This window comes from Gordonia amicalis NBRC 100051 = JCM 11271 (assembly GCF_000332995.1).
GTDB classification, from domain to species: domain Bacteria; phylum Actinomycetota; class Actinomycetes; order Mycobacteriales; family Mycobacteriaceae; genus Gordonia; species Gordonia amicalis.
This window is the reverse complement of sequence record NZ_BANS01000039.1, coordinates 1-57,671: the sequence shown is the minus strand read 5'-3', so window position 1 is coordinate 57,671 and position 57,671 is coordinate 1. Positions and strand designations below refer to the sequence as shown.

50 protein-coding genes are annotated in these 57,671 nt (G+C 68.7%); 35 read left to right on the top strand and 15 right to left on the bottom strand.

The features are described from left to right. Window positions 1-72: 72 nt before the first annotated feature. Genes GOAMI_RS17845 through GOAMI_RS17835 form a run of 3 tightly spaced genes read right to left on the bottom strand, consistent with a single transcriptional unit; the run spans window position 73 to window position 2,591 of the window. On the bottom strand, window positions 73-1,209 hold the full coding sequence (locus GOAMI_RS17845) for a quinone-dependent dihydroorotate dehydrogenase (RefSeq protein WP_006437977.1): 1,137 nt from the start codon (window positions 1,207-1,209) through the stop codon (window positions 73-75). Beyond that, window positions 1,203-1,526, bottom strand: coding sequence for a DUF5703 family protein (locus GOAMI_RS17840; protein ID WP_006437976.1), 324 nt, complete (start codon window positions 1,524-1,526; stop codon window positions 1,203-1,205). Before GOAMI_RS17840 ends, GOAMI_RS17845 begins: the two co-directional genes overlap by 7 nt. 3 nt (window positions 1,527-1,529) lie before the next feature. Next, window positions 1,530-2,591: an NHL repeat-containing protein gene (locus GOAMI_RS17835; protein ID WP_040004953.1), complete on the bottom strand. Its 1,062-nt coding sequence runs from the start codon at window positions 2,589-2,591 to the stop codon at window positions 1,530-1,532. 157 nt (window positions 2,592-2,748) lie between these two features. Here GOAMI_RS17835 and GOAMI_RS17830 point away from each other — a divergent pair, with 157 nt between their 5' ends. The 6 genes from GOAMI_RS17830 (at window position 2,749) to GOAMI_RS17805 (ending at window position 7,786) form a co-directional block, all read left to right on the top strand. Further along, window positions 2,749-3,591, top strand: a complete 843-nt coding sequence (locus GOAMI_RS17830) for an undecaprenyl-diphosphate phosphatase (RefSeq protein ID WP_006437974.1) — start codon at window positions 2,749-2,751, stop codon at window positions 3,589-3,591. Between the two features lie 57 nt (window positions 3,592-3,648). Then, the gene (locus tag GOAMI_RS17825) at window positions 3,649-4,386 is read left to right on the top strand and encodes an MSMEG_4193 family putative phosphomutase (RefSeq protein WP_006437973.1); all 738 of its coding nucleotides are present in this window, start codon (window positions 3,649-3,651) and stop codon (window positions 4,384-4,386) included. Between the two features lie 25 nt (window positions 4,387-4,411). After that, window positions 4,412-5,122, top strand: coding sequence for a DUF3090 domain-containing protein (locus tag GOAMI_RS17820; protein ID WP_006437972.1), 711 nt, complete (start codon window positions 4,412-4,414; stop codon window positions 5,120-5,122). A 33-nt stretch (window positions 5,123-5,155) separates the two neighbouring features. Then, complete coding sequence (locus GOAMI_RS17815) at window positions 5,156-6,034, top strand: SCO1664 family protein (RefSeq protein WP_006437971.1); 879 nt, start codon at window positions 5,156-5,158, stop codon at window positions 6,032-6,034. 102 nt (window positions 6,035-6,136) lie between these two features. Beyond that, the gene (gene mshC, locus GOAMI_RS17810; protein ID WP_006437970.1) at window positions 6,137-7,387 is read left to right on the top strand and encodes a cysteine--1-D-myo-inosityl 2-amino-2-deoxy-alpha-D-glucopyranoside ligase; all 1,251 of its coding nucleotides are present in this window, start codon (window positions 6,137-6,139) and stop codon (window positions 7,385-7,387) included. Window positions 7,388-7,477: 90 nt separating this feature from the next. Next, entirely contained in the window at window positions 7,478-7,786 is a 309-nt protein-coding gene (locus GOAMI_RS17805) for a hypothetical protein (RefSeq protein ID WP_006437969.1), read from the top strand. Between the two features lie 19 nt (window positions 7,787-7,805). Here GOAMI_RS17805 and GOAMI_RS17800 read toward each other — a convergent pair whose 3' ends face one another. Together GOAMI_RS17800 and GOAMI_RS17795 are read right to left on the bottom strand one after the other, a co-directional pair. Beyond that, window positions 7,806-8,915, bottom strand: coding sequence for an alpha/beta fold hydrolase (locus GOAMI_RS17800; RefSeq protein WP_006437968.1), 1,110 nt, complete (start codon window positions 8,913-8,915; stop codon window positions 7,806-7,808). Then, window positions 8,912-9,790: a PAC2 family protein gene (locus tag GOAMI_RS17795; protein ID WP_006437967.1), complete on the bottom strand. Its 879-nt coding sequence runs from the start codon at window positions 9,788-9,790 to the stop codon at window positions 8,912-8,914. Before GOAMI_RS17795 ends, GOAMI_RS17800 begins: the two co-directional genes overlap by 4 nt. Before the next feature lie 51 nt (window positions 9,791-9,841). Here GOAMI_RS17795 and metH point away from each other — a divergent pair, with 51 nt between their 5' ends. Together metH and GOAMI_RS17785 are read left to right on the top strand one after the other, a co-directional pair. After that, window positions 9,842-13,441 (top strand): methionine synthase, encoded by a 3,600-nt coding sequence (gene metH / locus GOAMI_RS17790; protein WP_006437966.1) that lies wholly within the window; start codon window positions 9,842-9,844, stop codon window positions 13,439-13,441. Window positions 13,442-13,454: 13 nt separating this feature from the next. Next, complete coding sequence (locus GOAMI_RS17785; protein ID WP_006437965.1) at window positions 13,455-14,231, top strand: crotonase/enoyl-CoA hydratase family protein; 777 nt, start codon at window positions 13,455-13,457, stop codon at window positions 14,229-14,231. A 54-nt stretch (window positions 14,232-14,285) separates the two neighbouring features. Here GOAMI_RS17785 and GOAMI_RS17780 read toward each other — a convergent pair whose 3' ends face one another. Then, the gene (locus GOAMI_RS17780; protein WP_006437964.1) at window positions 14,286-15,209 is read right to left on the bottom strand and encodes a manganese-dependent inorganic pyrophosphatase; all 924 of its coding nucleotides are present in this window, start codon (window positions 15,207-15,209) and stop codon (window positions 14,286-14,288) included. 100 nt (window positions 15,210-15,309) lie between these two features. On the opposite strand from GOAMI_RS17780, the gene GOAMI_RS17775 reads away from it, so the two are divergent. Together GOAMI_RS17775 and GOAMI_RS17770 are read left to right on the top strand one after the other, a co-directional pair. Next, window positions 15,310-15,750 carry a MarR family winged helix-turn-helix transcriptional regulator gene (locus GOAMI_RS17775; RefSeq protein ID WP_006437963.1) on the top strand — a complete coding sequence of 147 codons (441 nt, stop codon included), beginning with the start codon at window positions 15,310-15,312 and terminating at the stop codon, window positions 15,748-15,750. After that, complete coding sequence (locus tag GOAMI_RS17770) at window positions 15,747-17,222, top strand: MFS transporter (RefSeq protein ID WP_006437962.1); 1,476 nt, start codon at window positions 15,747-15,749, stop codon at window positions 17,220-17,222. Before GOAMI_RS17775 ends, GOAMI_RS17770 begins: the two co-directional genes overlap by 4 nt. 1 nt (window position 17,223) lies before the next feature. Here the strand turns inward: GOAMI_RS17770 and GOAMI_RS17765 are convergent, their stop codons facing one another. Further along, entirely contained in the window at window positions 17,224-18,024 is an 801-nt protein-coding gene (locus tag GOAMI_RS17765) for an alpha/beta fold hydrolase (RefSeq protein ID WP_006437961.1), read from the bottom strand. Between the two features lie 141 nt (window positions 18,025-18,165). On the opposite strand from GOAMI_RS17765, the gene GOAMI_RS17760 reads away from it, so the two are divergent. From GOAMI_RS17760 to hisG, 5 genes are all read left to right on the top strand, one after another. Beyond that, window positions 18,166-18,633, top strand: coding sequence for a CinA family protein (locus GOAMI_RS17760; protein ID WP_006437960.1), 468 nt, complete (start codon window positions 18,166-18,168; stop codon window positions 18,631-18,633). A gap of 4 nt (window positions 18,634-18,637) precedes the next feature. After that, the gene (locus GOAMI_RS17755) at window positions 18,638-19,432 is read left to right on the top strand and encodes a helix-turn-helix transcriptional regulator (RefSeq protein ID WP_006437959.1); all 795 of its coding nucleotides are present in this window, start codon (window positions 18,638-18,640) and stop codon (window positions 19,430-19,432) included. Then, a complete protein-coding gene (locus GOAMI_RS17750) occupies window positions 19,429-20,157 on the top strand; it encodes an HAD family hydrolase (RefSeq protein WP_006437958.1) in 729 nt (242 codons plus the stop codon). The genes GOAMI_RS17755 and GOAMI_RS17750 overlap by 4 nt, the downstream gene beginning before the upstream one ends. 42 nt (window positions 20,158-20,199) lie before the next feature. Then, complete coding sequence (locus GOAMI_RS17745; RefSeq protein ID WP_006437957.1) at window positions 20,200-20,463, top strand: phosphoribosyl-ATP diphosphatase; 264 nt, start codon at window positions 20,200-20,202, stop codon at window positions 20,461-20,463. 71 nt (window positions 20,464-20,534) lie between these two features. Next, window positions 20,535-21,380, top strand: a complete 846-nt coding sequence (gene hisG / locus GOAMI_RS17740; protein WP_006437956.1) for an ATP phosphoribosyltransferase — start codon at window positions 20,535-20,537, stop codon at window positions 21,378-21,380. Window positions 21,381-21,385: 5 nt separating this feature from the next. Here hisG and GOAMI_RS17735 read toward each other — a convergent pair whose 3' ends face one another. Together GOAMI_RS17735 and GOAMI_RS17730 are read right to left on the bottom strand one after the other, a co-directional pair. Further along, complete coding sequence (locus GOAMI_RS17735; protein WP_006437955.1) at window positions 21,386-22,246, bottom strand: thioesterase family protein; 861 nt, start codon at window positions 22,244-22,246, stop codon at window positions 21,386-21,388. Window positions 22,247-22,294: 48 nt separating this feature from the next. Next, complete coding sequence (locus GOAMI_RS17730) at window positions 22,295-23,176, bottom strand: RecB family exonuclease (RefSeq protein ID WP_006437954.1); 882 nt, start codon at window positions 23,174-23,176, stop codon at window positions 22,295-22,297. Window positions 23,177-23,339: 163 nt separating this feature from the next. On the opposite strand from GOAMI_RS17730, the gene GOAMI_RS17725 reads away from it, so the two are divergent. From GOAMI_RS17725 to GOAMI_RS17715, 3 genes are all read left to right on the top strand, one after another. Beyond that, window positions 23,340-24,170: a tRNA (adenine-N1)-methyltransferase gene (locus tag GOAMI_RS17725; protein WP_006437953.1), complete on the top strand. Its 831-nt coding sequence runs from the start codon at window positions 23,340-23,342 to the stop codon at window positions 24,168-24,170. Between the two features lie 183 nt (window positions 24,171-24,353). After that, window positions 24,354-26,141: a proteasome ATPase gene (gene arc / locus GOAMI_RS17720; RefSeq protein ID WP_006437952.1), complete on the top strand. Its 1,788-nt coding sequence runs from the start codon at window positions 24,354-24,356 to the stop codon at window positions 26,139-26,141. 114 nt (window positions 26,142-26,255) lie between these two features. Continuing rightward, entirely contained in the window at window positions 26,256-28,772 is a 2,517-nt protein-coding gene (locus tag GOAMI_RS17715; RefSeq protein ID WP_006437951.1) for an FHA domain-containing protein, read from the top strand. Between the two features lie 159 nt (window positions 28,773-28,931). Here the strand turns inward: GOAMI_RS17715 and glgP are convergent, their stop codons facing one another. Beyond that, window positions 28,932-31,403 (bottom strand): alpha-glucan family phosphorylase, encoded by a 2,472-nt coding sequence (gene glgP, locus GOAMI_RS17710; RefSeq protein ID WP_006437950.1) that lies wholly within the window; start codon window positions 31,401-31,403, stop codon window positions 28,932-28,934. An 81-nt stretch (window positions 31,404-31,484) separates the two neighbouring features. On the opposite strand from glgP, the gene dop reads away from it, so the two are divergent. From dop to GOAMI_RS17655, 11 genes are all read left to right on the top strand, one after another. Further along, window positions 31,485-32,984, top strand: coding sequence for a depupylase/deamidase Dop (dop, locus tag GOAMI_RS17705; protein WP_006437949.1), 1,500 nt, complete (start codon window positions 31,485-31,487; stop codon window positions 32,982-32,984). 193 nt (window positions 32,985-33,177) lie between these two features. Then, window positions 33,178-33,369 (top strand): ubiquitin-like protein Pup, encoded by a 192-nt coding sequence (locus tag GOAMI_RS17700; RefSeq protein ID WP_004019064.1) that lies wholly within the window; start codon window positions 33,178-33,180, stop codon window positions 33,367-33,369. After that, the gene (gene prcB, locus GOAMI_RS17695; protein ID WP_006437948.1) at window positions 33,366-34,262 is read left to right on the top strand and encodes a proteasome subunit beta; all 897 of its coding nucleotides are present in this window, start codon (window positions 33,366-33,368) and stop codon (window positions 34,260-34,262) included. Before GOAMI_RS17700 ends, prcB begins: the two co-directional genes overlap by 4 nt. Next, window positions 34,259-35,062, top strand: coding sequence for a proteasome subunit alpha (prcA, locus tag GOAMI_RS17690; RefSeq protein WP_006437947.1), 804 nt, complete (start codon window positions 34,259-34,261; stop codon window positions 35,060-35,062). The genes prcB and prcA overlap by 4 nt, the downstream gene beginning before the upstream one ends. Before the next feature lie 72 nt (window positions 35,063-35,134). Then, window positions 35,135-36,493 (top strand): Pup--protein ligase, encoded by a 1,359-nt coding sequence (gene pafA / locus GOAMI_RS17685; RefSeq protein ID WP_005200010.1) that lies wholly within the window; start codon window positions 35,135-35,137, stop codon window positions 36,491-36,493. 45 nt (window positions 36,494-36,538) lie between these two features. Beyond that, complete coding sequence (locus GOAMI_RS17680; protein ID WP_006437946.1) at window positions 36,539-37,531, top strand: helix-turn-helix transcriptional regulator; 993 nt, start codon at window positions 36,539-36,541, stop codon at window positions 37,529-37,531. After that, window positions 37,531-38,502 (top strand): helix-turn-helix transcriptional regulator, encoded by a 972-nt coding sequence (locus tag GOAMI_RS17675; protein ID WP_006437945.1) that lies wholly within the window; start codon window positions 37,531-37,533, stop codon window positions 38,500-38,502. The genes GOAMI_RS17680 and GOAMI_RS17675 overlap by 1 nt, the downstream gene beginning before the upstream one ends. 73 nt (window positions 38,503-38,575) lie before the next feature. Further along, window positions 38,576-38,836 (top strand): Sec-independent protein translocase subunit TatA, encoded by a 261-nt coding sequence (gene tatA / locus GOAMI_RS17670; RefSeq protein ID WP_006437944.1) that lies wholly within the window; start codon window positions 38,576-38,578, stop codon window positions 38,834-38,836. Between the two features lie 20 nt (window positions 38,837-38,856). Beyond that, window positions 38,857-39,831, top strand: a complete 975-nt coding sequence (gene tatC / locus GOAMI_RS17665) for a twin-arginine translocase subunit TatC (RefSeq protein ID WP_006437943.1) — start codon at window positions 38,857-38,859, stop codon at window positions 39,829-39,831. Then, window positions 39,828-42,656, top strand: a complete 2,829-nt coding sequence (locus GOAMI_RS17660) for a DEAD/DEAH box helicase (protein ID WP_006437942.1) — start codon at window positions 39,828-39,830, stop codon at window positions 42,654-42,656. Before tatC ends, GOAMI_RS17660 begins: the two co-directional genes overlap by 4 nt. Window positions 42,657-42,837: 181 nt before the next feature. Continuing rightward, entirely contained in the window at window positions 42,838-43,692 is an 855-nt protein-coding gene (locus GOAMI_RS17655) for a DUF4333 domain-containing protein (RefSeq protein ID WP_006437941.1), read from the top strand. A 67-nt stretch (window positions 43,693-43,759) separates the two neighbouring features. Here GOAMI_RS17655 and GOAMI_RS17650 read toward each other — a convergent pair whose 3' ends face one another. After that, window positions 43,760-44,707, bottom strand: coding sequence for a 5'-3' exonuclease (locus GOAMI_RS17650; RefSeq protein ID WP_006437939.1), 948 nt, complete (start codon window positions 44,705-44,707; stop codon window positions 43,760-43,762). Window positions 44,708-44,791: 84 nt separating this feature from the next. On the opposite strand from GOAMI_RS17650, the gene GOAMI_RS17645 reads away from it, so the two are divergent. Then, entirely contained in the window at window positions 44,792-45,949 is a 1,158-nt protein-coding gene (locus GOAMI_RS17645) for a M24 family metallopeptidase (RefSeq protein ID WP_006437938.1), read from the top strand. 419 nt (window positions 45,950-46,368) lie between these two features. On the opposite strand, the gene GOAMI_RS17640 is transcribed toward GOAMI_RS17645, so the two are convergent. Beyond that, the gene (locus GOAMI_RS17640) at window positions 46,369-46,770 is read right to left on the bottom strand and encodes a PPOX class F420-dependent oxidoreductase (RefSeq protein ID WP_006437937.1); all 402 of its coding nucleotides are present in this window, start codon (window positions 46,768-46,770) and stop codon (window positions 46,369-46,371) included. Window positions 46,771-46,834: 64 nt separating this feature from the next. Here GOAMI_RS17640 and dprE2 point away from each other — a divergent pair, with 64 nt between their 5' ends. Genes dprE2 through GOAMI_RS17620 form a run of 4 tightly spaced genes read left to right on the top strand, consistent with a single transcriptional unit; the run spans window position 46,835 to window position 50,368 of the window. Next, window positions 46,835-47,602, top strand: a complete 768-nt coding sequence (gene dprE2 / locus GOAMI_RS17635; protein WP_006437936.1) for a decaprenylphospho-beta-D-erythro-pentofuranosid-2-ulose 2-reductase — start codon at window positions 46,835-46,837, stop codon at window positions 47,600-47,602. Further along, window positions 47,599-48,858 carry a bifunctional cobalt-precorrin-7 (C(5))-methyltransferase/cobalt-precorrin-6B (C(15))-methyltransferase gene (locus tag GOAMI_RS17630; protein WP_006437934.1) on the top strand — a complete coding sequence of 420 codons (1,260 nt, stop codon included), beginning with the start codon at window positions 47,599-47,601 and terminating at the stop codon, window positions 48,856-48,858. The genes dprE2 and GOAMI_RS17630 overlap by 4 nt, the downstream gene beginning before the upstream one ends. Further along, window positions 48,855-49,628, top strand: a complete 774-nt coding sequence (cobM, locus tag GOAMI_RS17625; RefSeq protein WP_006437932.1) for a precorrin-4 C(11)-methyltransferase — start codon at window positions 48,855-48,857, stop codon at window positions 49,626-49,628. The genes GOAMI_RS17630 and cobM overlap by 4 nt, the downstream gene beginning before the upstream one ends. Further along, window positions 49,625-50,368, top strand: a complete 744-nt coding sequence (locus GOAMI_RS17620; RefSeq protein WP_006437931.1) for a cobalt-precorrin-6A reductase — start codon at window positions 49,625-49,627, stop codon at window positions 50,366-50,368. The genes cobM and GOAMI_RS17620 overlap by 4 nt, the downstream gene beginning before the upstream one ends. On the opposite strand, the gene GOAMI_RS17615 is transcribed toward GOAMI_RS17620, so the two are convergent. The 3 genes from GOAMI_RS17615 to GOAMI_RS17605 are packed head-to-tail and all read right to left on the bottom strand — an operon-like array spanning window position 50,321 to window position 53,719. After that, window positions 50,321-51,898: a precorrin-2 C(20)-methyltransferase gene (locus GOAMI_RS17615; protein ID WP_006437930.1), complete on the bottom strand. Its 1,578-nt coding sequence runs from the start codon at window positions 51,896-51,898 to the stop codon at window positions 50,321-50,323. The two genes, GOAMI_RS17620 and GOAMI_RS17615, sit on opposite strands and share 48 nt — an antisense overlap. Window positions 51,899-51,900: 2 nt before the next feature. Beyond that, a complete protein-coding gene (locus GOAMI_RS17610) occupies window positions 51,901-52,524 on the bottom strand; it encodes a precorrin-8X methylmutase (protein WP_006437929.1) in 624 nt (207 codons plus the stop codon). Between the two features lie 13 nt (window positions 52,525-52,537). Continuing rightward, on the bottom strand, window positions 52,538-53,719 hold the full coding sequence (locus GOAMI_RS17605; protein ID WP_006437928.1) for a ferredoxin-like domain-containing protein: 1,182 nt from the start codon (window positions 53,717-53,719) through the stop codon (window positions 52,538-52,540). 205 nt (window positions 53,720-53,924) lie between these two features. On the opposite strand from GOAMI_RS17605, the gene cobN reads away from it, so the two are divergent. Then, window positions 53,925-57,617, top strand: coding sequence for a cobaltochelatase subunit CobN (cobN, locus tag GOAMI_RS17600; protein WP_006437927.1), 3,693 nt, complete (start codon window positions 53,925-53,927; stop codon window positions 57,615-57,617). Window positions 57,618-57,671: the final 54 nt, after the last annotated feature.

Below are 57,671 nucleotides of genomic sequence, written 5' to 3'. Positions count from 1 at the left end.
CCAGGCGTCCTGATCGCTCGTCGAGCGGTCAGGACGCCTTCTTTGCCACGTCGGCGGCGTCGGAGCGTCCGGTCAGGGCTGGGCGGTCGCGGCGCTGCCCACCGCATCGGAGACCGACGCGAAACCGCCCGCCCGCACACGCTCGGCGAGACCGGCGTGCAATTCGTACAGCCACAGCGGTCCGCCGTAGATGAAGCCGGTGTAGACCTGCAGCAGATCGGCGCCGGCACAGATGCGTTCCCACGCCTGGTCGACGGTCTCGATGCCGCCGACACTCACGATCGCGATCTTCCCGCCGACGCGGTTGTAGAGCCGTTTCAGGACGGACAGCGACCGGTCGGCCACCGGTGCTCCGGACAGACCACCCGCGCCGATCTCGCGCACGTCGGCGTCCGGGGTGCGCAGACCCTCGCGGCCGATGGTGGTGTTGGTGGCGACGATGCCGGCGAGACCGAGCTCGACGGCGAGGTCGGCGACCGCGTCGATGTCGTCGTCGACGAGGTCGGGAGCGATCTTCACCAGGACGGGGACCTGGACCTCGGACTGGACCGCGGCGAGGATCGGCCGCAACGAGTCGACGGCCTGGAGATCGCGTAGCCCGGGAGTGTTGGGAGAACTCACGTTGACCACGACGAAGTCGGCGAGGGGGCCGAGCAGGCCGGCCGAGAGGCGGTAGTCGTCGATGGCCTCGTCGAGCGGGACCACCTTGGTCTTGCCGATGTTCGCGCCGATCGGCACCGACACCGGGCCGCGCCGGACCTCGGTGAGGTGTTCGGCGGCGACGTGCGCCCCCGGATTGTTGAAGCCCATCCGGTTGATGAGGGCCCGGTCGGCGGGCAGCCGGAACAGGCGCGGCTGCGGGTTGCCGGGCTGACCCCGGCCGGTGATGGTGCCGATCTCGGCGAAGCCGAAACCGATCTGACCCCAGGTGTTCACGGCCCCGGCGGTCTTGTCGAAACCGGCCGCCAGCCCGATGGGAGCCGGGAAGTCGACGCCGAACACACGGCTTCGCAGGACCGGGTCGTGGTGGGCGAGCAGCTTGGCCACCGGGACGGAGAGCAGGGAGAACCGGCCCACCACACGCAGCAGCACGAACACGATGTGATGAATGCGTTCCGGCGGCAGCAGGAACATCACCTTGAGCAGCAACGGATAGCACCACCGGTTGAGTGCGATCAGCACCCTAGTGGCGGTTCGTGCGGTCAGCATGCCTGGGCACTCCGGGGATCGTGGTCGGTGGAACGGTCCTCGTCGAGTTCGCGGGCGCCGCGCGGCGGACGCCGGCGTTTGAGCAGGACCTTGCGCGTGCCGTCGGAGTAGAGGCGGACCCGGGACAGCTCCCAGCCGCCGAACTCGGCCTGGAGTGCCAGCCGCATCGACGCGGTCACCCGGGTGACGTCCGGCGGCAACTTCAGCAGGATGCACTCGACGTCCTCGGACGTGACCTCCCAGCCGGTGGGGTAGCGCGACCCCAGGCGGGCGGATGTCCGTGCGTGCCGGGTGTGGGGTCGTCGATCAGCAGTCACAGGTCACCGGCCCGGCTCGACCGCCGCGACACCGAGAGGAGTGCCGGGCGGGGGTACGACCTGGAGTCGGCCGTCGCGTGCCGACAGGACGTAGACGGTCCCGGCATCGTCGACGGTGAGGGCGTCGGGCTGGACGACGGACGCGAACCGCTGCTTCTCGGTCGGCTCGCCGTCGGCCAGGTCATACGCCACCACCTCGTTGTTCGCGGTTGTCGACACCCAGAGCAGGTTGCGGGTGTCGTCGTAGTCTACGGCGTACGGGCCGTCGGCCACCGGATAGCGGAACCGCATGACCAGCGGTGAACCGTAGAAGCCGAGGATCTCGCCGTCGCGGGTGTTGGCGACCAGGATGCGTCCGAAACGGTCGACCGTCGAGGTCGTGGCGCCGTTGCCGGCCCGCAACGCGGGCCCGGGTTCGCCGGATTCGGGGTCGATCGGGGTCACCGACGACTGCGCGCGGTCCAGGACGACGATCTGGCCGTCGAGGCCCTCGGCCGCGGCCGGAGCCGCGGTGAGTGAATCCACGCGGACGAACTCGCGCAGATCGTGCCTCATGCGGAGTTGCCCGTTCTCGAAGTCACCGTCGTGGATCAGCACCCGGCCGTCGGCGGTGCCGACCACGATCTCGCCGGACGCGGCGCGCACGACCGCGGTCGGGGAGTCGGTGTCGAGTCCGGCGGTGCGCGCGGCGCCCTGGGCGTCGACGACGACCAGCGCAGCCGGCCCGACCCCGAGATAGCCGCCATCGGTGTCCGGGGCGAGCGCGGTCAGGCCGGGCACCTCGACCGATGTGGGTGGCGCGGTCATCCTCGCGGCGTCGAAGCGGAGCAGTTGCCTGCCGTCCGGCGAGACGATGGCGACCGTGCGGCCGGACGAGGCGAGCGCCCGGGAACCGGCGGGTGCGGGGACGGTGAGTCCGGCGGGTTGGGAGGTCGCGGGCGCCTCGGCCGCGGTCGCCGGGGTGACGGTCGGGACGTCCGGGGTGCCGGAGTCGTCGGACCCGCACGCCGTGATCATCGCCACACCCACGGCGAGCGTCGCCGCTGCGGCGACCGGGCGCCGCAACCGTGCGAGACCGCTCGGGGGCTGGTGACGGGGGCGCGGTCGTCGAGACGAGTACATGAACCCATCTTGCGTGACCCGCCGCGTCCGGGTCTCAGGCGGGTCGACGCGTGTCGCCGAGACCGGTCGGCGGGCGGGCCTCCGCGTAGCATCGGGCGCCGTGACCGACACCATGACCTGGACCCAGTCGATCGTCCTCGGGGCGTTGCAGGGGCTCACCGAGTTCCTGCCGATCTCGTCGTCCGGGCATCTCCGTATCGCGTCGGAGCTCATGTTCGGCGAGGACGCCGGGGCGTCGTTCACCGCGGTCACCCAGCTCGGTACCGAGGCAGCCGTGCTGCTCTTCTTCGCCCGCGACATCTTCCGCATCATCGGGGCGTGGTTTCGTGGCCTGTTCCACGCCGAGGAGCGCAACCTCGACTACCGCATCGGCTGGTATGTGATCCTCGCGACCATCCCCATCGGGCTCATCGGTTATCTCGCCAAGGACCAGATCCGCACCACCGGCCGCAACCTGTGGCTCGTCGCGATCATGCTGATCGTCTTCGCGGGTGTGTTCTGGCTGGCCGAGCGATACGGGACGAAGCAGCGCCCGCTCGAGAAGCTGACTCTGCGCGACGGGCTGGTCATGGGCGGCGCACAGTGCCTCGCTCTGGTCCCCGGTGTCTCCCGGTCGGGTGCGACGGCGAGCGCCGGACTGTTCCTCGGGCTCGAACGCGAGGCCGCGTTCCGGTTCTCGTTCCTGCTGGCCATCCCGGCGGTGACCGCGTCGGGCCTGTTCAGCCTGCCGGACGCGTTCAACCCGAGCGGTGAGGGCATGGAGGCGACCGGGCCGCAGCTGCTGGTGGCGACGATCGTCGCGTTCTTCGTGGGTTATGCGGCCATCGCCTGGCTGCTGAAGTTCGTCAGCGGGCACTCGATGAACTGGTTCGGCGCCTACCGCGTGATCCTGGGCGTCACGCTCATCGTCCTGCTGTCCACCGGCACGATCTCCGCGACCTGACGTCCGAGGCGTCCTCGCCGCGTGCGGGCGGCATGCGCGCATGCCTATGGTTGTGGGATGACCGTGATCCTTCTCCGGCACGGCCGTTCGACGGCGAACACCTCGGGTGTGCTCGCGGGTCGTAGCCCCGGAGTCCACCTCGACGACCGGGGCCGCGAACAGGCCGACGAGCTCGTGAGCCGTTTGGGCGAGCACCTCGGCGCGATCAGGGCTGTGGTCCGTTCACCGCTCGATCGCTGCGCGGAGACCGTCGCACCGCTGCTCGCCGCCCTCGGCACCAACGGGGATCGTCCTCCGGAGGTCGTCGTCGACGACCTCGCCGAGGTCGACTACGGCGGCTGGACCGGACGCCCCATCTCCGAGCTGCTCTCCGAGCCGCTCTGGAAGGTCGTGCAGCAGCAGCCGTCGGCCGCGGTCTTCCCTGACGGGGAGGGCCTCGCCGACGTCCAGGCCCGTGCGGTGCGTGCCATCCGCGAACTCGACCGCGTCTACGGCGGCTCCGACGGGGCCGGTGTCTGGATCGCCTGCTCGCACGGTGACGTCATCAAGTCGATCATCGCCGACGCGATGGGCAGTCACCTCGACGCATTCCAGCGCATCGTCGTCGAGCCCGCGTCGATCAGCGTCGTCCGTTACTCCTCGTCGCGTCCGTACGTGCACACGGTCAACAACACGCACAAGCTCTCGGTACCGACACCTCGTCCGGCCACCGGTGACGACCAGCAGGCGTCCGACGACGCCGTCGTGGGCGGGGACACCGGTGCCGCTGCGACGATCCCGGCGACATCGGGATAATGAACACAACAATGAAGGAGGTGTGATGTCCCGAGCGATACACGTGTTCCGCAGCCCGGACCGGTTCGTCGCCGGCACGATCGGGCAACCCGGCGACCGCACGTTCTACCTCCAGGCCGTCCACGAGACACGCATCATCAGCGTGATGCTCGAAAAGCAGCAGGTCCAGATCCTGGCGGACCGGATCGGCGCACTGCTCGACGAGATCCACCGCCGCTTCGGCACCCCGATCCCGCCGGCGACCGATCGGGTCGGGGACCTGAGCCCACTGGTCATGCCCGTCGACGCCGAATTCCGCGTCGGCACCATGGGGCTGGGCTGGGACGCCGAATCCGAGGCCGTCGTCGTGGAGTTGCTGGCCATCACCGAGGGGGAGTTCGACGAGAGCGTCGTGCTCGACGACACCGACGAGGGACCCGACGCGGTGCGTGTGTTCCTCACCACTGCCGCCGCACGCGAATTCGCGGCACGGTCGTCGAAGGTGATCTCCGCCGGCCGTCAGCCGTGCCCGCTCTGCAGCGAGCCGCTCGACCCCGACGGCCACCTGTGCGTGCGCACCAACGGCTACAAGCGTGATGCGCAGTTGAGCAAGTCGATCGACTTCATCGATCCCGAGGTGTTCAACAGCCTTGCCGCGCAAACTGATCCGAGCTTCCTCGTCGACGAGGACGACGACGATCCGGACGACCCCGATGATGAAGACCCGGGCACTCCCGGACCCTCTTCCCAGGCGTGAGCGAGTCCCGACGGTGAGACAGGGGCGCGGCCGTTGACACCGGAAGCCGCGAGTCCGCACCAGCCGGAGTCCTCGGACCCCGTTCCGGCCGAGGTGTCACCGCTCGAGATCCTCCGCGACGGGGAGCTGACGATCCTCGGGCGGATCCCGTCGGCCAGCAACGCCACCCTGGTGTGCGACGCCGTGCTCGAGGAACAGTCGATGCGATGCGTGTACAAGCCGATCCGTGGCGAGGTCCCGCTGTGGGACTTCCCCGACGGCACCCTGGCCGGGCGCGAGGTCGCGTCATATCTGATCTCGGAGGCCCTCGGGTGGGGTGCGATCCCGACGACGATCCACCGCGACGGACCGGTCGGTCCGGGCATGGTGCAGCGCTGGATCGAGACGCCGGACAACTCCGAGCACCCGCCCGTCGAGACGCAGCCGCGGATCGATCTGGTCGATCTGTGCCCGGTCGACCGGGTGCCGACCGGATTCTTCGCCGTCCTGCAGGCCTACGACCCATATGGCGAGCCCGTCGTGCTCGTCCACGCCGACGACCCGCGTCTCCAGCGACTCGCAGTGCTCGACGTCGTACTGAACAACGCCGACCGCAAGGGCGGCCACGTCCTCGAGGGCCTCGACGGCGGTGTCTACGGCATCGATCACGGCATCTGCCTGCACACCGAGGACAAGCTGCGGACCGTTCTGTGGGGCTGGGCGGGGGAGAAGGTGCCCGGCCATCTGGTCGCCGACGTCGCCGAGCTCGCCGAGCACCTGGAGACCGACGCCTCGGCCTTGCGCCGCGATCTGCTGCGCCACATCACCGCCGACGAGGTCGACGCGCTCACGGTGCGGGCGATCGTTCTCGCCGAGAGCGAGACCATGCCGCTGCCGCCGGGCCATCGGCCCATTCCGTGGCCCCCGTTCTGATCGACACCGTCGGGATCGTCGATCCCATCGGCTCCGGGTGATCACGATCGCTGCGGACGGGCCGTGAACACGTCGCGGTCCGTGGGCAATACAGTGGACGCCATGCAGTCGTGGCCCGATGTGGAACTTCCGGCGGTACCCGGCGAAGGACCAGCCCTCCGCCTCTATGACACCGCCGACCGTGCTGTCCGTCCGGTGAGCCCGGGACCGACCGCCACCATGTACGTCTGCGGGATCACCCCGTACGACGCGACCCACCTCGGCCATGCCGCGACGTACGTGACCTTCGATCAGGTGAACCGCGTCCTGCGGGACCAGGGGTATGTCGTCCACTACGTGCAGAACGTGACCGACGTCGACGACCCGCTGTTCGAACGTGCCGACCGTGACGGCGTCGACTGGCGTGACCTCGGTGCGCGCGAGACCCAGCTCTTCCGCGATGACATGACCGCTCTACGGGTGCTGCCGCCGCGCGACTACATCGGTGCCGTCGAGTCGATCGGCGAGGTCATCGAGGTCGTCGAGAAACTACTCGCCTCGGGTGCCGCCTACACCGTCGACGACGCGGAGTATCCCGACGTCTACTTCCGGACCGACGCCACCGAACAGTTCGGATACGAGTCCGGCTACGACCGCGAGACGATGGCGCGGTTCTTCGCCGAGCGTGGCGGCGACCCCGACCGGGCGGGCAAGCGTGACCCGCTCGACGCCCTGTTGTGGCGCGCGGAGCGTCCCGGCGAGCCGTCCTGGGACTCGCCGTTCGGTCCCGGACGCCCGGGCTGGCACATCGAGTGCTCGGCGATCGCTCTGAACCGGCTCGGGATCGAGTTCGACATCCAAGGCGGCGGCAACGACCTGATCTTCCCGCACCACGAGTTCTCGGCCGCCCACGGTGAGGCGCTGACCGATTCGCGACGGTTCGCGCGCCACTACGTGCACACCGGCATGGTCGGTCTCGACGGCGAGAAGATGTCGAAGAGCCGCGGCAACCTGGTGTTCGTGTCGGTGCTTCGCCGCGAGGGCGTCGACCCGGCCGCGATCCGGCTCGCGCTGCTCGCCGACCACTACCGCGGCGACCGCATGTGGACCCAGTCGATCCTCGACACCGCCGTCGAACGTCTCGACCGGTGGCGGACGGCATTCGCCGCACCCGCCGGACCCGATGCGTCCGATGTGATCGCACGCGTCCGCCAGCACCTCGCCGACGACCTCGACACCCCGAAAGCGCTTGCCGCAGTGGACGCCTGGTGCGCCGACGTGCGGGCCGGCATCGGGTCGTCGGCGGAGTCGCCCGCGGCACTCGCCGCGGCGGTCGACGCCCTGCTCGGCATCCCGGCGACCCGGCAGGACTGATCCGGCCGCGTGCGGCGCCGGAGGTGGCGCCGGACGTCGTTGGGCTGCACGGGCCGAACAGTGCGCGATGGCTCTGGGTACAGTGCTCTCGTGGCGCGTGTGCAAGAGATCAGACCCGACACCGACTCCGGGGTGTTCACCGTGGTCACCCGGACATCCACCTACCTGCTGGACTTCGAGGAGATGACGCTCCTGCGCGCTCCCGGCGTCGGCGGCACCGACAGCGAGGACTGGACCGTCAGTCGGCTGCGCCGTGACTCGGAGGACATCCCGCTGCTCGGGGTGAAGTCCTGCCGGCTCGGCGAGTCGGCTCAGTTCTGGGTGCGAGCGGCCGACGATCCCGACGTCCGTACGTGGCGGATCACCACGCCGGTCGTCTCCATCGAGAGGATCGGCTGAGCGCTGCCCCGCTCGGTCGTCACCGGTGTATCCGCCCGGGCAGGGCGTTGATCGAGTCGACGAACAACGCCGGACGCTGGCGATGGATGTCGTGCCCGGCCGGGATGTGGTCGACTAGTAGGCAATCCGGCATCAGGACGTGAGCCCGGCGCGCGTCGTCGTCGGTCATCGCACCCAGCAGGACACCGTCCTGTTCGTGCACGGTGGCGTGCAGCAGGGTCACCGGCACGCGGACTCTCGCGAGGGTCTCGGCCTGGTCGAATCCCTCGAACCACGTGCCGTCGTAGAACATCTCGCCGTAGCGCAGGTCGTAGTCGCCGGTGCCGTCCTGCAGGCATGCCGTGAGATCGAGGGCGCGGTTCATCGTCGGCGGCAGCCACCAGAGTCGTGGGATGCGGTGCGGATCGCGGTCGAGCCGGCGTTCGACCGGGTCGCGGACCAGTCGTGTCCAGCCCTTGTCGCCGAACAGCGCTCGCAGGTGGCTGTGGCGCACCCAGTGGCGCGTCCAGGTCACCTCGGCTTCCTGCGGTGCGGTCAGGAAGTCGTGCATGGGCCGGAAGCCGTCCCGCCACGCGAACGTGGCGGGGGCGCGGTCGGGTTCGGTCGCGAAGAACGGCGCGTCCTCGATGAGGGCGGCGCGGACGAGGGCGGGGCAGTCGGCTGCGAGACGTGCGGCGAGCAGCCCGCCCGACGAGTGGCCGGCAACCACCGCGGGCGAGCCGATCACCGTGTCGACGAACCAGCCGAGTGCGGCGGTCTGTCGGAGCGCCGGATACCACGCCGGATCCTTGGCGGAGCCGCCGTGGCCGAAACAGTCCACGGCGAAGACATGCCAGTCCTCCGATAGTGCGCCGAGCACGGCCGCGTAGTCGCTCCACGCGACCTGCTGTCCGGGGATCAGGAGCAGCGGCTCGCCGCCCGGTGGGCCCTCGCCGTAGCTGATCACCGCGCCGCCGGGCATGGTGACCGACCGTGGGATCACACCGCTCGATGCGAGGAGGGACGACTCCCGGCGGTCGAAGGTGAGATTTCGGGTGACGTACCCGGCGACGGCCGCCGCCGTGACACCCAGACCGACCGCGCCCGCGACACCGGCACGACGCACCGCTGCCGTTCGGTGGGTGTTCACCCGCCGAACGGCCCCTGTCCGCGGCGCTTGAGATAGCGCTCGAACTCGGCCGCGAGCGCGTCGCCGTCGATCTTCGCCATCACCTCGTCGGGATCCATCTCGGCGTCGCCGCGTTCCTCCAGCCCCCGGACGTAGTCGGCGATCTCCTCGTCGTCCTCGGTCATCTCGGTGACCGCGCGTTCCCATTCCTCGGCCTGCTCGGGCAGCGTGCCGAGCGGGACCTCGATGTCGAGGACCTCCTCGACGCGCGTCAGGAGCGCCACGGTGGCCTTCGGGTTGGGCGGGGTCGACACGTAGTGCGGCACCGCGGCCCAGAAGGACACGGCGGGCAGGCCCGCCTGCACGAAGAGGTCTTGCAGCACGCCGGTGATGCCGGTGGGGCCCTCGTATCGGCTCTCGGTGAGGTTGTACCGGGCCGCCGACTCGCTGCTGTAGGCAGTTCCGGTGACGGGCACCGGGCGGGTGTGCGGGGTGTCGGCGAGCAGCGCGCCCAGCATGACGGTGGTCTCGACCTCGAGCTCCTGGGCGAGTTCGACGATCTCGGCGCAGAACGCACGCCACCGCATGTTCGGTTCGATGCCGCGGACCAGCACGATGTCGCGGTCGGCACCGCGCGGGCTGCAGTACGAGATCGACGTCGTGGGCCATTCGATGCGCCGCGTCACACCGTCGATCTGCTTGACAGTGGGACGGTTGACCTGGAAGTCGTAGTATTCGTCAGAGTCGATGTCGGCGAGCGGACGAGCATCCCACTCGAGGGCGAGATGCTCGACGGCACTGCTGGCGGCGTCCCCGGCGTCGTTCCAGCCCTCGAAGGCCGCGAGCAGAATGGGTCTGCGCAGCTGGGGAAGGTTCGACATCTGCTCAGCGTTCACCGAACCAGCCTACGACCGAACACGCAGAGAGGGCGAACTACGCTGTCAACCATGTCCTTCGAATATCCCGGTGATCGCGGCCACAAACCGCGCGACTTCGACACGACCTTCCTGTCGGCGATGTCGCGGCGGGTGCTGATCGGCGACGGGGCGATGGGCACGATGCTCCAGGCCGCGGATCTCACCCTCGACGACTTCCGCAACCTCGAAGGTTGCAACGAGATCCTCAACGACACGCGGCCCGACGTCCTCGAAGGAATCCACCGCGCCTACTTCGAGGCCGGCGCCGACGCCGTCGAGACCAACACCTTCGGTTGCAACCTCTCGAACCTCGGCGACTACGACATCGCCGACCGCATCCGCGAGCTGGCCTACAAGGGCACCGCGATCGCGCGGGGGGTGGCCGACGAGATGGGGCCGTCCGCCGACGGCACCGGACGGTACGTGCTCGGGTCGATGGGTCCCGGGACCAAGTTGCCGAGCCTCGGGCACACGACGTTCGCGGTGATCCGCAACGCCTACCAGGAATGTGTCATCGGCATGCTCGAGGGCGGCGCCGACGCGGTGCTCATCGAGACCTCTCAAGACCTGCTGCAGGTGAAGGCCGCCGTGATCGCGGCCCAGCGGGCCATGGATCAGGTGGGTCGCCGGATCCCGATCATCAGCCACGTCACGGTCGAGACCACCGGCACGATGCTCCTGGGCTCGGAGATCGGTGCCGCGCTCGCGGCTATCGAGCCGCTCGGCGTCGACCTCATCGGCCTGAACTGCGCGACCGGTCCGGCGGAGATGAGTGAGCACCTGCGCTACCTGTCGAAGCATGCGCGCATCCCGGTGTCGGTGATGCCGAACGCCGGTCTGCCCGTCCTCGGCGCCAACGGTGCCGAGTACCCGCTGACACCGGAGGAGCTGGCCGAGTCGATGGCCCAGTTCGTCGGCGAATTCGGTCTGTCCTTCGTGGGCGGCTGCTGCGGTACGACGCCGGAGCACATCCGCCAGGTCGCCGAGGCCGTGGCGGAGGTCACCCCCGCGACCCGGACCCCGGAGCACGAGTCGGAGACGTCGTCGCTGTACACCGCGGTGCCCTTCGATCAGGACGCAAGCTTCCTGGTCATCGGCGAGCGCACGAACACGAACGGGTCCAAGGCATTCCGAGAGGCGATGATCGCCGAGGACTACCAGAAGTGCCTCGACATCGCCAAGGACCAGACGCGCGACGGTGCGCACATGCTCGACCTCAACGTCGACTACGTGGGTCGTGACGGTGCTGCGGACATGACCGCGCTGGCGAGCCGCTTCGCGACATCGTCGACGCTGCCGATCATGCTCGACTCGACCGAGCCGGAGGTCATCCGCGCCGGACTCGAGGCCCTCGGTGGCCGTTGCGCGGTGAACTCGGTGAACTACGAGGACGGTGACGGACCGGACTCGCGCTTCAACAAGATCATGCGGCTCGTCGTCGAGCACGGAGCGGCCGTCGTCGCCCTGACCATCGACGAGGAGGGTCAGGCACGTACCGCGGACTGGAAGGTCCGTGTCGCCGAGCGTCTCATCGACGACATCACCGGCAACTGGGGCCTGGCCGAAGAAGACATCATCATCGACGCCCTGACCTTCCCGATCTCCACGGGTCAGGAAGAGGTCCGACGCGACGGTATCGAGACCATCGAGGCCATCCGCCGGCTGCACGAGTCGCACCCGGATGTGCACTTCACGCTGGGCATCTCGAACATCTCGTTCGGTCTGAACCCGGCCGCTCGGCAGGTGCTGAACTCGGTGTTCCTGCACGAGTGCGTGCAGGCCGGCCTCGACACCGCCATCGTGCACGCGTCGAAGATCCTGCCGATGGCGCGTATCCCGGAGGAGCATCGTGAGATCGCGCTGGATCTGGTCTACGACCGCCGACGCGAGGGCTATGACCCGTTGCAGAAGCTGATGGAGCTCTTCGAGGGTGTGTCGGCCGCATCGGCTCGCGAGTCGCGTGCCCAGGAGCTCGCGAAGCTGCCGTTGTTCGAGCGGCTCGAACGGCGCATCGTCGACGGCGAGCGCAACGGGCTGACCGACGATCTCGACGAGGCGATGACCCAGGTCCCGCCGCTGTCGATCATCAACGACACGCTGCTGTCGGGCATGAAGACCGTCGGCGAGCTGTTCGGCTCGGGCCAGATGCAGCTGCCGTTCGTGCTGCAGTCCGCCGAGGTCATGAAAGCCGCTGTGGCACACCTCGAACCGCACATGGAGTCGACGGGTGAGGACGGCAAGGGCCGTATCGTGCTGGCGACCGTCAAGGGCGACGTGCACGACATCGGCAAGAACCTCGTCGACATCATCCTGTCCAACAACGGATACGAGGTCGTCAACATCGGCATCAAACAGCCGATCGCGACCATTCTCGAGGTCGCCGGGGACAAGAGGGCCGACGTCATCGGCATGTCGGGTCTGCTCGTGAAGTCGACCGTGGTCATGAAGGAGAACCTCGAGGAGATCAACACCCGGGGTCTCGCCGACGAGTACCCGGTGCTGCTCGGTGGTGCGGCGCTGACGCGTTCGTACGTCGAGAACGACCTGTCGGAGGTCTACGAGGGTGACGTGCACTATGCGCGTGACGCGTTCGAGGGTCTGCGACTGATGGACGACATCATGGCCCGAAAGCGCGGCGGCGGCCCGGACCCGGACAGCGAAGAGGCGAAGGCCGAGGCGGCCAAGACCGCCGAGCGTAAAGCCCGCCACGAACGGTCCAAGCGCATCGCCGCGAAGCGCAAGGCCGCCGAGGTGCCGGTCGAGGTGCCGGCACGTTCGGATGTGGCTTCCGACAACGAGATCCCCACCCCGCCGTTCTGGGGTTCGCGCATCGTCAAGGGGGTGCCGATCGCCGACTATCTGCAGTTGCTCGACGAGCGCGCGCTGTTCCTCGGCCAGTGGGGTCTGCGCGGTGCCCGCGGTGGCGACGGCCCGTCGTATGAGGAGCTCGTCGAGACCGAGGGACGTCCGCGTCTGCGCTACTGGATAGACCGGCTCTCGACCGAGAACATCCTGCAGCACGCAGCGGTTGTGTACGGCTACTATCCGGCGGTCAGCGAGGGCGACACGGTGCACGTGCTCACCGAGCCGGACCCCGACGCGCCGGTGCGGTTCAGCTTCTCGTTCCCGCGCCAGCAGCGGTCGAGGTTCCTGTGCATCGCCGACTTCATCCAGTCACGCGAGGCCGCGAAGGCGGCGGGCCGGGTCGACGTCATGCCGTTCCAGCTCGTCACGATGGGGCAGCCGATCGCCGACTTCGCGAACAAGCTGTTCGCCGAGGACGCCTACCGCGACTACCTCGAGGTGCACGGCATCGGTGTGCAGTTGACCGAGGCGCTGGCCGAGTACTGGCATCAGCGCGTGCGCAGCGAGCTGAAGTTCGGTGACCGGTCGATGGACAGCGAGGATCCCGAGCACGCTCAGGGCTTCTTCGACCTCGAATACCGCGGTGCGCGTTTCTCCTTCGGTTACGGCGCCTGCCCGGATCTCGAGGACCGCGCGAAGATGATCGAGCTGCTCGAGCCGGAGCGGATCGGCGTTCAGCTGTCGGAGGAGCTGCAGCTCCATCCGGAGCAGTCCACCGACGCGTTCGTGCTGCATCATCCGGAAGCCAAGTACTTCAACACCTGACGGGACGGCGGTCATGGGCGAGTCGGGAGTGATCGAACGGTCGCAGGGGCCGGTCCGGATCATCGGGATCGATCGCCCCGACCGCCGTAACGCCGTCGACCGCTCGACCGCCGACGCCCTGGCCGACGCATTCCGGCGGTTCGACGCCGACGACGCGGTGTCGGTGGCCGTACTCCACGGCGAAGGCGGGACCTTTTGTGCGGGCGCCGATCTCAAGGCCATCGCCGACGGCACGCCCAACCGGGTGGAGTTCGACGGTGATGGTCCGATGGGGCCGACCCGGTTGCGGTTGTCCAAGCCGGTGATCGCGGCGATCTCCGGTCATGCCGTCGCCGGTGGTCTCGAACTCGCACTCTGGGCCGACCTGCGCGTCGTCGAGGAGGATGCCGTGTTCGGCGTCTTCTGCCGTCGCTGGGGCGTCCCGCTGATCGACGGTGGGACGGTGCGGCTTCCGCGGTTGATCGGGGAGAGTCGGGCGATGGACCTTGTCCTCACCGGGCGCCCGGTGGCCGCCGACGAGGCCCTGCAGATGGGACTGGCGAATCGGGTGGTCCCGTCGGGTACCGCTCTCGACGCCGCCGTCGAACTCGCGACCGAGATCGCCGGGTTCCCGCAGACGTGCCTGCGTCACGACCGGATGTCCGTGCTCGAGCAGAACGGCCTGGACAACGACGCCGCGTTGATGAACGAACTGCAACACGGCATGGTGTCCCTGGCCGCCGACACCGTCGCCGGCGCAACCAGATTCGCCGGTGGCGCCGGCCGTCACGGTGAGGGTGTCGGGAACTGATCTCAGATCTGTATGACGTTGTGCCCGGATTCCGGGCACAAGATCATACGGTCGTCAACCCGCCAGCTCCTCCGTCAACTGCGGCACGATCTGCTTCTTCCGTGACACGATGCCCTTGCCGAAGGCGTGTCCGTCGGCGACGGTGATTCCGAGGGCGCGCTCGACGGACTCCAACGGCTCGCCGACCACCAGAAGGTCTGAGTCGCAGGCGATCACGTCGGTGATGAGCAACAGGAAGAGGTCGTAGCCGGCAGTCTTCTTCTCGGCAGTCATGGCCTCGAAGAACTCGTCTCGGCGGGCGAGGACGGCGTCGGAGTCCACGGTCGTCAGCTGCGCGACGCGAACACTACTGGATCCCATCGAGAAGGTCTTCGCGTCGAGACCGATGATCGTCGACGCCGGTTTGTCGCCCACATCTGTTCCCGCACGGAGCAATTGGTTTCCGTATTCGTCGAGATCGACGCCGGCGATGGTGGCGAGTTCCTCGGCGGCGATGCGGTCGGCATCGGTGGTGGTGGGGGAGTTGAGCAGCAGGGTGTCGGAGATGATCGCCGACAACATGATCCCGGCGGTGTCGGCGGGGATCTCGACCTCGCTCTCGGCGTACATGCGCGTCAGGATCGAACACGTGCAGCCCACCGGTTCCACCCGCATGTACAGCGGCGCGGCGGTCTCGAAGTCGGCGATGCGGTGATGGTCGATCACTTTCCGGACCGTCACGTCGGCGATGTCGGCGACACTCTGCTGGCGTTCGTTGTGGTCGACGAGCATCACGTCGTGGGGGCTCGCGTGGTCGATGACGCGCGGCGCGTCCAGGCCGAAGTGGTCGAGGGCGAAGGCCGTCTCCGGACCGGGTGCGCCGAGGGCGACGGCTTCCGCATCGACGCCAAGAGCCTGCTCGAGGCGCGCCAGGCCGATCGCGGAGCCGATCGCGTCCGTGTCGGGATTGCGGTGTCCGAACACGAGGATCTTCGACATGGCGACTCAGCTTTCGCTCGACGATGCTGCGTCCCAGAGTACGGCGGAGACCTGTAGCTCACTGATTGCCCGAAGATAGTTGTAAAACTACAATCGTTTTATGTCTACGACCGAAGCGGGCACGCAGACCGCGACCGAGATCTGGTTCACGATGAACAGCCTCGTGCGTGACCAGGCCAAACAGTCGCGCACCCGGATCAGCGAGGTCATCGACATCCCGTTCAGCCGGTTCCGGGCACTCCGCCGCGTCGCGGTGTGGCCGATGACGCAGCGGGACCTCGCCGAACGGATGGGCGTCGACGCGTCGGCGATGAGCGGGATCGTCAACGACCTCGTCGGCCGGGGACTCGTGACCCGGGAGGCCGACGCCGACGACGGCCGGTGCAAGCGCGTCACGATCACCGACGCCGGACGGCGAGTGGTGGACGAGGTGACCGAGAACCCGGCCACTGCCCCCGACATGTTCACCGCGCTCGACGACGAGCAGCTCCGGCGACTGGGGGAACTGCTCGACCTCCTCCGTGAGGCGGCCGAGTCGTGAACGCCGCACGGGCCGCCCTGCGCGCCCGCTCGGCCGACGGCGCCCTCACGCGGCGGGACCGACTCGTCATCCTCGCCACCTGCTGCTTGAGCCTGTTCATCGTCGGATTGGACGTCTCGGGGGTGAACGTCGCACTGCCGTCGATCAGCTCGGACCTCGGTGCCACACCGTCGCAGTTGCAGTGGGTCCTCGACGCGTATGCACTGGTGATCGCCAGCCTGCTGATCTTCGGCGGATCGCTCGGAGATCGCCTGGGTCGCAAGCGGATCTTCCAGGTGGGATTGGTGACCTTCGGTGTCGCCTCCGTGCTGTGCTCGCTTGCGCCCACTCCCGAGGCCCTCATCGGGGCGCGCATGCTGCAGGCCGTCGGCGGGGCGATGCTCAACCCGGTTGCGCTGTCTATCGTCACCAATGTCTTCATCGACCCACGCGAACGCGCTCAGGCAATCGGATTGTGGGGCACCGCATTCGGATTGAGCTTGGCGTTCGGTCCGGTCGTCGGCGGGGCGCTCGTCTCCGGGATCGGCTGGGAGGCGATCTTCTGGCTCAACGTTCCGGTCTGCCTGCTCGCCCTTGCGCTGACGATGCGTTTCGTCCCGGAGTCGAAGGCCGAGCGCTCTCGTCGCGCCGACCCGGTCGGTCAGGTCCTGATCCTGGCCTTCCTGGCGACCCTCACGTTCGCGATCATCGAGGGGCGTCCCCAGGGCTGGACATCACCGGGCGTCCTCGCATGTTTCGTCATCTCCGCCGGTGCGCTCGTCGCGATGATCGCGTTCGAGAGTCGCCGCGCGGAGCCACTTCTGGACCCACGGTTCTTCCGGAGCGTGCCCTTCTCGAGTGCGGTGGGATGCGCGGTCATCGCCTTCGCCGCCACCGGTGGCTTCCTGTTCCTCAACACCCTGTATCTGCAAGAGGTTCGCGGGATGTCGCCGCTCGGCGCGGGACTGATGACCTTGCCGATGGCGGCCGCCTCGGTGGTCTGCGCGCCGATCGCCGGTCGGCTCGTGGGCGATCGGGGAGCCCGGCCGCCGATGGTGATCGGGGGAGCGGCGATGGTGGCGGGCGCCCTGATGCTCACCGGCCTCGGCAACGACACCGCCCTCGTCTACGTCGGCGCGGCATACCTGGTCTTCGGACTGGGATTCGGGTTCCTCAACGCGCCGATCACCAACGGGGCGGTGTCAGGGATGCCCCGCACCCAGGCGGGACTGGCGTCGGCGATGGCGTCCACCGGTCGTCAGGTGGGCACCGCGCTCGGTGTGGCGGTGTTCGGTGCGGTGGCGTTCGCGGGGATCGACGGGACGGTTGCCGACGGGCTCGCCGTCGCCGCCCGTCCGGTCTGGCTGATCATGGCGGTGTGCGGCGCCGCCGTCCTCGTTCTCGCCTTCGTGTCGACCGGTGCCTGGGCCCGCGGCACGGCTGCGCGCACGCGGGAACGGATCGAGTCCACGTCGGGGACCTGGGTGCCCTGAGTCACCCCGGCCGGTGCTGGGTTCCGGATTCGATGGCTGCCGGCCCAACGGTGGCCTGTGAGTCCCACCACTCGGCGATCCGCTGCGCGACGGTGTCGGGGGTGCGGACCCAGCCGACGTGCGTCGTGTTCCCGCCCGCCGGGCAGTGCCCGTCGTCGTAGCGCCAGTGGGAGATCGCCTCCGGTGCGAACGCGGCATCGAACGCCGATGCCGCGCCGTCGGTGACGATCTCGTCGCCGTCGAGCCTGATCGCCAGGGTCGGTATCTGGATCGACCGGTCGACGGCGAACGGCGCCCGGCCGATGAGGACCATACGTGCCCACTGCCGCATCAACGTTCGGGCGGCCGGACCGCCGAAACCCGGTCGCGGCCAATGGCCGACGATCGCCGACACCGGCGTGACGGCTCCCGCGATCGCGCCCAGGGCCACCCCGCGGATGCCGTAGTGGCGGACCGCAGGCACCGACGCCCCGACCGCGACGATTCCGTCGGGCGTGTGATCCGAGGACTGGGCCACCATCGCCGCCAGCTGAGCGCCGAGACTGTGACCGATCACGACCACCCGCGTGCCCGGGACGTCGGCGCGCGCGTCGGCGAGGTCGGCGGCTTCGTCCTCGTAGGACCAGTCCGTGGTGCGGGAGGGCGGTGCCGAACCTTCTTCGACGCCGCGACGCGCGACGACGCGGACATCGAGGCCGTATCCGGCGAGCGCCTCCGCCAGTCGTCGGTAGACGCGGGACGGTACGGCCATCGCCGGGGAGATGAGGACGGTGGTGGGCGCAGCGGTGCCGGTCTGGGTCATGACCCAAGACTGACGTCGGGTCGTCGCTGACACCACTACCTACCAGGTAGTGGTTTGACCAGGTCGTGGTTTGACACGGGCCCGATCCGGATATCGTCCGGGGTGCTGTGATCTGACCACCGACCGAGAGGCGAGTGACTGATGTCCGACGTGACCGATTTCTCCGAGACCTGCGCGCGTCTGGCCGAGGCGATCGTGGAGCAGGGTGTACACGTCGCCGTCGCCGAGTCGCTGACCGGCGGCAACCTTGCCAGTGAGCTGAGCAAGGCGCCGCAGGCCGGGGACTGGTTCCGGGGCGGCGTCATCGCCTACCACTCGGACGTCAAGTACGGTCTGCTCGAGGTGCCCGAGGGTCCGGTTGTCAGCGAGACGGCGGCGCGGGCGATGGTCGCGACCACCGCGCGGCTCTTCGACGCCGAGATCGTCGTCGCGGTGACCGGTGAAGCGGGTCCGGAACCCGACGAGGCCGCGCCCGGAACCGTCTGGTTCGGCCTCGATCATCGTGGCCGGGTCTCGGCGATCCGCAAGGAGTTCGACGGCGGGCCCGAAGACGTTCTCGCCCAGACCATCGCGTACTCGCTCGAACTGATCGAGAGCTGTCTACGATGACCCCATGACCGTCGAGGTGGGAACCCTGCTGCAGCAGTGGCGGTCTCGTCGGTCCATCAGTCAGCTCGACCTCGCCTACGAGGTCGGGGTCTCACCCAAGCACCTCAGTTTCGTGGAGACGGGTAAGTCGCGCCCGAGTCCGACGCTGCTCCATGCGCTGTCTGAACGTCTCGACATCCCTCTGCGAGAACGCAATTCGCTTCTACTCGCGGCGGGACACGCTCCTCGCTACAGTGAGGAGCCTCTCGATTCGGAGACCATGACCCGCGTGCGTGCCGAGGTCAGACGGTTGCTCGACGCCCACAACCCCAACATGGGGATGGCCTTGGACCGTGCCTGGAACGTGGTGCTGGCCAACGACACCGCGATGCTGCTCCTGGAGATGCTTCCGGCGGAGCTCCAGACCGGGCCGGTCAACCTGTTCCGGGTGTCGCTCCATCCCGACGGGTTCGCGCAGATGACGCGCAACTTCGACGAGTGGGCGGCCTACCTGCTCGACCTGCTCCGTCGGATGGTGCGGATCACCGGTGACGAACGACTCGCCGAACTCGAGCGTGAGGTGTCGTCGTATCCGACGGTCGCCGGCCTGAGCGGGGACGCCGTATCCCACAGATCGGGGGAGGCGGGCTCGTTGCTCGTCCCGCTCGAGCTCGCGGTCGGCGACCAGATGCTGTCCTTCTTCAGTACGTTGACCACGTTCGGGTCACCTCGGGACGTGACGCTCGAGGAGCTGACCATCGAGCTGTTCTATCCGGCCGATGAGCCGACCGAGAAGTGGGTTGCGATGATGCAGGGGTGACCGACACCGCTGACTCCGCACTCCGAGCCGACCCCGCCCTCCGACTCCCGGCCGCCGTCCTCTGGGATATGGACGGCACGTTGCTGGACTCCGAGCCGATCTGGGAGATCGCGATGACCGGCCTGGCGGCACGTCACGGCATGGCGATGACGCCGCAACTGCGGGAATCGACGCTGGGAAATTCGCTGCCCGACGCGTTGGCGAAGCTGCACGACGCCGCCGGGATCCCGCCCGAGGACCGCGACCCCGACGCCGACGGTCGGTGGACGCTCGATCGGGTGACCGAACTCTTCGACGAAGGACTTCCTTGGCGACCCGGCGCACTCGAGGCGCTCGATCTCGTCGCCGGCGCCGGTATCCCCATGGCGCTGGTGACCAACACGGTGCGCGAGGCGGCCGAGGTGGCGCTGGAGACGATCGGGCGGCATCGCTTCGCCACCACGGTCTGCGGCGACGAGGTGGCCGTCGGCAAACCCGCACCCGATCCGTACCTCCGCGCCGCGGAACTGCTGGGTTTCCCGACCGCGCAATGCCTGGCGGTCGAGGATTCTCCGACCGGTGCCGCGGCCGCCACCGCGGCCGGATGTCCCACGCTCGTCGTGCCCTCGGCCGCCGTCGTACCCACGGGCGCGCTGCGCACCTTCCGCACGTCGTTGGTCGATCTGGCACGGGACGACCTCGCGAGTGCCTGGGCGGGGCTCCGCGGCGCTGTCCGGATGGCCTGACCCCCGGGCAGGGACGTCCCGCTCACGTGCAAAAATGTCGGGGTGAAGACCTTCGAGGAGCTGTTCGCCGAACTCAGCGACAAGGCCGAGAACCGCCCCGAGGGGTCGGGCACGGTCGCCGCGCTCGACTCGGGTGTGCACACCCTGGGCAAGAAGATCATCGAGGAGGCGGGCGAGGTGTGGCTCGCCGCCGAACACGAGTCCGACGAATCGCTCGGCGAGGAGATCTCCCAGCTCGTCTACTGGCTGCAGGTGATGATGATCAAGCGGGGACTGAAACTGGAGGACGTGTACCGACATCTGTGACCGGTCGACCCGGCTTCACAGACCACCACCTCCTGCTCAGCTGAGCGCAACCCCACGAAAAGGACATCGAGATGCTGCGAGTGGCCGTACCCAACAAGGGTGCGCTCTCCGAATCCGCGTCGGCCATCCTCGCCGAGGCCGGCTACCGCAAACGAAGTGACTCCAAGGACCTGACGGTTCTCGACAACAACAACGACGTCGAGTTCTTCTTCCTGCGTCCCAAGGACATCGCCATCTACGTCGGGTCGGGGCGCCTGGACCTCGGTATCACCGGACGCGACCTCGCCCGCGACTCGGGGGCCCAGGTCCACGAGCAGCTCGCGATGGGCTTCGGCTCGTCGACCTTCCGCTACGCGGCACCCGCCGACCAGGAGTGGAATGTCACCGACCTCGCCGGCAAGCGCGTCGCGACCTCGTACCCCAACCTGGTGCGTGACGACCTCGCCGGCCGCGGCATCACCGCCGACATCATCCGGCTCGACGGCGCGGTCGAGATCTCCATCCAGCTCGGTGTGGCCGATGCCATCGCCGACGTCGTCGGTTCCGGACGGACCCTGCGCCAGCACGGGCTGGCCGCCTTCGGCGAGTCGCTGTGCGACTCCGAGGCCGTCCTGATCTCCCGTCGCGACGCGGAGCTCACCAAGGCCGAGAAGCAGTTCGTCGCCCGCGTCCAGGGCGTCGTCTTCGGTCAGCAGTACGTGATGATCGACTACGACTGCCCCAAGACGCTTCTCGATCAGGCATCGGCGATCACCCCGGGTCTCGAGTCCCCGACGGTGGCCCCGATGGCCGACCCCGACTGGGTCGCCGTGCGCGCGATGGTCCCGCGCAAGGATCACCAGAACCTGATGGACGAGCTCTCCGAGCTCGGCGCCAAGGCGATCCTCGCCACCGACATCCGTTCCTGCCGCTTCTAGGCGGGTCAGCCCACGGCGTTGAGCATCACTGTCTGCGCCGACCGGCCGATGTAGCCGGACGTGTCGTAGAGGTCGGCGAAGGTGCCGCCGAAGCCGTCCGGGCCGGCGACCATGTGCGCGTCGATGCCGACCCACGGTCCGCTCGGCACCCGGGTCAGGTGCACGGTCGTGTCCGTGTTCATCCAGGACCAGCGGTCCGGTCGGAGCTGGGTGCCCAGCCCGTTCGCGACGTCGATGACCGTGAAGATCGACTCCAGGTCGGAGGTCTTCTCACCCTCGACCAGCGGGATGGCCGGTCGCAGCCAGACCGCGGGTGTCGAGCCGTTCCGGCCCGTGGTTCGCGCCGACTCGACGGTGCCGATGAACCCGAGAGTGCCCCAGTCCACTGCCTCGCCGCTGTCGTCGGGGAATCCGATCTGGCTGGGCAGCTCGTCGGGGAGCGGAGACAGGGGAACGGGACCGTTGGCGATCTCACCGGTGTCCGCGGCGCGGATGCGCCAGCCGACGGAACGGGCTGCCGTCCGGAACGATCCGTCTGGCTGCTGTACGTCGAGTTCGGTCTCGACGAGGCTGATCTGCCGGCCGGGGCGGATCACCCGAGCGTGAATCCGGTTGACGCCCAATCCGATCGGGCCGAGGATCTCCGTGGTCACGCGGGTGAAGTGCTGAGCGGGATCCGGATCGCACCGCAGCAGCGAGCGCATCATCAGCGCCGACGGCGGGCCGCCGTGCTGCATCGTCGGCGACCAGACGCTGAGGGTGGCGTCTGTCGGCTTGAAGTATTCATGACGCGCCGACGGGTCGCCGGCCGGGCTGCTGTCGTCCGACGCCGGGGCGTCGACGGGTACGTAGTACGAACTCTCCACGCATCCAGCCTATGTCTGTCGACATAGTCGAGCATTCCGGGGTGTGGTTCAGGACACGAAACCGGGCGGCGGACCCGGGTAGGGCGGGATCTCGCCGCCGAACTCCGGACACCGCGCCTGATGTTCGCAGAACCTGCACAGGCGCGACTTCCGCGGCCGGAAGTCCCCGGAGACGACGGCGGTCCGGATGGCCTGCCAGATCGCCCGCAACGTCCGTTCGAAGCGGAGGAGCTCGTCGTGATCGGGGTGATAGATCAGCTGCTGGCCGTCGGACAGGTACATCAGTTGCAGACGGTTCGGCACGGCGCCCCGCGTCCGCAGGATCGCCAGTGCGTAGAACTTCATCTGGAACAGGGCCTTGGCCTCATAGGCCTCGCCCGGGGAGCGTCCGGTCTTGTAGTCGACGACGCGGATCTCACCGGTCGGTGCGACGTCGATGCGGTCGATGAACCCGCGCATCAGCATGTCGTCGGCCTCGATCTCGACGTGCTCCTCCACCGCGTCCGCGTCGAAGGCGGTCGGGTTCTCCATCGTGTAGTACGTCGCGATGAGCTTGTGCGCGCCGGCGATGAACGCCTCCTGGCCGCCCTCGCCGATCACCCGCGCGAGCTGTGGGTCTTCTTCGCACAGGGCCGCCCAGGCGCCCTCGACGAGCAGTTCCGCGGAATCCTGGGTCCGGAGTTCGGCCGGCATGTCGAAGAGGTTCTCGAGCGCGGCGTGCACGACGGTGCCCCGCGTCTGTGCGGCGGTGGGAGTCTCCGGGAAGCGGTCGATGGCACGGAAGCGATACAGCAGCGGGCACTGTTTGAAGTCCGCCGCCCGCGACGGAGACAACGCGAGCCGGCGTCCGACGATCCCGCGCGTGCTGTCCGACGGGGGCGGTTCCGGCGCGGGGGCTGCGCTGGTGGAGGTGTCGCCGGTGCCGGTCATCGTGCTCACATCTCGCAGGGTAGGCCGCAGCCCCGACACTCTGCCGATCCGACACCCGTCTGCGGTCGGGTATCGTCCTCACGGCCCACCGGACTCCCGACCACCACGGTTTCCGCGTAACCGCGGAGTGTCGGAGCCGTCCCGTTCACGAGAGGAAGCACCAGTGCCCACCACCGGACCGTTCGCCGTAGGCGACCGGGTTCAGCTGACCGATGCCAAGGGCCGAAAGTTCACGGTGCACCTCGAAGAGGGCAAGCTGTTCCACACCCACCGCGGCGCGATCGCGCACGACGACCTCATCGGCTCGCCCGAAGGCAGCGTCGTCTCGGCCACCAGCGGGACCCAGTACCTCGCACTGCGGCCGCTGCTCGTCGACTACGTGCTCTCCATGCCGCGCGGTGCGCAGGTCATCTACCCCAAGGACGCCGCCCAGATCGTCCTCGAAGGCGACATCTTCCCGGGCGCCCGCGTCCTGGAGGCCGGTGCCGGTTCGGGTGCGCTGACATGTTCGTTGCTGCGTGCCGTGGGTGCCGACGGCGAGGTCAACTCGTACGAGATCCGCGAGGACCACGCCGAGCATGCGATCCGCAACGTCGAGACCTTCTTCGGTGGCCGTCCGGACAACTGGAACATCGTCGTCGACGACCTCGCCAACGTCGATCAGGACGAGCGCTTCGACCGGGTGATCCTCGACATGCTCGCGCCGTGGGAACCTCTCGACGTCGTGCGCACGGTGTTGAAACCGGGCGGAGTCCTGACCATCTACGTGGCGACCGTCACGCAGCTCTCACGTGTGATCGAGGCGTTGCGGGAGCAGGAGTGCTGGACCGAACCGCGTGCCTGGGAAACCCTCCTGCGTGAATGGTCGGCCGTCGGTCTGGCCGTGCGCCCAGAGCACAAGATGCAAGGCCACACCGCGTTTCTGATCACCGCCCGCCGACTCGCCGACGGCACGACCACGTTGCGACCGCAGCGTCGTCCGACGAAGGGCTGAGTTCGGCACGTCCCGAGCGGAAGTGAAGATCGCGAACACGTTGCGAAGACGCACATTTAACACACCGTCAACACTGCCGATCGCGGGGTGAAGGGCGATTCTGCGTCCGTGCCGGTAGCGTAGGGATACGGCGCGAGCATTCCGATCGTGGGATCGGGTGATTGCCGGGGAGAGGAGTCAGCAATGACCGAATCTGACCGCCATGACGCCACCGGGGACCGTGCGGTCCCCGAGAGCGCGAGTGCACCCGACGAGGGCTTCACCCCTGCCTATACCCCGCCTCTCGCGAGGAGTGGGTCCGAACGCCCGTCGTTCGGACGCCAGGCAGACAACACGGACCTCCAGGAACGCGTCGACAGCCTGACGGCGCGCAACGCGAAGCTGCTCGACACGCTCAAAGAAGCGCGTCAGCAACTCGTCGCCCTGCGCGAGGAGGTCGACCGCCTGGGTCAGCCGCCGAGCGGCTACGGAGTCCTGCTCGACGTCTACCCGGACGCCACCGTCGACGTGTTCACCTCCGGTCGCAAGATGCGGCTCACCTGCTCGCCGAACATCGACACCGAAACCCTCACCAAGGGTCAGACGCTGCGTCTCAACGAGGCCCTGACCATCGTGGAGGCCTGCGAGTTCGACACGGTCGGCGAGATCAGCACCTTGCGCGAGGTTCTCGGGGACGGCAGGCGGGCACTGGTCGTCGGTCACGCCGACGAGGAGCGTGTCGTGTGGCTGGCCGAGCCGCTGCTGGGCGAGGTCGACGCCGAGGACGGCAAGCGTCGCAAGTTGCGTCCGGGCGACTCACTGCTCATCGACACCAAGGCCGGTTTCGCCTTCGAGCGGGTCCCCAAGGCAGAGGTCGAGGACCTGGTCCTCGAAGAGGTGCCCGACGTCGGTTACGAGGACATCGGCGGCCTCGGCCGGCAGATCGAGCAGATCCGCGACGCCGTGGAACTGCCGTTCCTGCACAAGGACCTGTTCCGCGACTACCAGCTGCGTCCGCCGAAGGGTGTCCTGCTCTACGGTCCGCCCGGTTGCGGTAAGACGCTCATCGCCAAGGCCGTCGCCAACTCACTGGCCAAGAAGATCGCGCTGGCCCGGGGAGACGACGCCAAGGAGGCGAAGTCCTACTTCCTGAACATCAAGGGCCCCGAGCTGCTCAACAAGTTCGTCGGTGAGACCGAACGTCACATCCGGCTGATCTTCCAGCGCGCCCGGGAGAAGGCATCCGAGGGCACCCCGGTCATCGTGTTCTTCGACGAGATGGACTCGATCTTCCGCACCCGCGGATCCGGTGTCTCCTCGGACGTGGAGACCACGGTCGTGCCGCAGCTCCTCAGCGAGATCGACGGTGTGGAAGGCCTCGAGAACGTCATCGTGATCGGCGCGTCGAACCGCGAGGACATGATCGACCCCGCGATCCTGCGTCCCGGCCGACTCGACGTGAAGATCAAGATCGAGCGTCCCGACGCCGAGTCGGCGATCGACATCTTCTCGAAGTACCTCACCGAGGCGTTGCCGATCCACGCCGACGACATCGGCGAGTTCGGCGGCGATCGCACGGCATGCATCAAGGCGATGATCGAGAAGGTCGTCGAGCGGATGTACGCCGAGAGCGAGGACAACCGGTTCCTGGAGGTCACCTACGCCAACGGCGACAAGGAGATCATGTACTTCAAGGACTTCAACTCGGGCGCGATGATCCAGAATGTCGTCGACCGGGCGAAGAAGTACGCGATCAAGTCGCAGCTCGACACCGGTGCCCCCGGTCTGCGTGTGCAGCACCTCTTCGATTCGATCCTCGACGAGTTCGCCGAGAACGAAGATCTGCCCAACACCACCAACCCGGACGACTGGGCCCGCATCTCGGGCAAGAAGGGCGAGCGCATCGTCTACATCCGGACCCTGGTCACCGGCAAGTCCTCCGGGGCGAGCCGCGCCATCGACACCGAGACGAACACCGGGCAGTACCTCTAACACGAGCCCTGTCCAGCAGACGGCCGACTCCCCAGGGGGTCGGCCGTCTGCTCGACAGAACGGCGTGAAAACCGTCGTCAAGCACTAAAGTTGGCGGCGATGAACAGTACATCGATGGCGCGCGGGCGGGTGATCGTCGACGGTGGGGCGCCGCATCCGTTGGGCGAGTCCCCACGTATCACCCTGGGCCGCGAACCCGACAACGACATCGTGATCAACCATCCGATGGTGTCGCGTCGGCATCTCGCCATCGAATGGCGCGGAGCTGCCTGGTACCTCGTCGACATCGGTAGCACCAACGGCTTTTTCGCCGGTGGCCGGCGTATGGCGGAGCTCATGGTCGCCGGACCGACGCAGGTCCGGCTCGGGGACGTGAGCACCGGTCCGGTCGTCGACCTGGTGATCGACCCGGCCGCGTACCCGCCGCCGCCCAGCGGCCCGATGCCGTCGCCCGGCCGGTCCGGCGCCTCCCCTCCGGGTCCGCTGTCGGCGGGCTTCGCGGCTCCCAGCCATCCGGGACCGAACATGCCGTCCTCGGGCCGCGTTCCGTCGCGACCGCCGAGCGGCCCGTCCCGACGGGGCGCGCCGGAGCCGATGCCCGCCGAGCTGCGCAACGCCCCGCATCTGCAGGCCTTGCAGCAGAACGTGTCCGCGGTCTACCGGCTGCCGGGCGCGCCCACTCCACCCGAGCGCGAATCGATCTCACTGCGCGGTGTACAGCGGATCGGTCGCACCCCGGACAACGACATCGTCGTCAGCGACGTCCTCGCCTCGCGTCACCACGCCCAGGTGTCCAGCCGCGGCGGGGTCCTGGTCATCGAGGACCTCGGCAGCGTCAACGGCACCTTCGTCAACGGCCGGCGAGTGAGCACCGCGCCGCTGTCCGACGGCGACGTGGTGACGATCGGCAACAGCGACTTCGTGGTGTCCGGCGGCACCCTCATGCGCGGCCAGGAGAGCGCCGCGGTCGCCGACGGTCTCCACGTGCACGGTGTCAGCCTCGTCGTCGACGGTGGCAAGCGACTCCTGGCCGACGTCGATTTCAGCGCCAGCCCCGGTACGCTCACCGCCGTGATCGGCCCGTCCGGCGCCGGCAAGTCGACCGTGTCGAAGATCGCCGCCGGCCTGAACTCGCCGACGAGTGGCCTCGTCACCTTCGAGAGCCGCAATGTCCACGCCGAATACGACGCGCTCCGTACCCGTATCGGCATGGTCCCGCAGAAAGACGTCCTCCACCACAAGCTCACCCTCCGGCAGGCGCTGCGCTACGCGGCCGAGCTGCGACTGCCACCCGACCTGTCGAAGGACGACCGAGACCGGGTCATCGACGGCGTCCTGCACGAACTCCAGCTGACCGAACACGTCGACACCCGGGTGGAGAAGCTGTCCGGCGGACAGCAGAAGCGTGCATCGGTGGCGATGGAGCTGCTCACGGGCCCGTCGTTGCTGATCCTCGACGAGCCGACCTCGGGCCTCGACCCGGCCCTCGACCGACAGGTGATGGCGACCCTGCGACGCCTCGCCGACGCCGGCCGCGTCGTCCTCGTGGTCACCCACTCGCTCACGTACCTCTCGATGTGCGACCAGGTGCTGCTGCTCGCCCCGGGCGGCAAGACGTCGTTCTGCGGTGCGCCCGCCCAGGTCGAGCAGGAGATGGGCACCTCCGACTGGGCGGAGATCTTCGCCTACGTCGCCGACCAGCCGGACGCCGCGCACACGCGCTACCTCGAACGGCATCGGCGCGCGCCGAATCCACCACCGCCGCAACGTCCTCCCGGACCGCCGATACCGGTGCCGCACACCAGCTTCACCAGACAGGCGTCGACCATCGCCCGACGCCAGGTGCGGCTGATCTTCGCCGACATCGGCTACCTGGTGTTCCTCGTGCTGCTCCCGGTGGTCCTCGGTCTGCTGACGCTGGTCATCCCGGGGTCGAGCGGGTTCGCCCGACTCGAGGTCATACCCAACGCGCCGCCGCCCAAGGACGGCGCCGAGGCCATTCAGATACTGGTCGTCCTCGTCGTCGGTGCGGCATTCATGGGTGCGGCCCTGACGGTGCGCGACCTCGTCGGTGAACGCGACATCTTCGAACGGGAGAGAGCGGTCGGATTGCGTCCCGGCGCATACCTGTTCGCGAAGATCGTCGTCTTCTTCATCGCCGCGATCCTGCAGACGATCATCATGGTCGGCATCACGTTCGCCGGTCGCGGGCTACCCGATCTCGGCGGCCCGATCCTGCCGGCGCCGCTGGCCCTGCTGGTCGCGATCGCCGTATTGGCTTGTGTGAGCACACTTGTCGGACTCGCGATCTCCTCGGCGGTCAAGTCCAACGAGCAGGTGATGCCGCCACTGGTCATCGTGGTGATGGTGCAGCTGGTCTTCTGTGGCGGTCTGTTCAAGTTGGACGGGGCCGGCCTGCAGCAGCTCTCGTGGATCTTCCCGTCGTTCTGGGGGTACGTCACCGCTGCCGGCAGCGTCGACCTCTACAACATCAACGTCGCCGCACCCCAGCGGATCACGCTGTGGGAGACGTCGATCGCCCACAGCGCGATCGCCTACGCCGTGCTCGCCTTCATCAGCATCCTGCTGCTGGCGTTCACCTACTCGCGGTTGCGGCTGAAGAAGCGCTGACGCACGATCCCTCTGCTGCCTGAGGTGCGAGGCGCGCAAGCGACGACCCCACTGCTGCCTGAGGTGCGAGGAGCGCAAGCCGCCGGGCTGAGTAGCGACGAAGGAGCGTATCGAAGTCGACGAGCCTCGAAGGCCCCTGGTGAGACGACGTCGCAACTCCTATCCGCCCGCGACCGGGTAACGCACGAGACCCAGCTCGGCGTCGTGCGAGAGCTGTTCGTGGTGGGGGAGGACGCGCACCGTGTACCCGAGGTGACCCGACGCGGGCGGGGTGGCCAGAACAGAGAAGATCACCCGGCCCGACGGATCCCGGTCGCCCGCCGGACTCATGTCGATGATCGCGGGATCGACGATCTCACCGTCGTCGGTCACCCGGCCGAGCACCAGCTGGACCCGAAGGTGCTCGGGTGCGATCTCGCCGACCGCGACATGGGCGGACACACGCAGCTGCCCGTCCTCGTGTTCCTCGTCCACGCCCGCGACGACGACCGAGCCCCACCCGGTTTCCACCTCACGGCGGTACTCCGCGAGATCGCGTGCACCCGCATGATCGTCGGCACAGGCCGCGACGTAGGCGGTCGCGGCCGGGCAGTACAGCTCGGTGGTGTAGTCCCGGACCATGCGGGAGGCGAGGACCTGCGGTCCCAGACGAGTGAGCGTGTGACGCATCATCTCCACCCACCGCGTCGGCAGCCCGTTCTCGTCCCGCCGATAGAACAACGGGATCACCGTGTCCTCGAGAAGTGCGTAGAGCGCCTCGGCCTCGAGGTCGTCGCGCCGGTTCTCGTCCTCGACGCCTTCGGCCGACGGGATGGCCCACCCGTTGTCGTTGTCGGCCATCTCGTCCCACCAGCCGTCGAGGATGGACAGGTTGAGTCCGCCGTTGAGCGCCGACTTCATCCCCGACGTTCCGCATGCCTCCATCGGCCGCACCGGGTTGTTGAGCCACACGTCGCAGCCGGCGTAGATGTGCCGGGCCATCGAGATGTCGTAGTCGGGCAGGAATACGATGCGGTCGCGCAGTTGCGGATCCTCGGCGAAGCGCACCACTTCCTGGATGAGCGACTTGCCGCCGTCGTCGGCCGGGTGCGCCTTACCCGCGATGACGAGCTGCACGGGCCGGTCGGGGTCGGTGAGGATGCGGCGCATGCGATCCGGGTCGCGCAGCATCAGCGTGAGGCGTTTGTAGGTGGCCGCGCGGCGTGCGAAGCCGATGGTCAGCACGCCGGGATCGAAGAGGTCGGCGGTCCAGGTGAGCTCGGCGTCGGTGAACCCGCGCTCGCGTCCACTGGCGTGCGCCCGACGCCGCACCTCGGCGACGAGCTCGGCCCGCAATGCTTCGTGGGTGGACCAGATGGTCTCCGACGGCAGTCCGGCATAGACCTCCGGTGCCGAATCCTCGTCACCGGCCGCGAAGTCGCGCCACACCCGCGACACCCAGGTGGGTCCGTGAACGCCGTTGGTGACCGCACCGATCGGCACATCCGCGACGTCGAACCCGGGCCACAGGTCGGCGAACATCTCCCGGCTCACCGCGCCATGCAGCTGTGAGACGCCGTTGCTGCGCTGGCCGAGCCGAAAGCCCATGTGCGCCATGTTGAACACGCCGGGATCGGCTTCGTCGCCGAGTTCGGTGATCGTCGACGCGGGCAGGATCCCGGCCGGCACCGGGGTGTGCGTGGTGAAGATGTTCGATGCCCGGACGACGGCCTCGGCGGTGTCGAAGTCGAGTCCGGCGGCCACGTACTCCCGGATGCGTTCGGTGCCCAGGAATCCGGCGTGGCCCTCGTTCATGTGGAACACGGTCGGCTCGTCCCGGCCGGTGGTCCGGATGTAGGCGCGTAGCGCACGCACACCGCCGATGCCGAGCAGGATCTCCTGCAGGATGCGGTGTTCCTGGTCGCCGCCGTAGAGCCGATCCGTGACGCCGCGGAGCTGGTCGTCGGTGTTGGCGGCGATGTCGGAGTCGAGGAGCAGCAACGGGATCCGGCCGACGTTCGCGACCCACACCTGGGCCGACAGCGTGCGTCCGCCGGGCATCGCGATCTCGATGACCACGGGTGCGTCCCCGTCGGTGAGGAGGGTGAGCGGCAGATCCCGCGGGTCGTTGACCGGATACCGCTCCACCTGCCAGCCCTCGTGGTCGAGGCTCTGACGAAAGTAGCCGGACCGGTAGAACAGCCCGACGCCGATCAGGGGGAGGCCGAGATCCGAGGCGGCCTTCAGGTGGTCACCCGCGAGGATCCCGAGTCCGCCGGAGTAGATGGGCAGCACCTCGGAGACACCGAACTCCATGGAGAAGTACGCGATCCCGGGCGGCACCGGATGGGTTTGCGCGTATCCGCCGAACCATTGCGGCGCGTCGAGGTACTCCTCGAGGTCCGCCTGGAGCGCCGACACCCGCGCGCGGAAGTCCTCGTCGGCCGCCAGCTCGGTGAGCCGGGCCGGGTCGACGTCGGCGAGCACCCGGAGCGGGTCGCCGGTCGACTCCCACCGCTCGGCGTCGATCGTGGCGAACAACTCCTGGGTCGGCGGGTTCCACACCCAGCGCAGGTTGTGCGACAGGGGGCCCAGAGCGGCGAGTTCGGTGGGCAGCGGCACCCGAACGGTGAACCGGCGGAAAGCTTTCACGGCGACGACGGTACTGCCACCGGGCCCGCCCTGCGAGCGGGACGCTGTGGGCGTCTCCGCCTCACCCTCTACCCTCGAAGCATGCAGCGAATCATCGGTACCGAGGTCGAGTACGGAATCTCCGCCCCCGGCGACCCGACCGCGAATCCGATCATGACCTCCACCCAGGCCGTTCTCGCCTATGCGGCGGCGGCCGGGGTGCCCCGGGCCAAGCGCACGCGCTGGGACTACGAGGTCGAATCCCCGCTCCGCGACGCCCGCGGCTTCGACCTCGGTCGCGGGTCCGGGCCGGCCCCGATCATCGACGCCGACGAGATCGGCGCCGCTAACATGATCCTCACCAACGGCGCCCGCCTGTACGTCGACCACGCCCATCCCGAGTACTCCGCACCCGAGGTGACCGACCCGCTCGACGCCGTGATCTGGGACAAGGCGGGCGAACGCGTCATGGAGGCCGCCGCGCGTCACGTGGCGAGCGTGCCGGGCGCTCCGAAACTCCAGCTCTACAAGAACAACATCGACGGCAAGGGCGCCTCCTACGGCACCCACGAGAACTACCTCATGGCCCGCGAGACGCCGTTCACCGCGGTCATCGCCGGACTGACCACGTTCTTCGCCTCACGCCAGGTCATCACCGGCTCCGGCCGCGTGGGCATCGGGCAGTCCGGCGACGAGTCGGGCTACCAGCTGTCCCAGCGCTCCGACTACATCGAGGTCGAGGTCGGCCTCGAGACCACCCTCAAGCGCGGCATCATCAACACCCGCGACGAGCCGCACGCCGACCCCGAGCGTTACCGCCGGCTGCACGTCATAATCGGCGACGCCAACCTGGCCGAGACCGCCACCTACCTCAAGGTCGGGACCACCGCGCTGGTCCTCGATCTCATCGAGGCGGGCGTCGACTTCTCCGACATCGAGCTCGCCCGCCCGGTCCAGGCCGTGCACACCATCAGTCACGACCCGACCCTGACCGCCACGGTGGCGCTCGCCGACGGCCGCGAGCTGACCGGTCTGGCCCTGCAGCGCGAGTACCTGGAACGCTGCGTGAAGTTCCACGAGCAGGAGCACTCCGACGACGAGCGCGCCAAGCACGTCCTCGAGACCTGGGCGGATGTGCTCGACCGCCTCGAACGCGACCCGATGGAGTGCGCCGACATCCTCGACTGGCCCGCCAAGCTGCGGATCCTGGAGGGCTTCCGCCAGCGTGAGGGCCTGTCGTGGTCGGCGCCGCGCCTGCACCTCATCGACCTGCAGTACTCCGATGTCCGACTCGACAAGGGGCTCTACAACCGCCTCGTCGCGCGCGGCTCGATGAAGCGCCTCGTCGACGAGAACGACGTGCTCGCCGCCATCCACGAACCGCCGCGCAACACCCGCGCCTACTTCCGCGGGGAGTGCCTGCGTCGTTTCGGAGCCGATGTCGCCGCGGCCAGCTGGGATTCGGTCATCTTCGACCTCGGTGGGGACTCGCTCGTCCGCATCCCGACCCTCGAGCCGCTCCGCGGGACGCAGGCCCACGTGGGCAAGCTTCTCGATTCGGTCAACTCCGCCGCCGAATTGGTCGACCAGCTGACGACCTGACACGCGCGTGGCATGTGCTTCGTTTCGCCCCAGTTGTCGCCGCCACGGGTAGTGTGGGACCACACGATTCCGAGGCCGATTCACCAGGGATCACCGCCCGGCGGAAGCCGGTGAGATCCCAGGGTCTTCAGACCCGATGGTGGTCGGTCGCGGGTAGCCCGCCAAGGGGCGATCGGTTTCAAGGAGGCAGCAGATGGCGCAGGAACAGACCAAGCGTGGTGGCGGCGGCGACGATGAGGGCGTTGGCCCCGATTCCGGTGCCGGACAGGAACGTCGCGAGAAGCTGGCCGAGGACACCGACGACCTGCTCGACGAGATCGATGACGTGCTCGAGGAGAACGCCGAGGACTTCGTGCGTGCTTACGTGCAGAAGGGCGGCCAGTGAACGACGGGTTCGGATCACTGCCCCCTTTCTCACAACTTCGTACGGGTTCCGCTGCCCCCAGATCCTCTCTGAGTGCCGACATCTCGTCGTTCACCGAATTCCTGCGGATGCACGCGCCCGAGCAGCTTCCGCAGGCTCAGGTTGATCGCGTGGGGTCCTTCGCGGGCGGTGCGGACGGCGCCGGAGACATCCCGCACGGCACGACGATCGTCGCCGTGTCGTACCCGGGCGGTGTGGTGCTCGCCGGTGACCGTCGCGCCACGATGGGCAACCTGATCGCGACGCGAGACGTCAAGAAGGTCTACATCACCGACGAGTACTCGGCGGCCGGCATCGCCGGTACCGCGGGTATCGCGATCGAGATGGTGCGGCTCTTCGCCGTCGAACTCGAGCACTACGAGAAGATCGAAGGCGTCCCGCTCACCCTCGACGGCAAGGTCAGCCGGCTCGCGACCATGGTTCGCGGCAATCTCGGGGCGGCCCTGCAGGGTCTCGCCGCCATCCCGCTGCTCGTCGGCTACGACATCGACCACGAGGATCCGACCGAGCGTGGCCGGATCTTCAGCTTCGACGTCGCAGGTGACCGGCACGAGGAGTTCGGCGGCTACACCGCCATCGGTTCCGGATCGGTGTTCGCGAAGTCCTCGCTGAAGAAGCTCTACCGCTCCGATCTGACCGCCGGCGAGGCGCTCGCGATCGCGGTCGAGTCGCTCTACGACGCCGCCGACGACGATTCGGCGACCGGCGGACCCGACCTGGTGCGCAAGATCTTCCCGATGGCCGCCGTCGTCGACGCCGAGGGCGCGCGGGAGGTGGACGCGACCGAGATCGAGAATGCGGCGCGGGCCGTCGTCGAACGCCGGACCGCCGAGCACGAGGGAGGTGCCCGATGACCTTCCCGTACTACGCCAGTGCCGAGCAGATCATGCGCGATCGCTCGGAGCTCGCGCGCAAGGGCATCGCACGGGGCCGTTCGGTGGTGATCCTGACCTACGCCGACGGCGTGCTGTTCGTCGCGGAGAACCCGTCGAACACCCTGCGCAAGACCAGCGAGATCTACGACCGCATCGGCTTCGCCGCGGTGGGCAAGTACAACGAGTTCGAGAGTCTGCGCAAGGCGGGCATCCAGCTCGCCGACATGCGCGGCTACAGCTACGACCGCGCCGACGTGTCCGGTCTGTCGCTGGCGAACACCTACGCCAACGCGTTGGGCAGCGTCTTCACCGAACAGCCCAAGCCGTTCGAGGTCGAGCTGTGCGTGGCCGAGGTCGGCCGGGCGGGCAAGCCGAAACAGTCTCAGCTGTACCGCATCTCCTACGACGGGTCGATCACCGACGAGACCCGGTTCCTGGTGATGGGCGGCGCGACCGAACCGATCGCGGCGGCTCTCAAGGAGAGTTACGCGCCCGACATGCCGCTCGCCGAGGCGATCGGGGTCGCGGTCCGGGCACTCGCCACGCCGGCCGACTCCGGAAACGGCGCCCCGGCGTCGCCGCGGGAGCTGACCGCCGGTGACCTCGAGGTCGCGATTCTCGATCGCAACCGGCCGCGACGGGCGTTCAAACGCCTGACCTCCGCCGCGGTCGAGGAACTCCTGCCGACGGCCGAGACCCCCGCCGCCGATGCGTCGGCGCAGGCTGCCCCGGCGGACGACACCACTTCCGGCGGGGACACTTCCGACGGATCGAATTAGAACGCGACGAAACGCGGTCGACCCGGCTGTTATGGCCGGTCGACCGCGGGTCCCGCGAGTAGGGTTGATCAAGTGCAGCGACGAATCATGGGCATCGAGACCGAGTTCGGTGTCACGTGCACCTTCCACGGTCATCGGCGGCTGAGTCCTGACGAGGTGGCCCGGTATCTGTTCCGCCGGGTCGTGTCGTGGGGACGCTCCTCGAACGTCTTCCTGCAGAACGGCGCACGGCTGTATCTCGACGTCGGGTCGCATCCCGAGTACGCGACTGCCGAGTGCGACAGCCTCATCCAGTTGATCAACCACGACCGCGCCGGCGAACTCGTCCTGGAGGATCTGCTCGTCGACGCCGAGCAGCGTCTCGCCGACGAGGGCATCGGCGGCGACATCTACCTGTTCAAGAACAACACCGACTCCGCGGGCAACTCCTACGGCTGCCACGAGAACTACCTCGTCGTGCGGGCGGGGGAGTTCTCCCGGATCTCCGACGTGCTCCTGCCGTTCCTGGTGACCCGTCAGCTCATCTGCGGCGCCGGCAAGGTGCTGCAGACCCCGAAGGCCGCCACCTTCTGCCTGTCCCAGCGTGCCGAGCACATCTGGGAGGGCGTCTCCTCGGCGACGACCCGGTCGCGTCCGATCATCAACACGCGCGACGAGCCGCATGCAGACGCCGAGAAGTACCGGCGCCTGCACGTCATCGTCGGCGATTCGAACATGTCCGAGATGACGACCCTGCTCAAGGTCGGCTCGGCGGCCCTGGTGCTCGAGATGATCGAGGCCGGCGTGGCGTTCCGGGATTTCGCCCTGGACAATCCGATCCGCGCCATCCGCGAGGTCAGCCACGACCCCACCGGCCGGCGTCCCGTCCGTCTCGCGGGCGGACGCCAGGCCAGCGCTCTGGACATCCAGCGCGAGTATCACGCACGTGCCGTCGAGCACCTCACCAACCGTCGTCCCGATCCCGAGATGGACATGGTCGTCGACCTGTGGGGTCGCATGCTCGACGCGGTCGAGGCCGACGACTTCGCCAAGGTCGACACCGAGATCGACTGGGTCATCAAGCGCAAGCTGTTCCAGCGCTATCAGGACAAGTACTCGATGGAGCTGTCGGATCCGAAGATCGCCCAGCTCGACCTCGCCTTTCACGACATCAAGCGCGGGCGCGGTGTGTTCGACGTCTTGATGCGCAAGGGACTCGTGGCCCGCGCGACCACCGACGAGGCCATCAAGACAGCCGTCAACGAGCCGCCGCAGACGACCCGCGCCAAGCTGCGTGGTGACTTCATCTCGGCGGCGCAGAAGGCCGGCCGCGACTTCACCGTCGACTGGGTGCACCTCAAGCTGAACGACCAGGCCCAGCGCACCGTGCTGTGCAAGGACCCGTTCCGCAGCGTCGACGAGCGGGTCGACCGGCTGATCGCATCCATGTGAGCGTGCCTCCGCACGGCCCGATCGGCGACGATCTAACCTGACGCAGTGGCCACTCCCAAAGTCGAGCGACTGCTCAATCTGGTGATCTGTCTGTTGTGGACGCGGCAGTACGTCACCGCCGAGTACATCCGACGCAATGTCGCCGGCTACCAGGACGGTGACCAGTCCGACGAGGCGTTCAACCGGATGTTCGAGCGCGACAAGAACGAACTGCGCGACCTCGGTATCCCGCTGGTCACCGGCCGTTCGCCGATGGCGGCGGGCGCCGAGGGATACCGCATCGACCGGGACACCTACGAGCTGCCCGACATCTCTCTGGACTCCGACGAGGCGGCCGCGATCGCCATGGCCGCCGCGCTCTGGGACACCCCTGAGGTGTCCACGCTGTCGCAGACCGCGATCCTCAAACTCCGCGCCGCCGGCCTCGACGTTCGCTCCGAGGACGACCTCGGCATCACCGCAGGCGGCTCGTCGCGCTCGATGGGTTCCGAACAGGTCATCGCCGGACTGCTGGCCGCGATCCAGGCCAGACGGGCCGTCGAGTTCACCCACCGATCGTCGGCGACGGCAACCCCCGCGGCCCGTCGCGTGGAGCCGTGGGGAGTGGTGTCGCACCGGGGTCGCTGGTACGTCGTCGGTCACGATCTCGATCGCAACGCCACCCGTACTTTCCGGTTGTCGCGGATCTCGTCGGTGACCCCGGTCGGGCCCGCCGACGCCGTCGTGGTGCCCGTCGGCACCGACCTCCAGCAGATCGTGTCCGCGGCGGTCGACTCCGCGGCGAACACCGATGGACGTACCGCCGGTATCTGGGTGGCCGCCGGCCGTGCCGCGGGTCTGCGCCGGGCCGCGACGTCGTCGGAGCCCGGTGACCTCGACGGTGAGCCAGGCGACGTGTTGACCCTCGACATCCACTCACTGTCCGCGGTGGCGCGCATGGTGCTGGGTGTGGGTCGGGACGCGGTCGTCCTCGACCCGCCGGAACTGCGCGACCTCGTCATCGCCGGTCTGGACCGGCTGGCGGGGGTGAATGCCTGATGGCCGGTGCACAGCCGTCGCGCCTCAACCGGCTGCTGGCGATGGTCCCGTATTTCCAGGCTCGACGCGGCATCTCGATCGAGCAGGCCGCGCGTGAACTCGGCGTCACGCAGACGCAGCTCACCAAGGATCTCGAACTGCTCTTCGTGTGTGGGCTCCCCGGCTATTACCCCGACGACCTGATCGAGCTCGAGTTCAGCGAGGGCTTCGTCAACGTGGGGTTCACCGCGGGTATGGACCGCCCGCTACGACTCACCACCGTCGAGGCCAGCACGCTCCTCGTGGCACTGCGTGCCCTCGTGGAGACGCCCGGTGTCGTCGACGTGGCCGCCGCGCGGCGTGCGATCGCCAAGATCGAGGAGGCGGTGGGCGCCACCGCCGTGCCCGGCCTGTCCGACGCCGGCCCGGAATCGGAGGCGGCGCCGGGGGAGAACCCGACCTTCACGACCGTCCGCGAAGCCGTGCGGCGGGCACGGGCGCTCCGGCTGAACTACTACTCGGCGAGCCGGGACAGCGTCACCGAACGCGTCGTCGACCCGATCCGCCTGCAGGTGATGGATCAGCACACCTACCTCGAGGCGTGGTGCCGGATGGCCGAAGGCGTGCGGCTGTTCCGCTTCGACCGCATCGACACCGCCGTCGAACTCGACGAACCGAGCAACCCGCCGGCCGAGGCCGAGTCGTCGTCGCAGTCGGTACTGGTCCCGGAGAACCCGGATCTACCCGCGGTCGAACTCGACATCGACCCCGATCACCTGTGGATCCTCGACTACTACCCGGTCGAGCCGGTCACCTCGATCTCCGACCGCGATCCACAGGCACCGGTCCGGGCCCGCATGGTCTACGGTTCGCCGGAATGGCTCACCCGCCTACTGCTCGGGTTCGGCGGAGCGGTCCGCGTCGTCGACGATCCCGGGGTCGCGGCGGCGGTCGTCGAATCGGCGGCGAGCGCTCGCGAACGCTACCGCTGACCGGCGGTCCACCCCGCGCGGGCAACTCGGGTAGCATTGGGATCGGTCTGGATCCGATCTGAAGGGTGATCTCATGGGCTTCACTTCGTGGTGGCACTGGGCGATCGTCGCCGTCGTGCTGCTGATCCTGTTCGGCTCGAAGAAGCTGCCGGACGCCGCCCGAGGTCTCGGACAGTCGTTGCGCATCTTCAAGAGCGAGGTCAAGGAGATGCAGAAGGACGACAAGCCGACCGATACGACGGCTAACCCCGACGCTGCGCAGCGTGAGCTGCCGCCGGCCGACACGACTCAGCCGGGCACGCCGTCGAACTCCGACGTCAAGAAATCGGCTTAGGGGCGCGTCGGAGCATCCGAGTGCGCATTCCCTTCGACCCCCGCAAACGCAAACGCAAACTCAATCCCGACGGCACGATGTCGTTGGTCGAGCACCTCTATGAGTTGCGTACGCGTGTGGTCATCTCGCTGCTGGCGATCGTGGCCACCACCATCGTCGGCTTCATCTGGTACAGCCACGGCTTCCTGGGTGTTCCGTCGCTCGGCGACATACTGCGCGGGCCCTACTGTGACCTGCCGCCCTCGTCGCGAGCGACCCTGACCGCCGATGACTCGTGCAGGCTCCTCGCGACCGGTCCGTTCGATCAGTTCATGCTTCGGCTCAAGGTCGCGCTCACCGCCGGTGTCGTCCTTGCCTGCCCCGTGTGGATCTACCAGGTCTGGCAGTTCATCACGCCGGGTCTCCACGACAACGAACGCCGCTACGGACTCGTTTTCGTCACCCTGGCGACGACTCTCTTCGTCGCCGGCGCCGTGCTGGCCTATGTGGTGGTCGCCAAGGCGTTCCACTTCCTGCTGACGGTCGGCAACGAGGTCCAGGTCACCGCACTGGCAGGTGATCAGTACTTCGGCTTCATGATCAATGTGCTCGTCATCTTCGGTGTCAGCTTCGAGTTGCCGTTGCTGATCGTGGCGCTCAACGGCGTGGGAGTCCTCACCTACGCCCGGCTGAAGCAGTGGCGCCGCGGACTGATCTTCGCCGTCTTCGTCTTCGCGGCGGTGGTGACGCCGGGCCAGGATCCGTTCACCATGCTCGCGCTGGCAGTGGCGCTGACGGTGTTGATGGAGTTCGCGATCCAGTTCGCCCGCATCGTCGACCGGCGTCGTGGCAAGCGGGCGCCGAGCTGGGCCGGACTCTCCGACGACGAGGCGAGCCCCCTGCCGCCGACCCGCCCGGTCTCGCCGCCGTCGCCGGTCGCGACCTCGGCCGCCGGAAACCCGAACGCCACTCGCACGTCGACACGGGCACACGAGACATTCGACGACGTCCTGTGAGTCAACTCGACGCGTTCACGTCGCGGCTGGAATTCGGACTCGACCCCTTCCAACGGCGGGCCTGCGAGGCTCTCGAAGCCGGGCACGGTGTTCTCGTCTGTGCGCCGACCGGCGCGGGCAAGACGATCGTCGGCGAATTTGCGGTCCATCTCGCGCTCGCCGGGGGCACCAAGTGCTTCTACACCACCCCGATCAAGGCGCTGAGCAATCAGAAATACGCCGACCTCGCCGCGGTGCACGGGCACGAGTCGGTCGGTCTGCTCACCGGTGACAGTTCCATCAACCCCGACGCGCCGATCGTCGTGATGACGACCGAGGTCGTGCGGAACATGATCTACGCCGAATCCCGCGCCCTCGACGGCCTCTCGCATGTGGTGATGGACGAGGTGCACTTCCTCGCCGACCGCTTCCGCGGTGCGGTCTGGGAAGAGGTGATCCTGCACCTCGAACCGTCCGTGCGCGTGGTGAGCCTGTCCGCGACCGTCAGCAACGCCGAGGAGTTCGGCGACTGGATCCAGACGGTCCGCGGCGACACCTCCGTCATCGTCGACGAGCACCGGCCGGTCCCGCTGTCGCAGCACATGCTGGTCGGACAGCGGATGTTCGACCTCTTCGACCCGGCCGACCGCGATCCGGCGCATCGCAAGGGATCGCGTCCGCGGGTGAACCCGGAACTCAAACGGCACATCCGCCATCGCATCCTGCTCGCCGACGACGAACGGGAATCGTCCCGGGGCCGAGGTCGCCGAGGCGGCGGGGAAGTCTCACGCCGCCGTGACGGACGAGGTCCGCTGCTCTCACGGCCCAACCTCGTCGCCCGCCTCGACCGTGAGGGGCTGCTGCCCGCGATCGGGTTCATCTTCTCCCGGGCGGGCTGCGATGCCGCTCTGGCGCAGTGTTTGCGGTCGGGAATCGCGCTGCTGACACCCGAGGAGGTCGCCGAGGTCGACGCCGTCGTCGACCGGCGCCTCACCGAACTCTCACCGAGCGATGCCGACGTGCTGGGTGTCCAGGAGTGGCGTGAGGGTCTCCGCCGCGGCCTCGCATCGCACCACGCCGGAATGCTCCCGACCTTCCGGCACGCGGTCGAAGAACTCTTCGTCCGGGGACTCGTGCGCATGGTGTTCGCCACGGAGACACTGGCGCTCGGGATCAACATGCCGGCCCGGTCCGTTGTCCTCGAGCGGCTCGTCAAATACAACGGTGAGTCGCATGTCGACCTCACCCCCGGCGAGTTCACCCAGCTGACCGGCCGCGCCGGACGCCGCGGGATCGACATCGAGGGTCACGCCGTCGTGGTGTGGACACCCGAAGTCGTCCCCGAGGAGGTCGCCGGCCTCGCGGGTGCCCGCACCTTCCCGCTGCGCAGCTCGTTCTCGCCCGAGTACAACATGGCGGTCAACCTGCTCGGCCGTCTCGGTCTCGACGGTGCCCGCGAACTCCTGCACCGCTCGTTCGCGCAGTTCCAGGCCGACCGATCGGTGGTCGGACAGGCCCGCAAGCTCCACGAGTCCCAGCGTGCACTGCGCAAACTCGACGGCGAGCTGGCCCGCGCCGCGGAGGCACGAGGGCTGGAACCGGGCGGAGCGGACGCCACCGGCGAGCCCGCGGCAGGCGACTCCGAGGCGTATGCGGGGTTCCTCGGTTATGTCACGCTTCGCGAGGACATCCGTCGCCGCGAGCGAGACCTGAAGTACCGCAGGCGGATCGACACCGAGGACACGATCGTCGCCGATCTCGCCGCTCTCAAGCGCGGCCACGTCATCGGCGTACCGCTCGGACGCCACCGCGGTCTCGCGGTGATCGTCGAACCGGCCACCCAAGCGGCCGATCCCAAGCCGCTGGTGGTCACCGAGGATGCCTGGTGCGGGCGGATCGGGCTGCGTGACTTCGTCAATCCGCCGGAGGTCCTCGGCAATATGCGGTTGCCGAAGAACGCCGACCGCCGGACGGGTCGCGGACGCCGTGACCTCGCGTCGGCGTTGCGGTCCACCGGGATCGAGATGCCCCGCGGTCGATCGAAGAAACGCGCCGACGCCGCCGACGACACCGAACTGGCCCAGATGCGCCGCGCCCTGCGTGCCCATCCCGCGCACCAGATCCCGAACGGCGACGAGCTGTTCCGCCTCGCCGAGAAACGCAACCGTCTGCTCCGCGACATCGTCAACGCCGAGCGCAGCATCGGCGAACGCACCTCGACACTCGGCGTCACCTTCGATCACATCGTCGGTGTCCTCAGCGAGCTCGGGTACCTCGAACGAGTTCGCGAGGCGTCCGAATCGACCGGGCACACCATGCGGGTGACCGACTCGGGCAAACTGCTGGCCCGCATCTACAGCGAGAGCGATCTCGTGGTGACCGAGTGCATCCGTGCCGGCGTCTGGGATGACCTGTCACCCGCCGACCTGGCCGCGGTCGTCGCGGCCCTGGTCTACGAGAGCCGCCGCGACAGCTACGGCGGTGTGGATGCCCTCCCGGGTAGCACCTCGCTGCGTACGGCGATGGCCGCGACCGTCGACATCTGGTCGAAGGTGACTGCGGTCGAGTCGCGTCACCGCGTCAGTCCCACCCGGGAACCGGACACCGGTTTCTCGCTCGCGGTGGCGACGTGGGCGTCGGGCCGCACGCTCAGCGAAGCCCTTCTCCTCGCGGGCGAACGGGGCCAACTGCTCTCGCCGGGCGACTTCGTCCGGTGGAACCGCCAGGTCATCGACCTTCTCGAACAGATCCGGCTCTGCGTCGGAACAGACACTCGTCTCGGTGGGACCGCGCGGTCCGCGGTCCGGGCGATCCGCCGGGGTGTGGTGGCAGCGGAGCTCGGCTGAGCCCGTCGGTCCACCAGACGACGCCCGGGAGCGCCCCGTGCAAGGTTGACTGATAGTCGTCTGTGCCTGAGGTAACGTTCATCCCGCATTCGGTGTCGGGGTGCGATTTGCCGGCACTGCGCGTGACGTCACAAGTTCGCCGACGCCTCGTCGAGGTGGGTGGCCCAGTGGGAGGGGACTCATGACCGACCCGTACAACCCGAATCCGTCCCAACCCCAGCAGGGTCAGCCCGATGCCGGTGACAAGACCGAGATCGTGAACACGGGCGGTTCCCCGCAGGGTGGTTCGCAGGCCGACCCCACGACGATGGCGCCCAACCCCGGCTACGGTCAGCCCGCGGATCCATACCAGCCTGATCCCTACCAGGCGAATCCCTACCAGCAGAACCCTTACCAGCAGACGCCGGGCTACGGCGCCGGAGGTCAGGCACCCGGCCAGCCGCCTCAGAACCAGCCGACGCAGGTCGGGTACCCGGGGGCACAGCCCGGCCAGTACGGCCAACCGGGCGGTCAGCCCGGATACGGCGGCCCGGGGCAGTACGGACAGCAGCCCTACGGCCAGCCCGACGCCGGTCAGTACGGCGCCGGTCAATACGGCGCGCCGGGCCAGTACGGTCAGCAACCGTACGGCCAGCCGCAGCAGGCCCCCGGCCTCTACGGCCAGAACCAGGTCGGCGGACCCGACCAGTTCAGCGGGATGGCGACGCCCAAGTCGAACAAGACGCTCCGGACGCTGCTGTTCGCCGGTGGCGGTGCGTTGATCGTGATCGCCGCGATCGTCCTGATCACCGCATTCGTCGCGCCCGGATGGGCGCCGAAGAATCTCGACCAGCAGGCGGCCCAGGACGGCGTGCAGAAGATCCTGACAGAGGACTACCAGGCCAGCGATGTCAGCAACGTGAAGTGCCCGTCCGGCCAGCGCGTCAAGGAGGGCTCGTCGTTCACCTGCTCGGTGACCGTCGGCGGACAGGACCAGCAGGTGACCGTCACCTTCATCGACGACGAAGGTCGTTACGAGGTCTCGCGCCCCAGCTGAGTTTCTGCTGGTCGAGTAGGTCCGAGGCGCTGGCCGAGGACCATATGGACGCCATCGTCGGTGCAACTCACCAGCCGAGGGCCTTCGCCAGCCGGCCCACCGACGCGCCGATGCCCAGCTCGTCGACGAGCGCGGCGAGTGCCTCGGGGTCGGCGGGCTCCGACGGCAGCAGGTCAGGTCCGCTGTCGATGGTCTCGGCGTCCGTGCGCACGAACACCACCGTGCGTGCCGCGTCGAGATAATCGGTGGCCGCGAGCAGCGCCTTGCGTGCCCGCGTCGGAACCGTCGACGACGAATCCCGCGCGGCCGCCTCGAGCGCGTCCAGGCTGCCGAACTCGCTGATCAGTTTCGCCGCGGTCTTCTCACCGATGCCCGGCACACCGGGCAGGCCGTCCGACGCGTCGCCGCGCAGCATCGACATCTCCGCGTAGCCGATCCCGGCGCGATCGGCGGGCACGCCGTACTTCTCGCCGACCTCCGCCGGCCCCATCATCTCGGCCTTCGCCAGCCCGCGCCCCACGTAGAGCACCCGCACCGGCACCGGGTCGTCGGAGACCACCTGCAACAGGTCGCGATCACCGCTGACGACGATCACCGGATCCTGTGCCTCCTCCCAGGCCAGCGTCCCGATGACATCGTCGGCCTCGCAGCCGACCGCGCCGGAGGTCGCGATCCCGGCGGCGGCGAGGACGTCCATGATCATGTCGACCTGCGGTGTCAGGGTGTCTGGGACTTCTTCGACGTCGATGGTCAGTGTTCCGGTGGCATCAGTGGCGCCGTCTTCGACCGCGACCCGATGTGCCTTGTAGGTCGGGATGAGGGCGGTGCGGAACTCGGGACGCCAGTCGAGGTCGAGGCAGACGACGAGGCGCGTCGGGTGTTCGCGCGTCACAAGATACGCGATCGTGTCGATGAATCCCCGTACCGCGTTGACCGGTCGCCCGTCGGGACTGGTCATCTTCTCGGGTAGGGCGTAGAACGACCGGAACCACAGGCTCGCACCGTCGAGCAGCATCAACGAATCCGTCACCTCCACACTTTCGCATTGACGGTGTCGCCGCGTCACCACGACCCGCGCTACCGGCGGTAGTCTTCGACCATGGCAGCCACTTCGACCACCGCCGGCTCGGCGGCCCCGCTGTTCGGTGCCCCGCTGTTCGGTTCCGACGTGTACCGCGAACGCATGCGGCGTGCCGCGGAACTCACTCGCGAAGCGGGCCTCGACGCACTGGTGGTGGCCCCCGGTCCCGACCTCCGCTACCTGGTGGGCTCGCGCGCCGAGACCTTCGAACGCCTCACCGCGCTCGTCATCCCCGCGGCAGGTGACCCCAAGCTGGTCATCGCGCGACTCGAGGTGCCGTCGCTGTCTGCTTCGGCTGTAGGGGATCTCGGCATCGAGGTCGCCGACTGGGTCGACGGCGACGACGCGCACGGCCTCGCACTCGCCGGTCTGTCGCCGAATCCGGCCATCGCGGTGTCGGATTCGATGCCCGCTCTACACGTGATCCCGCTCGCCCGACACACCGGCGCCACACCGCAACTCGCGACGGCCGTGCTGCGCGAGCTCCGGATGATCAAGGACGACGCGGAGATCGAGGCCCTGCGTCGTGCCGGCGCGGCCATCGACCGCGTCCACGCCCGAATGGGCGAGTGGCTGCAGCCCGGACGCACCGAGCGTGAGGTCTCCGACGACATCGCGGCCGCGATCCTCGAGGAGGGACACACCGAGGCGGCGTTCATCATCGTCGGCTCCGGCCCCAACGGAGCCGATCCCCATCACGAGTTCTCCGACCGTGTCATCGCACGTTCCGACATCGTCGTCATCGACATCGGCGGGCCGGTGGAACCCGGCTACAACTCCGACTCCACCCGAACCTATTGCTTCGAGACGCCGGCCGCCGACATCGCCGACGCCTACGCGGCGCTCCACGAGGCACAGCGGGCCGCGGTCGCTGCCGTCCGACCCGGGGTCACCGCGGCCTCGATCGACGCGGCCGCCCGCGACCTGCTTCGCGAACGCGGTCTCGCCGACCAGTTCATCCACCGCACCGGACACGGCATCGGCCTCTCGGTTCACGAAGAGCCCTACATCGTGAACGGCAACGACATCGTGCTGCGCCGCGGCATGGCGTTCAGCGTGGAACCCGGGGTGTACTTCTCCGGCCACTGGGGTGCCCGCATCGAGGACATCGTCGTGGTCACCGAGGACGGCTGCGAATCCGTCAACAATCGCCCGCACGAGCTGGTGCAGCTGTAGGCGACCCGCTCCCGCCGCCAATCGGCCGGCTCAGAGACCAGGCAACCCCATGCGGGTTGAGCCGACACCGAGCGTAGCGAGGCGTCGCGTCGAAATCCGTCTGCGAGCAGGCCTTGGCGGCTGGTTTGATCAGGATGGATGCGAGGTTTCGACGCGGTGGCTCGCTTCGCTCGCTACCGGCTCAACCAGCAATGCCCGGTGCGCGCCCTCTTCTGCCGGCTCGGTGTCGGGGTTGATGAGCCCGGGCACGAGATTTTCCGACCAGCAACCCCATGCGGGTTGAGCCGACACCGTGCGCAGCGAGGACGCCGACTTGCTCTGCCGGCCGAGTAGCGACGACCGAGCGCAGCGAGGACGCCGACTTGCTCTGCCGGCCGAGTAGCGACGACCGAGCGCAGCGAGGACGCCGCGTATCGAGGTCACCCGAACAGCGAGGCCGGCCCGAGCACCTTCGCCACGCTGATCTCGATGACGACCCGTCGCGGGTTCGGCTTGGGCTGCCGGTACCGCTGCGCGTAGCGCTGTTCCGCCTCGCGGACGCGTTCGGGTTCGCGGCTGACCCGCGCCGGACCCTCCAGGGTCAGCCAGCGCGGGCCGTCGACATTCGTCACCGCCGCATAGCCACCGCGTTCGACGTTGCGTACCTTCTGACTGCCGTCGAAGGTGATGACCCGCGCCAGTCGGGCTTCGGGATCCCAGGTGAAGCCCACCGCGACCGAATGCGGTGTCCCGTCGGTGCGCACCGTCGTGAGGGTGCCGAGATGGCGTTCGGTCAGGAACTCGACAGCGGCAGGGCCGACGTCGGCAGCGGTACGTGACATGGCTGCCACGCTAGCGCCGGTGGGGTGGCCGGGGCGGGCCGGGGCTGGTGCGATACTGCTGTGCATGGCGTCTGACACATCTCCGGGTTCGCTCGTCCTGTTCGGCGGACGGAGTGAGATCGGTGTGGCCACGGCGCAACGCCTGGCCGAAGGCAGGACGGTCGTGCTCGCCGCGCGCCGGCCCGACGACCTCGCCCGACAGACCGCGCTGCTGCTCGACGCGGGCGCGACGGCCGTCCACACCGTGGCCTTCGACGCCGACGACACCGACAGTCATCCCGGCCTCATCGCCTCCCTGGTCGAGGAGTTCGGACCGATCGGGATCGCGATCATCGCGTTCGGGATTCTCGGCGATCAGGCACGCGCGGAAGTCGATGTCGCGCATGCCCTGCAGATCGCGCACACGGATTACTACGCACACGTCAGTGTGCTGATCCCGCTCGCCGCCGCGCTGCGCGAACAGGGCTCGGGCACGATCATCGTCTTCTCCTCGGTCGCCGGAATCCGGGTGCGCCGAGCCAATTATGTGTACGGCTCCACCAAGGCCGGGCTCGACGGTTTCGCCAGTGGCATGGCGGATTCGTTGCACGGCACCGGCGTCCGAATGCTGATCGCCCGGCCCGGCTTCGTGATCGGCGCGATGACGAAGGAGCTGATGGAGTCCGGGGTGAAACCCGCACCCATGTCGAAGACCCCCGACCAGGTCGCCGACGCGGTCGCCCGCGCGTATCGCCGGGGCCGCGGTGAGGTCTGGATCCCGGCGGCGTTGCGGCCGATCTTCTTCGGCATGCGTCTGCTGCCACGCGCGGTCTGGCGGAGACTCCCGCGATGAGATCCATACCGGCCGACTCGGCCGCCGCAGCGCGGTTCGTCATCGTCGGCATCGGTGCCGACGGGTGGCGCGGACTGCCCGACATCGCACGCGACGAACTCCGCGGCGCCGAGGTGATCTACGGTGCGCCAAGGCAACTCGCACTTCTCGACGACGGGGCGAACGAGCTCACCGGCGCGCGGGAGCCGTGGCGGTCGCCGATGTCGGAACACCTCACCGAAGTGCTCGCGAACAGCACGGGACGCACCCACATCCTGGCCAGCGGCGATCCGATGTTCCATGGAGTCGGTGCGAGCGTCGTCGCCCGTGTGGGGGCCGATCGAGTGCAGGTGTTCCCGGCGGTGTCGAGCGCGAGTCTGGCGTGCGCGCGTCTCGGGTGGGACCTTGCCACGACGCGGATCGTCAGTGCCGTGACCGCCGATCCCGAGGTGGTTCTCACCGAGGCCACCGGCGGAGGGCGTCTCCTCGTCCTCAGCCGGGACGCCACGACCCCGGCGGCCGTGGCGGACCTCCTCGTGCACAACGGATTCGGCGCCTCGACGCTGACCGTGCTCGAACAACTCGGCGGACCGGACGAGCGTATCCATTCCTCGTCCGCCGAATCCTGGGGGCGTCCCGCTGTGGACCCGCTCAACATCGTGGCGGTCGAGTGCGTCGGACCGCGTCGCAGCCGGATGCCCGGTCGCGAGGACGACACCTACGCCCACGACGGTCAGATCACCAAGTCCACCATCCGGGCGGTCACCGTGGCGGCGCTCGAACCCGCAGGGCCGCAACTCCTCTGGGACATCGGCTCTGGGTCCGGAAGCGTGGCCATCGAATGGTTGCTCGCCGACGAACGAGGTCGGGCGATCTCCTTCGAACAGAACGCGGACCGCGCCGAACGGCTGACCGGCAACGCGCGCCGGCACGGCGTCGGTCATCGCCTGTCGCTTCGAGGCGCCGCGCCCCACGCGCTCGCCGACGCGTCGTCTCCCGATGCGGTGTTCATCGGCGGTGGCCTCGACGACGAGGTCCTGACCGCCGCCTGGAACGCACTGCGACCGTCGGGACGGATCGTGGTGAACGCCGTCACCGTGGAGAACCAGGAGATCCTGGTCCGGTGGCACGCCGAACGCGGCGGCACCTTGCGGCGTCTGTCCGTGGAGACCGTCGCACCCCTCGGGACCATGACCACCTGGCGGCCGGCACTGCCGATCATCCAGTGGGCCGCAACCAAAGACGGCCCAGCGCAAGAAACGGGGCTCACGTCGTGACCGTCTTCTTCATCGGCGCCGGACCCGGTGCGCCCGACCTCATCACGCTGCGCGGCGCGCGGTTGCTGGGGGAGTGCCGCACCTGTCTGTACGCGGGGTCGCTGGTACCCGACGAGTTGCTGGAATTGTGTCCCGGCGATGCCGTCCTCGTCGACACCGCGCGGATGCCGCTGTCCGACATCGTCGATCACATCGTCGCCGCCCACGAGCGCGGGCACGACGTCGCCCGCCTGCATTCCGGCGACCTGTCGATCTATTCGGCGCTGGCCGAACAGCAACGAGAACTCCGCGCCCGGGGTATTCCGTACGAGATCGTGCCAGGGGTTCCTGCCTTCGCCGCGGCCGCCGCTGCGCTCGACATCGAACTCACCGTCCCGGGAGTGGGACAGAGTCTGCTCATCACCCGGGTGTCGACGCTGTCGACCGACATGCCCGCCGGCGAGGACCTCGCGAGTCTCGCCGCCACCGGCGTGACGCTCGCCCTGCATCTCGCCGCGCACCGGGCCGAACAGATCGTCGATGCGCTGACACCGCACTACGGGGCGGAATGTCCCACGGCGACCGTCGCCTTCGCGAGCCGCCCGAACCAGCAGGTGGTGCGTTGCCCGCTGAATCGACTGCCGGAGACCCTCCAGGCCGCCGACATCCGCAAGACCGCGGTCATCTTCGTCGGCCGGGTCCTGGACGCGGCGGCACATCCCGAGGTCACCGACAGCTACCTGTACTCCCACGCCCGGATGGCCAAACTCCGCGAGACGCCGCACCGATGACCGACGAACAGATCCTCATCCTCGGCGGCACCGGCGAGGCCCGGGCGCTGGCGGCGTCCCTGACCGAGGCGGGGTGGTCCGTCATCAGCTCACTCGCCGGGCGCGTCGCCCATCCGCGACTGCCGGTCGGTCCGGTCCGGATCGGCGGGTTCGGCGGTGTCGAAGGATTGCGAGAATGGCTGCGCAGCAATGGTATTCATGCTGTCGTCGACGCCACCCACCCCTTCGCGGCCACCATCACCCGCAACGCTGCGCAGGCCGCGTCCGACCTCGGCGTGCCGCTGCTCCGCCTGCGTCGTGAACCCTGGGTCCCGGCCGAATCCGACCACTGGGTACAGGTACCGGATCTCGCCGCCGCCGCCGACGAGGTACGACGCCGCGGCACGCGGGTTCTTCTGACCACGGGACGCCAGGACGTCGGCGTGTTCGCCGATGTCGACGATGTGTGGTTCCTGATCCGGGTGGTCGATCCGCCGACCGCGGAACTCCCTGCGCGCAACGAGATCCTGTGTTCGCGCGGGCCCTACGACTACGACTCCGAACTGGCCCTGCTCCGGGAGCACCGGATCGACCTGCTCGTCACCAAGAACAGCGGCGGATCACTCACGAAGGCGAAACTCGATGCCGCCGCAACCCTGGGCATCGAGGTCATCGTCGTCGACCGGCCGACCGAACCCGACGTCCCGGCGGTCTCAGACGTCGCTGCCGCCCAGGCTTGGCTCGAGCGGCTGCTCGCCTGAAACCTGTTCCGGCTCATCGGCCGGAGTGTGCCGTCGGGGCGTGAACACCAGGGGACCCGCGGCCCGGGACACCACCCGGGTCGCCGAGGAGCCGATGAGGAGCAGTGTCCGCATGTCGACGACGTCCGGGTCGAGGTCGGCGACCGTGGTCGTAACCAGCGTCTGCTCGGGACCGCCCACGTCGCGACCGAGGACGACGACGCGGTCGGGCGAAACCGTCTGCAACAGGGTGTGTTTGAGGGCGCCGACCTGCCATGCCCGGCTCGCCGATCCGGGGTTGTAGATGGCGATGACCAGGTCGGCGGCCAGGGCGGCACGGATGCGACGGTCGATCACCGACCACGGCTTGAGCCGGTCGGACAGCGAGATCACCGCGAAGTCGTGGCCCAGGGGTGCCCCGACGGCAGCGGCCACCGCGGTGGCGGCTGTGACACCGGGAACCACCCGCACCGGGACGTCGTGCCACTGCGGTTCGGCGGCCACCTCGGCCACCGCGGCCGCCATCGCGAACACGCCGGGATCACCCGACGACACGACCGCCACGCGCGCACCCCGTCGGGCGAGATCGAGTGCGAACTCGGCACGTTCGGACTCGACCCGGTTGTCACTCGCGTGGACGCGCTGACCGGGCCGTGGCGTCACCCGCTTGAGATAGGTCGTATAGCCGACGAGGTCGGTGGCCGTGGCCAGTTCGGTGCGCACCTCCGGCGTGGTCCAACTGTCGTGACCGGGCCCGAGGCCGACGACCACGAGTTCACCCGGTACCGGTTCCGCCTCGAAGCGTGGATTGTTCCGTCGCCCGGGAATCACGAGGATCGAGAAGTACGGCACCTCAGCCGGATTCACCTCCGATGCGGGAAGCACTCGCTCGACGGTGGTCGAGGCCCGTTCGACATAGAACGCCTCGTCGAGCCGTCCCGCCTCCCGCAATGCCTCTCGCACCCGTTCGAAGGTGCGGCCCAGTTTCATCACCACGACGGCATCGGCCGACCGGAAACGGAAGAGCAGCTCCTCGGTCGACGCCGTGCCCGGCACCACCGTGAGTGTCTCGTCGCCCTCGACGAGCGGCACGCCGGTGGCCGCCGACGCCGCGCTGACCGAGGTCACCCCGGGCACGATCTCCGCATCGAAGTGCGGCGAGAGTCGTTTGTGCATGTGCATGTAGGAGCTGTAGAAGAGCGGATCCCCCTCGGCGAGCAGGACCACGTCCCGACCGGCGCGCAGATGGACGGCCAGCCGTTCCGCGCTGTCGGCGTAGAAGTCGTGGAGCGCTCCCTGATAGCCACCGGGATGGTCGGTGGTCTCGGTGGTGACCGGGTACATGAGCCGCTCTTCGGTCTGCCCGTCGCGCAGGTACGGTTCGGCGACCGAGCGCGCGATGCTGTTGCCGTGGCGCGCACAGTGATACGCGACCACGTCGGCCGTGCTGATCACTCGCGCGGCCTTGACGGTCATCAGCTCGCTGTCGCCGGGGCCCAGACCGATTCCCCAGAGCTTGCCCGGAGTTGTTTCGTTCACGACTGCAGGCACATTCACTCCTGGGGGGTGGCGAGCGCGTTGACGGCGGCGGCGGTGATCGCCGACCCGCCCCGGCGGCCGGTGACCGTGATGAACTCGAGGTCGGTGCGGGCGGCGAGGGCTTCGCAGGACTCCGCGGCACCGACGAAGCCGACGGGTGCGCCGACGATCGCCGCCGGGCGGGGTGCGCCCTCGTCGATCATGTCGAGCAGCGCGAACAGTGCCGTCGGGGCATTGCCGATCGCGACGACCGCGCCGTCGAGGCGAGGCAACCAGAACTGCAGGGCGGCAGCGGTTCTCGTCGTCCCCATTCTCTCGGCCAGAGCGGGGAGGGTGGGTTCGGAGAGGTGGCAGAGCACCTCGTTGTCGGCGGGCAGCCGCTTGCGGGTGATCCCGGAGGCCACCATCGACGCGTCGCAGAGGATCGGCGCCCCGGCTTCGAGCGCCCCGCGGGCCGCCCGGACGATCCCGGGGGTCGCGACGACGTCGCGCGTGAGGTCGGTCTGTCCACAGGCGTGGATCATCCGTACGACCACGGTCGCCACGTCAGGGGCGAAGGCGGACAGATCCGACTCCTCCCGGATCGTCGCAAAGGACTGGCGATAGATCGCGGCGCCGTCGCGCAAGTACTCGGTCATGGTGCGCACGAGCCTAGCGGCGACGTCGGTCGTAACCGCCGTCGGGCGTGGCCTGCACCGACAGGTGCGGGCCGGCGGGGGAGCCACAGCGCCGCTCACAACCGACCCAGTGCTCGCGATCGCCCACCGGAAGTCCTGCCTCGACATGCACGAGCAGGTCCTCGCGCACCGGGGCCTGGGCCGATGCACAGCCGGGGGCGCCGACGCAGCAGCTGACCCTCGCCCACGGCGAGTTCGCGTCGAAGATCAGTCCTATCGGCGCGAGAACCCGCACCACGGTCTCGGCGACACCCTCGCCCAGGTCGCAGATGAGGATCTCCCGGTCCGGGGTGAACACGACCGGCGACTCGACCGCGGCGATGAACTCGGCCAGGCGTGCGGGCAGGCGTCCGAGTTCCACGACCGATCCGAGCAACACCGACCCGTCGTCCTGGTCGAACCAGCCGACGATCGGCTCGGTCGGATTCGGTACGGCGTCGTCGTCGGACCCGACAACCGGTGCCAGGTTCGCCGCGACGAGCCGCTCCAGCCGACCCCGGTCCTCGGCGCCCAGGTCACCGATGCGCCACGCGCCCGGAGCCACCTCGTTCAGGCCCGCCGCCACCCCGATCATCGCGTCGACGATCCTGTCGACGCCGTCGACGGATCCGACCGCGACCCCGCCGACGAGGATGTCGGCGACCACGGGCTCCGCCGCGCGCACCACCGCACACGCGTCGGCGCCGCGGTGCCGGATGTCACCTCGGCCGTCGTCGAACCCGAACAGGAAGCGTCCCGAGAGCGAGGTCGCCGCGGGATCGGCACGCAGGGCATCGTCGAGAGCGGCCACCAGCGGACCGGCGTCGGCGAGGCCGCCGATGCGCCCGGTCAGGGGGCTCACCTCGATGTTCCGCACCTTGTCGTGTGACGAGCTGGGTGCGAGTCCGGCGGTCACCACGGCGTCGGCCACGGCGCCGACGTCGGTGATCCCGCGCAACTGGAGATTCCCGCGGGCGGTCAGCTCCAGGAACCCGTCGGCGTGGGCGGCCGACGCCTGGGCCAGGGTGGCGAGCTGATCGGACCGGATCCGGCCTCCGGGGAGCCGGATTCGGGCCAGCGCACCGTCCTGCGCCGCGTGGGTGCTGAACACGCCGGGACAGCGGTCCGTGGACTCTCGGATCGCTGTCTCGGGGGCGGGGTCCGGCGCCTCGGTCATCTCACAAGCCTACGACCGGCCCAGGTGAGGGGTTCCCCGACGGGCCGCCGTAGGCTGAGACCCAACCGCGAGCGGGCTGAAGCCGGTGAGAATCCGGCGCGGTCGCGCCACTGTGATGGGTTCCGGTGCTGCCGGGTGCCCCAGCCAGACCAGTCCCTCGCCCACACCTGACACTCCGGGCGCGACAACCCGGCGAGGAGAAACGATGATCCTGCTGCTCTCGACCTCGGACACCGATCTGCTGACCGCGGCGGCCGCGAGCGATGCGAACTCCGAGGTGAGCGTCCGCGGCGCCAATCCTTCGAGGATCCTCGTCGAGGAGATCCCGGCGCTCGCCGCAGATGCGGACCTGATCGTGGTCCGCATCCTGGGCGGTACCCGCGCCTGGGAGGAGGGACTCGCGTCGGTCGAGGCGACCGGTAAGCCGGTCGTGGTCTGTTCGGGCGAACAGCAGCCGGACCCGGACCTGATGGCGCATTCGACGGTGCCGGCCGGTGTCGTCGCCCAGGCCCACGACTATCTCGCCGCCGGCGGCGTCGCGAACATGGTCAACCTGCACCACTTCCTCTCCGACACCGTGCTCTTCACCGGTCACGGGTTCGAACCACCGCAACAGACGCCCGCCTGGGGAATCCTGGAGCGTGGCGCGATCGAAGAGGTGGCCCCCTCGCTCCCTGAGGTGCGAGGAGCGCAAGCGACGAGCCTCGAAGGGCCGACCATCGCGGTGCTCTACTACCGGGCCCAGCACCTGGCCGGCAATACCCGCTACATCGACGCCCTCTGTCGCGCCATCGAGGACCGCGGCGCCCGGCCGTTGCCGGTGTTCTGTGCGTCGTTGCGGACGGCACCCGACGACCTCATCGAGTTGCTCGGCACGGCCGACGCCCTCGTGGTCACCGTCCTGGCCGCCGGGGGAGCGACCCCGGCGACCGCGTCGGCCGGCGGCGACGACGAGGCGTGGAACATCGAACGGCTCGCGGCCCTCGACATCCCGATCCTGCAGGGCCTCTGCCTCACCGGTTCGCGCGCGGACTGGGAGGCGAGCGACGACGGTCTCTCACCGCTCGATGTCGCGACGCAGGTCGCGGTGCCGGAGTTCGACGGCCGGATCATCACGGTCCCGTTCTCCTTCAAGGAGTTCGACGACGACGGCCTGCCGTGGTACCAGCCGGATCCCGAACGCTGTGCCCGGGTGGCGGGTATCGCGGTGTCGCACGCACGGCTGCGCCGGATTCCCGTCGCGGACAAGCGTATCGCCATCATGCTGTCGGCGTACCCGACGAAGCACGCCCGCATCGGCAACGCCGTCGGCCTCGACACCCCGCGCAGCCTGCTCCGGCTTCTCGCCGCGCTGCGTGCGGCCGGCTACGACCTCGGACCGGAATCGGGTCCGGATGCGATACCCGGCCTGGCCGAAGACGATTCGGATGCGCTGATCCACGAGATCATCGCCACCGGCGGACAGGACCCGGACTGGCTGACCGAGGAGACCCTCGCCGCCAATCCGATCCGGCTGCCCGCCGCGGAGTACCGCGCGTGGTTCGACACGCTGCCGGAGGACCTGCGCGGCGCGGTCGTCGAACACTGGGGTGCGGCGCCGGGCGAGCTGTTCGTCGACCGGTCGGCCAACCCTGACGGCGACATCGTCGTCGCCGCACTGACTTTCGGCAACATCGCCATCATGGTGCAGCCGCCGCGCGGTTTCGGAGAGAATCCGGTCGCGATCTACCACGATCCGGATCTGCCCCCGTCGCATCACTATCTGGCGTCGTATCGGTGGATCGCCGCCCAGCAGTCCGACGGACACCTGGCCGGTTTCGGAGCCGACGCGATCGTGCACGTCGGCAAACACGGCAACCTCGAATGGTTGCCGGGCAAGAACCTCGGCATGTCGGCCAACTGCGGAACCGACGCCGCGCTCGGCGACCTCCCGCTCATCTACCCGTTCCTCGTCAACGACCCGGGGGAGGGGACTCAGGCCAAGCGTCGAGCCCACGCGGTGCTCGTCGACCATCTGATCCCGCCGATGGCGCGTGCCGAGTCCTACGGCGACATCGCCCGGCTCGAACAGCTGCTCGACGAACACGCGAACATCTCCGCCCTCGACCCGGCGAAGCTGCCCGCGATCCGCCAGCAGATCTGGACGCTGCTCACCGCCGCGAGGATGGACCACGACCTCGGGCTCACCGAACGTCCCGACGAAGAGGTCTTCGACGACATGCTGCTGCATGTCGACGGCTGGCTGTGCGAGATCAAGGACGTCCAGATCCGCGACGGTCTGCACGTTCTCGGCGAGGCGCCGCGCGACGACGCCGAGGTCGACCTCGTCCTGGCGATGCTGCGCGCCCGGCAGCTGTGGGGCGGCACGTCCGCGCTCCCCGGACTCCGTGAGGCGCTCGGCCTGGTCGAGGACGGGACCGCCGAACGCGGGACCGTGGATGCCGTCGAGGCGCAGGCCCGCGATCTCGTCGCCGCGTGCGCGAAGGACGACTGGTCGCCGGCCGCCGTCGCCGAGGCCACCGCCGGACTGCCCGACGCGGTCGGTGACGTCCTGCGATTCGCGGCCACCGAGGTGGTTCCTCGCCTGCGGCAGACCACCGGCGAGGTGCCTCGCGTACTGCACGCCCTCGACGGCGGCTTCATCCCCGCCGGCCCCAGCGGATCCCCGCTGCGCGGACTGATCAACGTCCTGCCGACCGGCCGCAACTTCTACTCGGTCGACCCGAAGGCCGTGCCCTCGCGGCTGGCGTGGGAGACCGGCCGCGCGATGGCCGACTCGCTGCTGGAGCGCTACGTCGCCGACCACGGTCATCACCCGGCGTCGGTCGGGGTGTCGGTGTGGGGGACGAGTGCGATGCGTACGTCCGGCGACGACGTCGCCGAGGTCCTCGCCCTGCTCGGCGTGATGCCGGTCTGGGATGAGATGTCGCGCCGCGTCGTCGATCTCGAACTGATCGACCTCGCCGAACTCGGGCGCCCGCGCATCGATGTCACGGTCCGCATCTCCGGGTTCTTCCGGGACGCCTTCCCTCATGTGGTGGCGATGCTCGACGACGCGGTCGCGCTTGCCGCCGCGGCCGACGAACCCGACGAGCAGAACTTCGTCGCCGCCCACGTCCGTGCGTCGATGGCCGAACACGGCGACCGCCGACGCGCCGTCACCCGGGTCTTCGGTTCCAAGCCCGGAACGTACGGTGCCGGGATCCTGCAGCTCATCGATTCCCGCGACTGGCGCAGCGACGAGGACCTGGCGCGTGTCTACACGGAGTGGGGCGGCTATGCCTACGGGCGCGGTCTCGACGGTGTGCCCGCGGTCGACGACATGCGCGCCGCGTACAGACGGATCGCGGTGGCCGCCAAGAACACCGACACCCGGGAACACGACATCGCCGACTCCGACGACTACTTCCAGTATCACGGCGGCATGGTCGCGACCGTGCGCGCGCTGACCGGTACCTCGCCGGAGGCCTACATCGGGGACAGCACCCGGCCCGATTCCGTGCGTACCCGCACGCTGTCCGAGGAGACCGCCCGCGTCTTCCGGGCCCGCGTCGTCAATCCGCGCTGGATCTCGGCGATGCAGCGCCACGGGTACAAGGGCGCCTTCGAGATGGCCGCGACCGTCGACTATCTCTTCGGCTACGACGCCACCACCGACGTCGTCGCCGACTGGATGTACGAGAAACTCACCGAGTCCTACGTCCTGGACGAGACCAACCAGGAATTCATGCAGCAGTCGAACCCGTGGGCGCTGCACGGGATCGCCGAACGGCTGCTCGAGGCCGTCGAACGCGACATGTGGCGCGAACCACCCGCGGAACTCCTCGACGCGCTGCGCAACGTCTACCTGCAGACCGAGGGCGACATCGAGGCCCGGGGCGAGACCCCTGCCGGTTGACCCCCTCTGCTGATTGAGCGCCCCTCTGCTGGTTGAGCGCCCCCCTCTGCTGGT

Coding starts and splice junctions, on each gene's coding strand:
- GOAMI_RS17775 (WP_006437963.1), top strand. CDS start 15,310: ATGTCTACGACCGAAGCGGGCACGCAGACCGCGACCGAGATCTGGTTC.
- GOAMI_RS17610 (WP_006437929.1), bottom strand. CDS start 52,524: ATGACCGAGTACTTGCGCGACGGCGCCGCGATCTATCGCCAGTCCTTT.
- hisG (WP_006437956.1), top strand. CDS start 20,535: ATGCTGCGAGTGGCCGTACCCAACAAGGGTGCGCTCTCCGAATCCGCG.
- GOAMI_RS17715 (WP_006437951.1), top strand. CDS start 26,256: ATGGCGCGCGGGCGGGTGATCGTCGACGGTGGGGCGCCGCATCCGTTG.
- GOAMI_RS17640 (WP_006437937.1), bottom strand. CDS start 46,770: ATGTCACGTACCGCTGCCGACGTCGGCCCTGCCGCTGTCGAGTTCCTG.
- GOAMI_RS17675 (WP_006437945.1), top strand. CDS start 37,531: ATGGCCGGTGCACAGCCGTCGCGCCTCAACCGGCTGCTGGCGATGGTC.
- cobN (WP_006437927.1), top strand. CDS start 53,925: ATGATCCTGCTGCTCTCGACCTCGGACACCGATCTGCTGACCGCGGCG.
- GOAMI_RS17820 (WP_006437972.1), top strand. CDS start 4,412: ATGTCCCGAGCGATACACGTGTTCCGCAGCCCGGACCGGTTCGTCGCC.
- GOAMI_RS17655 (WP_006437941.1), top strand. CDS start 42,838: ATGACCGACCCGTACAACCCGAATCCGTCCCAACCCCAGCAGGGTCAG.
- GOAMI_RS17700 (WP_004019064.1), top strand. CDS start 33,178: ATGGCGCAGGAACAGACCAAGCGTGGTGGCGGCGGCGACGATGAGGGC.
- arc (WP_006437952.1), top strand. CDS start 24,354: ATGACCGAATCTGACCGCCATGACGCCACCGGGGACCGTGCGGTCCCC.
- tatA (WP_006437944.1), top strand. CDS start 38,576: ATGGGCTTCACTTCGTGGTGGCACTGGGCGATCGTCGCCGTCGTGCTG.
- GOAMI_RS17785 (WP_006437965.1), top strand. CDS start 13,455: ATGGGCGAGTCGGGAGTGATCGAACGGTCGCAGGGGCCGGTCCGGATC.
- GOAMI_RS17825 (WP_006437973.1), top strand. CDS start 3,649: ATGACCGTGATCCTTCTCCGGCACGGCCGTTCGACGGCGAACACCTCG.
- GOAMI_RS17605 (WP_006437928.1), bottom strand. CDS start 53,719: ATGACCGAGGCGCCGGACCCCGCCCCCGAGACAGCGATCCGAGAGTCC.
- GOAMI_RS17780 (WP_006437964.1), bottom strand. CDS start 15,209: ATGTCGAAGATCCTCGTGTTCGGACACCGCAATCCCGACACGGACGCG.
- GOAMI_RS17630 (WP_006437934.1), top strand. CDS start 47,599: ATGAGATCCATACCGGCCGACTCGGCCGCCGCAGCGCGGTTCGTCATC.
- GOAMI_RS17645 (WP_006437938.1), top strand. CDS start 44,792: ATGGCAGCCACTTCGACCACCGCCGGCTCGGCGGCCCCGCTGTTCGGT.
- dop (WP_006437949.1), top strand. CDS start 31,485: ATGCAGCGAATCATCGGTACCGAGGTCGAGTACGGAATCTCCGCCCCC.
- GOAMI_RS17755 (WP_006437959.1), top strand. CDS start 18,638: ATGACCGTCGAGGTGGGAACCCTGCTGCAGCAGTGGCGGTCTCGTCGG.
- dprE2 (WP_006437936.1), top strand. CDS start 46,835: ATGGCGTCTGACACATCTCCGGGTTCGCTCGTCCTGTTCGGCGGACGG.
- GOAMI_RS17730 (WP_006437954.1), bottom strand. CDS start 23,176: ATGACCGGCACCGGCGACACCTCCACCAGCGCAGCCCCCGCGCCGGAA.
- GOAMI_RS17845 (WP_006437977.1), bottom strand. CDS start 1,209: ATGCTGACCGCACGAACCGCCACTAGGGTGCTGATCGCACTCAACCGG.
- mshC (WP_006437970.1), top strand. CDS start 6,137: ATGCAGTCGTGGCCCGATGTGGAACTTCCGGCGGTACCCGGCGAAGGA.
- GOAMI_RS17760 (WP_006437960.1), top strand. CDS start 18,166: ATGTCCGACGTGACCGATTTCTCCGAGACCTGCGCGCGTCTGGCCGAG.
- GOAMI_RS17765 (WP_006437961.1), bottom strand. CDS start 18,024: ATGACCCAGACCGGCACCGCTGCGCCCACCACCGTCCTCATCTCCCCG.
- GOAMI_RS17620 (WP_006437931.1), top strand. CDS start 49,625: ATGACCGACGAACAGATCCTCATCCTCGGCGGCACCGGCGAGGCCCGG.
- prcA (WP_006437947.1), top strand. CDS start 34,259: ATGACCTTCCCGTACTACGCCAGTGCCGAGCAGATCATGCGCGATCGC.
- GOAMI_RS17650 (WP_006437939.1), bottom strand. CDS start 44,707: ATGCTGCTCGACGGTGCGAGCCTGTGGTTCCGGTCGTTCTACGCCCTA.
- metH (WP_006437966.1), top strand. CDS start 9,842: ATGTCCTTCGAATATCCCGGTGATCGCGGCCACAAACCGCGCGACTTC.